This is a genomic window from Lactiplantibacillus sp. C232 (assembly GCF_023806725.1).
Lineage (GTDB): Bacteria > Bacillota > Bacilli > Lactobacillales > Lactobacillaceae > Lactiplantibacillus > Lactiplantibacillus plantarum.
Window position 1 is genome coordinate 1 of record NZ_JAMSKZ010000020.1, and the last position, 52,403, is coordinate 52,403.

Genomic DNA, 52,403 nt, shown 5'->3' on the forward strand with positions numbered 1-52,403 from the left:
ATGAAGGCTGGGCTTTTAGGCAACGATAATCGAAAGCACATCACAGGATTCCAGGACGAATTTGCCGTTGATAAACGAAATCCTAGAGTAGAAATAGATGAAATCACGGAGGACGAAGATGCCTAAACATACTAAGAAACGTTCGACAATTAAACGGAAGCACCGGCGCATGAAGCAACACGCTGAGGAGAATAAAAAGGATGTGGGTAAATGTCAAGAACCAAATTGATTCTGGATGCTTCCTGCGGTTCAAGAATGTTCTGGTTCGATAAGCATAATCCGAACGTAACATATATGGATAAGCGGAATGAAACGGTTACGGCTACTGATAACAATTCTAGCCATGATCGAGTAATTGAGATTAAACCGGATATTGTAGCCGATTTTCGTAACATGCCATTTGACGATAATTCATTTTACATGGTCGTTTTTGACCCGCCTCATTTACGGTATGCGGGTGAATCGAGTTGGTTGGCCAAGAAGTATGGAACACTGGACGAGACATGGCCTTTTGACCTACGGCAGGGATTTACCGAATGCATGCGAGTGCTGAAGCCGCATGGAACACTGGTTTTTAAGTGGAATGAAGAGCAAATTAAGCTGAGCGAGCTGCTAGATGCGATTGGTTACCAACCGCTGTTTGGCGATAAACGTGGCAAAACCCATTGGTTAGTATTCATGAAAGAGAGCGACATAGCATGATAATTGTCAAGGGACCAACTAACGAGGAACGTAAGCGGGCGTTCGAAGCGTTCGGGGAGGATTAAAAATGAGTACTAAAAATAAAATTGAACTTGGAATAATTATCTGTCTTTCGAGTGTGCTTGGTGTAACAACCCTAGTTGATATATTTATTGAGGGTGGAATAGTTGTAGGAACAACTTGTACGATCATTATTTCATTGCTTACTTTAGGCTGGGTGCTAATGAATTCGGAGGATTGAAAATGCAGTATGAACAAGTAGCAATTACAGAACCTAAAGTTTTAGAAAACATGTTGGGTATTCAGAATAATCATGACGGAACATATACGGTTACGGCAATCAAAAAGTTTACTAGAAAAAATGACCAAGTGGTAAGCATGTCGTTTACTAAAAAGGGATTAGCAGCACTAACCGGCTATTTGAGAATGTTAACGGATAATGGAGATGGCGACGATGATTAAGTTCAGAGCGTGGGACAAAATTCAGAATAAAATGCTATTACCTGACAATATCGAATTTATTAATGACCAAGCCTATTGGGCAGAAGCTAGCACTGATAGCAACGGTAGTTATTCTAACGATGGTAAAGCAGATGGAATTGGAGCACTGTTTGTGCTTGAAAAATTTACTGGCTTGAAAGATGCAAACTGTATTGATATTTATGAAGGCGATATTTTAGCCACATCATCTATGATGTACGGGGATAAAGTTACCGATTATTTAAAAGTAGAATGGCGAGAAGATTACGCTGGATTTTACTGTGGCGAAAAGCCTTTATATGCCTGTCTAAGCGAATGGGATAATGATATCAAGTTCGCACAAACATTTCCCGAAATAATTAGCAACGTGCACGAGAAACCAGAGCTACTGGAGGAATAACAATGAAAGCATATAAAGTTTCATATCACAATTATTGGGGCGACATGGGAAAAATTATTTTTGCCGACACGCCGGGCAAAGCCAAGTACCAAGCAATTGGTTCAGATGGGTTTGATGACGCCGAGTTCACGGACTTAGGTTGTGAGCGCGCCGAGTATGCGGACAATCACGAAAACGATTCACAGCTTGATTTTGATTTATTGATGATTGATAACGGCTGGATTTTTGGCCTAGAGGATTCACGGGAATTAGTTAATAAAGATAGCCGCAACATGGTGATTAAGTGCGGCGGCGTTGACAAGCTTTTAACGGCGTTTGAGGATAATGAAGTCAGTTACGATTATGAGAATGACATTTTTAAACCGGCGGAGGAAGACAAATGAAAGTATATCTCAAACAGCCGATTGAGGCTGAACAGTTTGATGGCAGTTCGGATCTATTCATGAAATATGACATGATAGATATTGGAACAATGTGTGAAGAAAGACACAGCCCAGAAATATATATGTCAGGAATCAATAAAAAAGTAAGTGTTGGTGATTGGATTATTACTGACAATTTTAACCATCATACTTTAATGACTGACAAAGAGTTCCAGCAACAGTATGCCGGATTACCTGTTATTCCTAAAAACGTTGCTGGATACATTGTAACCGGACACGGTCTTAATGACTTAATTTCTATTGGGGGCGAAATTTACAGAGCTATGATCCAAGCAGTTGTTTATGGATATCAGAAAGGTGATATTGGCGACTGGATTATTAATCATAGTGACATGTTTGCCCGTGCGTGGCTTGATGGTTACACGGTGAAGGCAGACAAATGAAACAAATATTTGAATTCCTTTGGAACTCTTCTCCGTTGCAATTGATAGGGTATTTGATAACGTCAGTTGGCGTATTGCTGTTTATTGAATCAGTAATTTGGTGGGTGAACAGGCATGACTGACATCGAATACGCCAAAGCAATCAGGGAGAAAGCCACGGTTGCCAACCTGGAAATGAATGCGGCACTGAAAACTGATCAACAGGCACAAAGCGGCCAGGACTTCATTGCTGACATTGCGGAGTTGAGCAATCGCGATAGTAAACAAAAAGCCGCCTACTAAGGCGACCAGTCACGGGACCACTCGAATGACCGTTGTAAGTATAACATAAAAAAGCGCTGCCATCGCTGACCGCGCTACAACTAATTCCGAATAAGTTAATTATAGCATACGAAAGCGGAGGGGCACATGATGGGTGAACAGCAAGTTATTTCAGATGAAATTTTTCCACCAATTGACCAGGAGAAAACAATTAAACAGGTGCGGCGGTTCCTGGATAAGAAGTTACCGCAAGCAGTTCGGGCGTCCGGCCATTCGGTCGCTGATCTAAAATCGCCTAGCATGGATGGCATGCCTAAGTCGGCCCCAGCTGGTAATTCGGCTGAGGATCGGATTACACGCCGCCTGTATGCAGAGCAGATTGTCCGACAGACTATTCAGGCAATGGCTCGGTGTGATCATGAGTGCCAGGAGATATTAGATCGGCTATATCTGCAAGGATACAGTGACACGATGTGCTACATGGATATTGGCTACAGCAAGACTCAGTATTTTGACCGCTGGAAGCCATTGGCAATGCTACAGTTTGCACAGAGCTACTATCTAGAAGACCTGAATATTTATCAAAACCGAACTCAAACCGGACTTTAACCGAACTTTTTCCGAACTCAAGCCGGACTTCATAGCAATAAATTGGTGGTAAATTAGTATTATCGATAATTGGTTAGGGCGACAAATAAACGTTTTTCTGATAGCTCTAATTGATTATTATTGTGGCCTTAGCTCAGTTGGTAGAGCGCCTGACTGTTAATCAGGTTGTCGCTGGTTCGAGTCCAGCAGGCTACGTCAATTTTAGGAAAGGAAGATGAAATAATGGACTTAAAGCATGTAACAACTAAGGAGCTTTCGAAGGAATTAGAATCTCGCTTAGGTATTCAGACCGTTAGCTTACAGTTAGAGGAGCAAGCAAAAATCACTGTTGGAGACCAGAAAGTCTTTAGCTTTGATGGTCCAGCAGTGATTATTGTCAATATGGATTAGTTTATGCGCATATACGGATAATGTTTGATGAAAGCGTGAAAGTATCGGCCTTTAGAACTGGCATTCATTAAGCCTTGATACTCGTCAGATGTGACACCGCTGTACAGATAGACTCCACCACTGTTAAATACAATTTCTAACTGTTGAGTGCTTGAGTTATACCCAACTTCTGATAGGTCTCTAGAAATAACAGGAATTAAATTCATAATATGACCTCCTTTCTATAAATTATAGTATAAGCATAACTGAATTAAGTGCCATTATTAAGCAGATTAAACGCCGGACCGTGCCCAAAGGGAGGAAGACGATTGATAGTTTAAGTCAGTAATGATGACGGGTTGCAATTGTTGTGTAGTTTTGAATCCTACCAAGCAAATAGCCAGCAGATATTAGAGTGAGAGTACTCTATCACTACTGGCATATTAGTTAAAGACAACAAAAAATGATGGACTTAGCTTTGATAGCAAGCCGAGTCCATCATTTTTAGAGATCACCGTCAAAGTTTCGTGTGAGAGCTTGATAGTTTTTGGGGGCGAAGATATTCTATGAAAGACTCCCCCACTTTAGTCACATTATATATGTATCTTGTCCCACCTAAGACACCGAGAGTTGTTTTTCGTATTAGTCCGTGGAGAATTAACGGCTCAACTATTGTTTCAATCTCAAGACTTAAACTGGCAATTTTTATATTATTTTTAATCCAATTAGATTGTAAATCTAGCCATTTTTGACTATTTTGATCATCATTATTTACGCTATCATTAAATTGACTTACGGTTCTTGTACCAAAAGTGGTGTAAACTTTGTTCAAAAATTGTAAAGAGTATGCTGGAACACTCTGAATTAATAGTAAGTATAGATCCTGCAAGTCTAAACTTAAATTTTTGGAATTTAATAAGTCGGATTTGATTAATTTTTTTAAATAATCTTTTTTCTCATCAGAAATCTCACTATCATAGGCTATACAAGTATAGTAGAGAGCTTTTCCTAAAGTGTCTTTTTGATAGCCCTGTAAGGATTGCACTTGTGTATCAAGATCATCTATTTCGAATATGCATTTTTCCAGTATATTTACGACAGACTGGCTGAATTCTCTTTGCGCTAGATCATCTGCTAAATTTTTAGAAACACCTATGATTGCTGAGATTATTGGTATGGGTGCTTTTTCACCAAGATTTAATATTATAGATTGAGCGGCTGTTTGACCAACAGGTTTAATGCTAGATTTGATGTCACTTATCAATTCTTTTTCTTCCTGCATATTATTTGTCATTTCAATAACGTCCTCCTAAATAAATATATACTTTTACAAAAATATTTTAGTATATCAAGTTTTAAATAGCAATTTTGAAATAAGTTTAATATTTAAACTGAAAGTATGGTGAGGTGTCATAGCGATAATGGTTCACAGCAAATACGGGTACGAGCCGCCTGAATGGGTGCAGGCTGATGCCCGGCTAGATAAGTGGTACAAGGATAAGAAGCGTCGTGCTAAACAGCATGGCGCTTTTAGTTTGGAAAAATCAGTAAATAAAAAGCCGTTCAAAAGAACGGTTAAACAAGCACATATCTCTTCACCCGCACTGTTCGATTGTACTCAAGATTGAAATACATGAATTAATGATACTGAATATAATATTTAAATCCTTCATACTAACCACCCCTTTCAAGGCAAGAACAGTCGTTGAAATCCATAGAATGAACAGAACGGTATGCCTTGGGTGAAGAGATATATGTTTGTTTATCATAAATTATAGAGTGACGAAAGTGTAAAAGCAATAGAAATTTAATCATGTATAGTGGTTTCTAGTAATAAAATCAGGAGGTGTGGTGGTATGTAATGAAACGAAAGTTAACGCCCAAACAGCAGAGGTTTGCCGACGAGTACATCGAGTCCGGAAAAAAGGAAGAATCTGCAATTAAAGCTGGATACAAAAGCCGGTCTGCACATTCTATAGCTACTGAAAACCTGCAAAAACCTGCAATTAAATCTTACATCGATGAGCGAATGGCCGAAATAGCTTCCAAACGCATTATGGACGCCACAGAAGCCGTTGAGTTGCTTACTAGTATCGCTAGAGGCGAAACCAAAGAAACGGTTTATATTGGCACTGCTGACGGTGTGTACGAGAAGCACAAAGAAGCTGATTTGAAAACACGGATAAGCGCTACTAAGGAAATACTGAAGCGTTATCCGGATAACAATAAGCTTGTTGAACAACAGATTCGCAAGCTTAAAGCTGACGCGGATATTGCAGAGTCTAAAGCTCGCATTATGAATGCCTCAACCGATAGTACTGAAGCAAAAGTTTCTGAATATCTGGATAAATTGGATGACGTCCTAGGTGGTGATAGCGATGGCAATTAGTGAGCTATATACGCCGAAACAAGTTCAAGTGCTGAAAACCTTGCGGCGGACGGACTGGCGACTACTGATAAACTATGGTGCTGTTCGGTCTGGTAAAACTGTCGTTGATAATGACGCCTTCTTGATGGAACTGCGGCGTGTTCGTCAGGTTGCTGACAAATTAGGGGTCAAGGAACCAATGTACATTTTAGCGGGGTATTCAAGCAAGTCGCTACAAAACAACGTATTACAGGAACTGACGAATAAATATGACATTAACTTTCAGTTCGACAAGCATAACTCTTTCACACTGTTTGGCGTGAAAATTGTGCAGACGTTTACCGGGTCTATTGCAGGGCTGGGTGCCATTCGTGGGATGACCTCGTTTGGGGCGTATATTAACGAAGCTAGCCTTGCTAATGAAGAGGTATTCAATGAAATCCTTAATCGGTGCTCAGCACAAGGTGCGCGAATTATTTGCGATACGAACCCAGACGTTCCGACTCACTACTTGAAAGCCAGCTATATTGATAACGATGATCCTAAAGCAGGAATCGTTAGTTTCCATTTTACAATCGATGATAATACCTTTTTGCCCCCACAATACGTTGAACATCAAAAAGCGGGTACGCCGTCCGGAGTGTTTTACGACCGTGCAATACTCGGTCTATGGGTATCTGGTGAAGGTATGGTGTATAAAGATTTTAATAAGGACGAAATGATTATTCCACGGGCTCAATTGCCAGCAGACTTAACTTACTATGCGGGAGTCGACTGGGGCTATGAACATAAAGGAACGATTGTTGTAATGGCTGATGATCGAGTTGGCAATACTTATTTGATTGAAGAACATACACGTCAGTTTGAAGAGATTGATTACTGGGTAGAGATTGCAAAAGATATTCAGCATCGCTATGGCCGAAATGTTAAGTTTTGGGCTGATAGCGCGAGACCCGAACACGTTGCACGCTTCCAACGTGAAGGGCTCAAGGCGTTCAATGCTAAAAAATCGGTTTTATCAGGAATCGAGTCGGTGGCTAAGTGCATGAAGCAAGGCCACTTTTTTGTTATCAAAGAAGCGATTGATGCCTTCTTAGATGAAATCTATCAGTATGTCTGGGATGAGGCTACGGGCTTACCCGTCAAGCTTAACGATGACGTAATGGACGCGTTACGGTATGCCGTCTATAACACACACGAACGGCTCAAGGCACGGACAATTAAGAAGCCAAAGGGATTAAGAGGATAGGAGGTGAGCGGATGCAGTATGATTTGAACAAGAAGCGCGGGTCCAACGTTGCGATTGACCGTGAATTGGCTGGCAATATTGAAAACCCTAGCTTTGATGTAATTAACTATGCTATCAATCAACAACAGCAACGTATTGACCGTTATAACATGTTGGAACACTACTATGAGGGTAATCAGCACATCTTAAGCCGAAATCTTGAGATGGCGGCTAAGTTGGATCGTGCAGATGAAAAGGTAATGACGAACCACGCCAAATACATTACTGACATGATTACCGGCTTTACAACTGGTAATCCGGTATCCATTTCACCGGCGAACGGTAAGGATATTAAAGCCATTACGGATGCTCAGGACCAAATGGATATTGATTCGCATAATACGGAGATGGAGAAAGATTTAAGCGTGTTTGGGTGTGCCTATGAGCTGCTATACATCAAAAAGGTGTCAGACGCAACTACCGAGTTGGCAATTGAAAAAATTGATCCGCGCGGCTGTGTGCTGGTAACGGATGACACGTTAGATAAAAATCCGCTGTTTGGTATTTACTACGTGGAAAAGAAGGACCTGCTTGGTAATGCTAAGGGTTATTTGATTACTGTCTATACGGCCCACTGGATTATTCAGTATCGAACCAAGACAGGACGAGTGCTATCAGATGCTAATTTGGCAAGCAAACCTAAGGCCATTCAACATTATTTTAATGGTGTCCCACTTATTGAGTATCGTAATAACGAAGAGCGTCAAGGTGATTTTGAGCAAACGATTAGCCTAATCAACGCCTATAACGAATTACAGTCAGACCGTATCACCGATAAAAAGAACTTCGTGGATGCCTTGCTGGTAGTCTATGGCTTTACCCTAGATGAGGGCGAGGACGGTGAAGGAGCTAACTTGAAGGACGGTATTCTAGAAGCGCCTGGTAAAGGCGACCAGGGTGCTAGCGTTGAATGGTTGACCAAGAGCTTTGACGAATCACAGCTACAAGTACTTGTTAAGTCGATTAAGGATGACATTCATCAAACGTCTTACGTCCCTAACATGAATGACGAAAACTTTGCAGGGACGATTAGCGGTGAAGCTATGAAATACAAGCTGTTCGGTTTACTCCAATTGTTAGCGACTAAGCAGCGATACTTAACATGTGGAATTCGTCAGCGTCTACAACTGATGCAGAACATTTTAGCGTTTAAAGGCCAGTCAGTAGATGCCTCCGGAGCGACAATTAATATTGTTCCTGATATTCCAGTCAACATGGCGGATGTCATTAGCAATATCAAGAATGCTGAAGGTGTCATTCCGCAATTGGTATCACTCGGGTGGTTGCCTGGGACCAATGACCCGCAAGAGTTGATTAAGATGCTGGATCAGGAAAAGGAAAAAGCACTCAAGCTACAGCAGAAAGCTATGGGCGGCGAGCCCGCCACAGATAACGAGGAGGTAACTGCGGATGATTCTGGCAACGTTTCATTTAAACAAAAAGCAGGTAGTGAGTTATCAGATAACGGGCCACGCGAATAGTGCTATTAAGGGCCATGACCTAGTTTGTGCTGCTGTTTCGGTGCTTGGTCAAGCCATCACTAATGAGCTATCTAACGCCACTATTAAAGAAAATGGTGGCTTGTTTATTGGATTGATTGAGCCCAGTGCTGATAACAAAGTTCTGTGTGAGACCTTATTACACGGACTACAAGATATTTCAGCACAATATCCTCAGAATTTGCAAGTGGTGGTGAAGGGCAATTAACTCAGAATTGAATAAAATCATTAAAACGATTGGTGTATTTGTGATCGTGATAATTAAAATGCTTGGATTAGTTTCGCTTGGATGGAAGCCAATTACAGGCATTTTAATTTTGCTGTATTTGATTTTATAAGCTCGGAGGTGTAGGAGTGGCGGATGACAAACGCAAGTTAAGTTACTGGCAACTGCGAGCCGTTCAGAGCGAACAGAAATCACATGATGCTGCAACCAAACAAGCGACTATCATTGCGAGGGCGTACATGCGTGCTCAGAACTATTTGACTGGTGAGGTATCACAGATATATAAAAGATATTTTACAGATGGTAAAACGACGGGGTCCGAGGCGCAGCAAATTCTTAACACGAAAGTCAGTCCGACTGAACTAGTAACGTTGCGGGCTCTGGCTGATAATATCAATGATAAAGAGTCGAAGAAGCAGGTTACCAACTATCTATCACGGATGGCAGCTAAGGGCCGTATTACCAGATTGGAAGAGCTCAAGGCTAAGAGCTACATTGCGGTGAAACAAGCGGCATCTGTTGAGATTGAGAAGTCCACGGACCTTTATACCAAGGTAATTCAAGAAGCACTTGATCAGGCAACTAACGAGAGTATTATAGGTGGCTTTGATAAAGACGTCATTCTTCCGGGCGTGAGCGCTGATAGTCAGCCTAAAATGCACACTAGAACTATCTTTGACCCTAAAACGGGTAAAGAGATGGTAACAGTTAAAGTGAACCCAGACGAACCAATAACACGGTTTAAAGAGTTGTCAGGGAAGTACGTTAAGGCTACATTAGATGCGCCGTTTAAAGGCAAGAACTACTCTAAACGGATTTGGCATAACACGGACCAACTAGCCGACCGACTCAGTGAACTATTCACGGCTCAGCAGATGAGTGGTATGCGTGAGCGTGACATGGTACAAGCTTTAGCTAAGGAGTTTGGAGCTAGCAGCTACAATACACGACGATTGATTAGAACAGAAGCCAACTACTTTCATAATCAAACGAAGCTCAATGAATGGAAAAGACGTGGTGTTAAAACGTACCAACTGGTTGCTGTGCTAGATATGCGAACGTCAAAGATTTGTCGAAATATTGATGGGCGAATATTTAATGTGAATGAAGCAGAAGTAAACGTAAATTTTCCACCGTTGCATCCGTTTTGCCGAACTGTTGCGATCATCTATTTGTCAGATAGCAAGTACATGCTACCACGGACGGCAAATGATCCAATTACTGGCGAAAAACTTAAGTTGAAGCCTGATGCTACTTATCAAGATTGGCGCCAGGCAGTAATCTTAAAGCATGGTCCGCAGGCTTTCGATAGTTTAGATAATCGGGTTGGCAATCGTCGGTATGATACTACCCAGTATGATGAATACAAACGGATTTTAGGTGGAGATAACGTACCCGAAACATTCGAAGATTTTCAAACGATGAAGTATAATGACAGTGATAGTTATCAGAACCTGTTGAAAGTAGCGCGCGAGGTTCGGCGCGAACAATTTGCGTTGAACAATGTACACAATTTTGGTGAAGTGCACGGTGTTCCGTATCAACAGGAAGCCAACTCAGTTTTTGACCGTTATGTCGATGGACAACTAGTTACACGAAGATATTATGGTAAGACAGGAAAGGCCCGGCTGGACATTGATTTTACCGACCATGGTAATGCTAAAATGCACACGATTGTGCCACACGCGCATCCCTGGTTACGCGTTACAAAGAAAAATGGCAAGATTGTTCCCCGGCGTGAAGAACCTGGGCGGAAATTAACGATTGCAGAAAGGATTGTGAATAAAGATGGTGGTAAGACGAGTAAAAGCTGATTCGGATCACTTAGAGTCTTTGGAGCAACTTCGATTTGCGTTAGATGTTCGTATGGAGGTTCAAATCAAAATCAATGATGTTGAGTGGTACATTGGCTTTGACAGTGAGGGCAAACGTATCATTTCTAAAGATAATGGTGATTTTGATTATCACTTCAAAGATACTGACGACGTTGATGAGATTCTTGATTATGTAATTGATGGCAAGAAAATCCGTGACCAATGGCAAGATATCGTTATTGTTGCAATGTAGGGCGTTCAATCATTTTGATTGGGCGTTTTTTAGTACGACGAGGAGAACACGATGAGTAAAGATAATTCGGATTTAATGCGTTACACCGAGATGGCAATGAAGGGCTTGACGTTTGATGATGACACGAAGCAAGGCTTTAAGCTCATGACGGATGCATTTCTAACATGTTATGAAGAAGCACTTAATAAAGGATATGATCAAGTAACAGCAATACAAACCGCCACGATGATCCTTTCGACAATGTTCCATCAGGATTAGCATGGATGACCTGAGCACGTCTCTAAACTACTCAAACTAAATAGCATGCGTGGGTCTGATAATGACGCCACGGTCAATTTAGCACAATGTGTGGGGCTCTTAGAGTAATGCACGGGGTGCTTTTTTTGTGGCCTGAGTTATCGGAAATGCGTGGGCGTGGAGGAATTTAATTATGAAAAAGCTACTCAAACTAAAGATGAATTTACAGATGTTTGCTGACGGTGATAATGGAACTGGCGGGGATGAAGGTGGCAATCAGACGGCTGATAGCACGCCTAACACAACCGACGCCAATCAAAATAGCAACAATGACGACTCTGACCAAGACAATCAGGCAGATACGCCGTTTAAATCGTTTGCTAGTGAAAAGGACTGGCAATCAAGTGTTGATAAGCTGATTGCTTCGGCAATTAAAACACATGATGAAAAACAGGCTAGTGAAGCCCAGCAGCAAAAAGATTACGACAAGATGACTGACTTGGAAAAGGCTAACTATGATAAAGACCAATTAACCAAGCAACTTGCTGAATCACAGCGCCATGGAACTATTGTTGAAAATAAAGCTAAAGTTACGGCCCGACTGGGTGCAGACGATTTGCCGACAGCGCTGATTGCGGCTTTTGGTGATGATGTTTTAGCAGATGATAAAGGCGTGGAGGCGGCTTACACTGCAATCAGTAAGTCATTTACAGAGAGCTTACAGCAAGCAATCGATAAGCGAATCGCAAGCAGTGGGACCACATTGCCGGGTGCTGATACATCCGCAAATAAATCTGAAGGTGCAACAGCAGCTGAAAAATTAAATAACTCGCAAAAGCCAGCAAAGTCCAGTTTATGGGCGACAAAATAGGGAGGTACTAGATTATGGCCTATGTATTTGATAAAGGAACAGTAGAACAAAAGAATTTCATGGCATCTGAAAAGTTCGTATCATTCTCACGGCAGGTTGATGACACCAGTTACGCGGTGAAGACGGATGCTTTTGGACATAAAGTTATTCCAGCCGGCACGATTTATCCAACTAATGACGCTAAGGCGGAAGGAGTCACGATTAATGAAGTGGACGTTACACATGGTCCTCAAATGGTTGGCGTGATTGTTGAAGGCTATTTATTTGGCCAACGCTTACCAGTGGCGCCAACAGCTGAGGCTATCACGGCATTAAAGAAGATTACTTTCACTGATACGGACGCCGCCGTATCACAAGCCTAATTAAAGGAGGAGAAAACAAATGGCTCAAATTTCAGATTTATTCACGCAACATGATTTAATCGATTTTTCATTGAATCGGCAGTATCCAGCGATGCAAGGTGATGAACTATTCCCAGCAATCAAAGTCAACTCACTAACTGTTGATATCTTGAAACGTCAAAATCGAATTCCAGTGATTGCATCCTATGCGGCTTTTGATAGTGAAGCCGAAATTGGCAGTCGGTCTGCCTCGGGCGCTGCCATCGAACTGGCTTTGATTAAGCGCAAGATGCAGATTAAAGAAAAAGATTTGTATGCGATGCTCAATCCGCGGACGCCTGCAGAAGCTAGCTACTTGCAACAACACGTTTATAACGACTTTGATGTGCTCAATCAAGGCGTTTTAGCACGAATTGAAAAGACCGCTATGGACGTTTTAGCAACAGGTAAGACTATTTTGCCAGATGAAAGTGGTAAACTTGCTGTCCAACTTGATTATCAAGTTCCGACTGAACATCAGGAAGCTTTGACTGGAGCTGCTACATGGGATAACGGCGACGCGGATATCCTTGGTGATATTACGCGCTGGTGCGATAAGATGGATATTACACCAACCCGGGCGCTAACTAGTCGGAAGATTTATCGATTGATTACGACTAATACCAAAGTTCTACAAGCCGTGTATGGTAACTCTACTCGGGCACTTGGACAAGCCGACTTTGACACCTTCATGCAGGCACAAGGTTTACCGATTTTTCGGACTTATGATCAAAAATATACCCAAGTCGGAAAAGATGGCAAGATTACCAAGAGTCGTTACTTCCCAGAAAATCGACTTGTCTTAATGAACGATGACCCGATTGGTAATAAAGTGTTTGGACCAACTCCAGAAGAGTTAGCACAATTCAGTGGCCCAGCGCAAATTAACGCTGTGGGTAATGTTTACGATATGATTTATACCGAAACTAATGATCCAATTGGGACTTGGGAAAAAGCCTCAGCAGTTGCGCTTCCAGCGTTTGCCGCGGCGGATGAGGTATTTCAAGCTCAGGTTTTAGCCTAGAGGTGATTGATAATGAAGGTTCGCGTTAAAGATTACCCAATTCGGTATAAAGATACTCGGTATAAAAAAGGTGATGAGCTCAGCATTACGCAAGACGCGTTCAATGATGAGCTTTTTGTTTGTCTTGATAAGCAGAAGGACGAGAAAACTGCCGATAATGCTCAGTTAGAAACAGACGACGAAGAATAGAGGATGATCGTATGGCTAAACCAAGCCCACCAGATAAGGCGGGACAATTGACAAGACTATATACGCGATTAGGTGTTAAGAAAGACACGCCGGATGCTGCGGTGGTTGATGACATCTTTGATGATGCTGTTCAAACGTGCTTGGATTATACCCGGTCTTCACTCTCGACACCGATTCTAATTCAGGCAAAACGGCTTGCCATTATCATGTACAACGAGCAAGGAACAGAAGGCGAAGCATCGCGGTCAGAAGGCGGCGTTTCTCAATCGTTTGAACTGGGACTACCTAACATAATTAAAACCGCGCTAGCACCTTACCGAGTCGCGAAAACGAGGCGATTCTAATGCGCCTTAGACCAACAGACCTGACAACTGTTTATTTACGACAACAACAATCAGGCCACGATGATGAAGGTAATGTCATTACGGCGGGATGGAGCAATCCAATTGCAGTGAGGATGAACATTCAAGCTGCTGGCGGTTCAGTGAATGCGCAAATCTGGGGCAAAGACCTTAAGTACATTAAATCTGGTAAGTATCAAGGTAATCAGATCAATGAAGGTCAACAAGAAAATTGGGGTGTTTGTGTCAATGTTACTAAAGATAGCGAGCCAGATTACGTTATCAATTCGATACAAACATTCAGCACCCATAAAAATATCACTTTAGAGCAACGTAAACGAGGCGAATAGGATGGCTGAAGTTGAATGGCGTGGCAGTGATAAGCTGAAAGCTCAGCTCAAAAAAATGCCCAGTGTGGTTCACGATGCCATCTGGGATGCTACTTTTGATGTTGTTGAGAAAGCAGAGGGCTATGCAGTCAAAGAACTTCAATCCAGCGTTAAGTATGGAAATGGTGAGTTGGCTCGAAGTATTAAATATGAGGTTGTCGATAGTGATGGCAAGATTGTCGGTCGTGTCTGGTCCGATGACCCAGTAGCGCTATTTCGTGAGCTCGGTACTGGACGAGTAGGTGAGGAGTCGCAAAAAGATTTACCCGGTGGATTTACACCAGTGTACAGGCAAACGCCTTGGTTCATTCCTGCTGATGACGTTGATACTGACCTGAGTGAACTGTATGGTATGCCTAAAATCGAAATCGACGGACACACATTCTATCGGACAAGCGGTCAACCCGCCCGCCAGTTTTTAACCCCCGCCGTCAAACAAGCCAGTCGTGAGGCACCAGAGATGATTAAGCAGAGTGTGGAGGCCGCACTCCATAACAAATTAGGGGGTAGTTGATGGTAATTATTAATGTGAAGTCAGTAGTGTATCAAGCACTAACGGCTATACCGGAAATTAAACAGGTCTCAACCACGTACCCAGATAATTTAACGGTGTTCCCAATCGCTGTATACAACACGGCACATAAAGCCTATTTTCGTGATGCTAATCAGCAAGAGTTGCAAACGGAATGGACGATCACAATTGACCTCTTCTTAAAAGAAGGTAGCACAACGGCAATCACGAATAAGCTCATGTCATCATTTGGTGATATGGGCTTTTCAAGCGATATTGGTGATAGCAATTTAGCGGGTGTGAATCGCACTGTATTACGATTTACTGGTGTTGTTGATAACACTAGTCACCGCGTATTTGAAAGTTGAAAGGATGATTGAAATTGAAAAAGAATTTAACAGTATTTGATTTACAACGATTTGCTGCAGACGCTAGTGCCGGGCTTGCCGGAACAGGGACCAAGCTTGAAATGTCAGTGGATGGCACTAAGTTTGATGAAATTGGCGGTATTAAGACCGTTCCTGACATGGGTTCAGACCCAGAAAATATTGATGTGACTGATTTATCAGATACGAAAAAGAAGTCAGTTCCTGGGATTGAAAATACATCAACGTTAGCTTTTACCTTTGTGTACAAGGGCAGCAACTTTGCAACGGCTTTAACGCACAATGGTGACAATAAGCAATATAAATGGAAGGTCACTTATCCTGATGGGATGACAGCTTCTTTCACTGGCTCATATACCGTCAAAATGGGTAACGTTGCTGTCAACGGAGCACTTGAATACACGATTTCGATTATCGTATCGGACGGACCGGACTTTGCAACGGCCAGTAGTAGCGCCGGAGCTTAGAACCGTCACATTTTATCCAGATAATAATTAACTTGAGTAAGAGACGAGTAGGCCAGCAGGCTGATATGAGACGAATAATAAAAATGGAGGAACTACGTTATGACAGTAAAGAAAGCAACTAAGAAGTTTGAAATGGGTGGATTACAACTTGAATTAAAGTTAACAGGCCGTGATATTTTGAATATTGAAAAACGCTTGGGTAAATCTATGATGTCGCTCTTTATGAGTGCGGATGGCGGAATGAAATTGCCACCATTGAATGAAATGCTTATCGTATTGCAAGGTTCGAACCAAACTCACGGCGTTACTGATAACGACATTTTTGCTGCCTTTGAAAAATATTTTGATGAAGGTCATGCCCCAATGGATTTATTTACAGTGCTAACAGACTTATTCCAGGAATCTGGTTTTTTCGGCAAGACAGCTTCGGCTTCGAAGACGAATACGGAATCGGAAGTCACTCTGGACAACGAACCAACGACCGAGACGACACTTTAAGCAATAATTACCAGACTGTTTCTGAGTTGCTAAGTGCTATTTACCCATTGGCCGTGCAATCTGGGATTGATTCTGACCACTTTTGGGAACTTGATTTTGGTGAACTCATGGTTCAAGTAATCGCAAATAATCGTAACCGTATAGATGATATGCGAATGAGAGCGGTAATGGATCACAAGCAAGCTGAGATGATGGCATTTGCTTTGAACGACCCTAGCAAAATGCCATCGGTTGAAGAGGCTTATCCATTTATCAAAACAGCGACTAGTACATCGTCGGATTCTGTTCCTGAATGGAAACGGGACCAGTTGCTTCTAATGCAGCAATCGCAAAAGATTAAGACAGCCCGAAAATTCAAAAAAACTACATAGGAAGGGGGAAACAACGTGGAACTTGAAGAAATTGAACTGCTATTCAAAGTGAACACTGAACAAATGGAACAACAATTTGCCAAGGTTCAACCGATGATTGATAAATTGATGGGGAAGACCGCTGATAGTGCGAAGTCCGGTATGGACAAGACCGAGCAGTCGATGGATGTTTCTAAAGGTGTTCAAAAGTTGCAAGACCAGTTGTCCGGTTTGAACGAGACTATCAAAACTGCATTCGAACGAATGAGTAGCTCGACATCTACCGGGGCTAGCAAGGTCAACCAGAATGCTGGCAAGATGTTTACCGGTAGCCGGGTTAAGGTAAAACAGGACTTACAGGCCATGCTGAGTGATATCAATGCAAAGATGGATCAGGCCCGAGCTGCTCAAGCCAAGATGCGTGACTTAATGAATCAAAAAACGTCCTTGAATACCGCTCAACAGAATGGGACGCAAGGAATTAAAATTGATAATCAGGTTGCGTCCGCTCAAGCTCAGATGACGCGTTATCAAAACCAAGCTAAAGCTCTAGCCCAATCAATGCGACAAGAATTTAAAGCGGTGCCGGACTCACTGCGGCAGATTTCTAAAGCTATGGATCAAAACGAAGTTAAAATTGAAACCTATCGGCGTCAGTTGAAGGCGTTGCAGGGCTCCTATCGTGATGTTCAGGATTCTATGAAGACGATGGGTGCCAGCGACCGGCTGACCAAGCAAAGCACGGCACTTGAAAAGAGCATCATGAGCACACGCGATAAGATGAACAAGCTCATTAATTCCAATGATAGTCTGAACAAGAGCTATGCTTATGTTTCTGATCGTGGTGACGAACTTAAATCTGTAATTGGTAAGCTCAATACTGAGATGGGTGAATCCGGGACGGCTGCTACACGAGCGGCAGGTTCGTATAATCGTTTCGGCAGTGCGGCAAGTAGCGCAATGAATAAAGGATCAGGTTCCGGTAAGGGGCCTTCTAATTGGTTCAGTCGCATTAGCAACGGTATTCAAAGTGCAACAAGTCGGATACGCAATTTTGGAAATAGTAGTAGTTCTTCAATGAACAAAGCCTCTTCTAGTGCTAGACGGACCAGTGGGGCCCTGGGCGGCATTGCCCAGCAGTTGAAGTACCTCCCATCACAATTAATCGTATTTGGGTTGCTGTACCAAGGCTTGACGCAACTTGCTACTGGGATGATGACAGCATTTAAGACGAACGCGCAGTTTGCAAGTAGTCTGAATCAAATCAAGGTCAATTTACTGACAGCATTCTATCCGATTTATAACTTTGTTCTTCCGGCCGTGAATGCGTTAATGTCATCATTATCTAAAGCCACATCATGGTTGGCACAGTTCACGTCAGCACTAACGGGTATGAGTTACTCCAAAGCTCGACAAGGTGCGCAGGGCCTTTATGAGCAGTCTAAGGCACTGAATGACACGGCCTCAGCTTCTAGTAAAGCTTCTGCTTCTGTTAAGAAGGCTAACGAAGAGATTCGAAAACAAAACGCTGCCCAGGCAAAGTCGGTTCGTGAGGCTAATGCACAAATACGCGCTCAAAATCAAGCTCAAGCAGCCTCAGTTCGTGAAGCAAATCGACAAATTGCGGAGTCTAATAAGCAAGGTGCAGCCAAAGTTCGTGCTGCTAATGCAGCAATTGAGGCTGCAAATAAACGGTCCCAGGCCTCAATGGAAGCAACCAAGAAAAAGAATAAAGAGCTCATGCAATCTTTGATGGGCTTTGATGAACTGAATGTTCTTGATAAGAGCAATGATGATGAAGACTACTCTTATGATAAAAAGCCAAAGGAGACTTTTACTCCGCAGGAAACACAAACGGCACCAGATTCAACGCCAACACAAAACGCACCGGAAAGTACGCCACTGCAATCGACGGATGGTACTGATGCTGGAGCTGGTGATGATGGTGTCAATTTCGGCGTACCATTAGGTCAGCCATTCAACAGCGCAACTGATGCAGCTAAAAAACTGCAAAAAATTTTAGGTGAGCTGTTCGACCCAATGAAGGCAGCTTGGGACGCCAAGGGTAACTCAGTAGTGGATGCTGCTAAGTATGCTTGGAAAGAGGTTGAACGAGCGCTCAGCGATGTTGGACGATCGTTTATGCATGTATGGGACAACGGTACTGGTCAGAAGACAGTAGAAGCTATCTTACAGCTGTTAGCAGACATGCTTAACATTATTGGTGATATTGCCAAAGCGTTCTCACAAGCATGGGAAGGTGGCGGCGGTCGTGGTACTAAGCTAGTCCAAACTATTTTCAATTCGCTGAATAATGTATTGAAACTGATCCACGATATTGCCACTTCATTCCGTAGTGCATGGAATGGCGGCAATCTGGGCGAACGGATTTTTGCCAATCTCATTACGTTGGTGACAAATTTAGTCGGGCTGATTGGTGATATCGCTAAGGCGTTTGATAATGCATGGAATCATGGCAACACTGGTACCAAGCTTATTCAATCAATTTTAAATGCATTGAACGCTGTAGTAAAAGTGCTTAATAATATTGCAGTAGCATTTCGTAATGCTTGGAATAGTGGTGCGGGTGAGAAAATTGCATCAAATCTCTACAAGATATTCACAAACATCTTTAATACTGTTAGTGCACTTGGCGGCCAATTTGACAAGGCTTGGCAACATGGCGGCGTTGGTACATCTATTTTTAAAACGCTGCTCGGTATGGTTAATGACATTTTGGGTGCGTTAAACGACATGACAGGAGCAACCGTTAAGTGGGCTTCTAAGCTTAATTTCACACCCTTACTACAATCGATTGATGGATTGCTAAAAGCGATTAGACCAGTAGTCAAAGATGTATGGGACGGCCTGGATTGGGGATATCAAAATATCCTGTTACCATTGGCCAAATACACGATTACTAATTTAATCCCAACTTTCTTCGATGCATTAGCTGCGGCGCTTAAGTTGCTTCACCGCATTATTCAAGCTTCACAGCCAGCCTTTAAATGGATATGGGATTCGTTCCTTGAGCCATTAGCAAAGTGGACTGGTGGAGTTATCGTTGGCATGCTTAAGAAGTTAGCAGATGCATTAGGTGGGATTTCCAGTTGGGTAGATAAACACCATACGGCCGTTGAAGCAATGGCGAAAGTCTTAGTAACTATGTTTGCATTTAAAGTAACAATGACGGGGCTAAGTAATGGAATAGGACTACTTGGAAAATTAGCTGACAAAGCGGCTACTATTGGTGGTAAAGGGCATGTTCTCAGAGACTTTTTTAAAGGGATTACTGGAATTGATAAGCTAGAAGAAGCTGTTGGCAACGTGAAGACATTATGGTCGCTTGCAAAAATGAAGTGGTCAGATTATGCTACTGCATTAGCAGATGGTTGGAAGGCGCTCAAGAGTTGGTCTGTGTGGTCTAAACTGGCTGCTGTTGGTCAAGCTGCATTGAATGTAGTTATGGACGCGAATCCAGTAGCATTAGTGGTATTGGCTATCGCTGCATTAGTTGCTGGATTCGTCGCGCTATACAAACATAATAAGAAATTTAGAGATTTTTGTAATTCTGTTTGGAAGAATATAACCAAATGGTTTGGTGATTCAATCGATTGGATTTCTAAAAATTGGACTAAAATAATTGGTTTTATTATTAATCCGGTTGGCACGATTGCTTCCTGGTTCCTTAAAGATACAAAAACAGGTAAGAATATTCTTAAATGGGCATCGAAATTACCGGGTAAAGCCTCCGATTGGGCTAAGAGTGTTGGTAAAAAAGTTGGAACTCATATAACAAATGCCAAGAAGGATTTTCAACAAGCAGGAAAGAACATTGGTAATTGGACTACTGGCTTTGTTGGCGGCGCTAAAAGAACCGTTAATACTTGGGCGTCGAATATTGGCAGCGGTGTTCATAAGAAAGTTTCTGATGGTAAAAAGGCCGCTCAAGAAGCGGGTAAAAAGATTGGTAACTGGACGTCTGAGTTTACGAGCAAATCTAAAGGTGCAATCGTCGGTATTCGAAAATGGGCATCAAATATCGGTAGTAATGTTAATACTAAAGTCGAAGATGGCAAACGATTAGCCAAGAATGCGGGTAGTAAGTTAGGTTCATGGGTTAATAACTTTAGAACTGGCGCAAGTAAGACTGTCTCTAGTTGGGCTGGAAGTTTAGGCTCGAAGACTAGTTCTGGAATGGGGAGTTCTAGGACGGCTGCGTTAAGAGCCGGTACTCAGTTAGGTAATTGGGTTGCCTCGTTTAGAACTGGCACGGGTAAAACAATTGCAAAATGGGCCGGTGGTTTAGGCGGTAAAATTGGTGGCGGTCTTTCATCTGGTTGGAAGTCTGTAAAAAAGGGTTCTGCGGATGTTGCTAATGCAATTATTGGTACGATTGGAAAAGCCGTTAATGGCGTTATCGATGGCATTAAATGGATTCTCAATCACGTAGGTGCCTCCAGCAAAGCAAAGTCATTGAGCCACTGGAGTGTTCCTTCATTTGCAACTGGTGGTCGCCATAAAGGTGGTCCAGCAATCGTTAATGATCAGGTTGGTGATAAGTATCGTGAAGCATACAAGTTACCAAATGGACGAACAGGTCTTTTCCCAGCCGTTCGCAATATGATGGTCAATCTTCCGAGAGGTACTCAAATTCTCAATGCGGCACAAACGGCTCGTAAAGTAACAGCAATGGTGCCACACTATGCCGGTGGTATTGGAGACTTTGATTTTGACTTTTCAAGTATTGGTAACTTCAATTTGCCAAGTTTCAACTTTAGCATGCCGAATTTTGGTGATTTGTTCAGTGGTATAGGGGACAGTGTAGGCAGTTTTGCCGATGGTGTGAAAGATACGGCAAGTGATATCTGGGACGATGTCACGCACCCTGAAAAAGTATTGAAAGCTGCTATGAACAAGTTTGTTAAATTTACCGGCTTAGGTGGCTATCCGCTAGATGTTGCTAAAAGTATGGTGGATTTTAGTGTTGATAGTGCTAAAAGTTGGGTCGGTAAGATTCTCAAAGAATACGGCGAGAGCGAAGGACCAAATGGTGGTGCAATCACTCATTCAATGATTAGTCGCGCACTCGAGATGACTAAAGTTCCTAAATCGCGGTGGTCAAAGATGCAACACGATATCATTGAAGTGGCTAAGTCAGAGACCGGGAATCGAAATATTATGCAGACAATTACTGATGTGAACTCGCTAGCTGGTAATCCTGCAGGTGGACCACTACAGTATGTCAAGTCAACCTTTGATGCATTTGCTTTTCCTGGACATCATAATTTCAGATCATCATTTGACCAAGTATTGGCTTATCTGAATAACTCAGACTATTACAATGCTGCCGGTCATACAGTCATTTGGGGCACGCCTAAATTTGATTGGTTGCACAGTGGACCGATTGGGCACCGCCGTTTTGCTAACGGTGGTCTTGTTGATACTCATCAAATGATCGAAGTGGCTGAACAGAATAAGCCGGAAATGGTTTTACCTTTAACTAACATTCCACGGTCAATGCAATTGATTAAGCAGGCACTAAGCTTCATGGGACAAACGTTCAGTGATGGATTACAAATGCCCGCAGCTTTAACTCAGTCGATGGATATGAGCAGTCTGGCTAGTCAGCCAAGTAATACAAGTACACAGAGTATGAATAGTGGTGGCATTAACGAGCTTGGAACAAGCATCGTTAACGCGATTGTACAGGGCTTACAAATGACAAACGTTGGCGGCAGCATGAACAATCAACCGATCAATGTGAACTTGACGTTGCAAGTTGGTGATGAGAAGTTCGGTAATGCTGCTATTAAAGGCATTAACGCGGTAAATCAGAAGAATGGTAAAAACATGTTGAGACTATAGGAGATGATTACGATTGACATATTCACTGAAGATTGGTGGGACAGTGGTTAAAGCACCACAGTCCCTAGAAGTTGCAATTCAAGATATCGATGCCAAAGCATCGCGTGACGCGAATGGACTTTTGCATCGAGACCGTGTCGCAATCAAACGCAAGTTAACAGTAAAATGGGGGCCGCTAACACTGGCCGAGAATAGCACAATACTAAAAGCTGTCTCTGGACAGTTTTTTTCTTGCAGTTATTTAGACCCACAAGAAGGTGCAGTAGTGATCAAGACATTTTATGTTGGTGATCGGACTGCACCGATTTATACACTTAATCCAGTGACATCAGATTATATTTGGCAGAATGTTTCAATGGATTTCATTGAACAGTAGGCGGGTGAAAATTAATGATTAAGCAATCTGATTTAGCCCTCGCTGCATGGAAGGCAACTGAACGGACGTTGGATGCAGTTGTCACAATTAACAAGATTGACTATAAAACGACAGATATTGCATCCATTTCATATGACGCAGGTGGCTATACTGGAGATACGTTTGGTATTGGCTCGAATTATGAAAACAGCGTGACAATTAAGTTTTCGCACTTAATTGAAGGACTTAAACCCGGCATGACGGTATGGCCTAAGATTGGTATAAAAACATCTAATGGCTATGAGTATAGCTCGCTTGGTCTTTTTATCGTATCAGATGACATTCAAATGGACCGAAACAACGATGAGACAACAATTAAGGCATATGACCAGATGTGTCTACTGGAGGGTACCTACACTTCTAAGTTAACTTACCCTGCTAAAATGACCAGTGTGATTGCAGAAATTGCAAATTTGGCTGGCGTGTTACTCAATACAACTGACATTAGTCGTTTGCCTGTACAAGTTAACTTACCGAGTGCTATTACCGGTCAAACGTATCGAAATGCAATTGGCATGATTGCTCAATTTTATGCTGGATTTGCAACGTTTGATAGGGACGGCAAATTAACAATTCGCACGATTACAGAGCCAGATTATACATTAGATCCGAGCCAATATGAACAAGGTGGCTTAACAAAAAATGAAGCACCATACAAAATTGGCGGTATTCAGTGTGAGGTCACAACGACTACTACGGATTCAACAGGTCAGAGTACCGAAACTACAAACACGCTTCAAGTAGGGGCAACGTCAGGATCACAGATTAAACTCACCAACAATTTGATGACAATGGATCGTTTAGCATCAATATGGCAACAGTTACAAAGCTTGACCTTCTACCCTTTCAGTTTGAATTGGTTTGGCAATCCTGCAATAGAAGCTGGCGATTGGCTAACACTACAGGATACTAAAGGAAACAAGTTCAACGTGCCTAATAATGGTTATACTATGACGTTTGATGGCAGTTTGTCTGCTGTTTCTAAAGCAGATCAGACCTCAACCTCTAGTAGTAGCTATGCTTGGCGAGGCGAGCTATCACAATATGTTGCTGACTTAGGTGGACGGCAAGGTGCTTCGGGTAACTATATCTATGGTACAGATACAACTGAACCGCCATACGGAGCTAAATTTAACGATATCTGGTACAAGCAGAACGGTAATAAAGTTGAATTGTGGACTTACGAGCGTCAGGCAGATGGAACTGGTAAATGGGTACTTACTGTGTCGGACGCTACTGGGGAAGAAGTGAAAGCAAAAGTTGACCAAGTGGAACTGGAAGCTAAGGCTAGTACAGATGCAGCTAAAGCGGCCAGTGATAAAGCTGACCAGCTTGCGGCCAAGTACGATGATACAAATGCATTAGCTAATCAAGCACTAGACAAAGCTGTAAGTGCTCAAAGTGACGCTAGTGCTGCAGTTGCCACAGCAAACTCTACAGCCTCGGAATTCGGAAAAGTTGACCAAAAGGCAGATAGTGCCTTAGCTAGTGCACTTGGTGCCCAAAGTGACGCTAGTGCTGCAGTTAAACAGGCTTCTTCTGCTGCCGCTGACTCTAAAGATGCTAAGCAAATTGCTGGAGCAGTTAGTCAGAGTTATAAAACTTTAACTGATGGTTCAACTATGACCATTGCTGAGTTACAGAATGGCCTAGCTGCCAAACTGACTAAGACTGATCTCAACGGATATGCCACCCAGACCTGGACTCAAAATCAGATTAAAATGACTGCTGATGGAATTAACGGAACCATGTCCAGTATCAAGAGTACTGTCGATGCTCAGACAACCAGTATCAATGACCTCAAGGCTGACTCAAGTTCTTTTAAGAGTCAGTTTACAACAGTTAACAATACTCTCGGTAAGCAGACTACTGACATTGGTACCTTGCAAGCCACGTCAAAAGAACTGACTACCGGATTCAATACGTTAACAACGGATAATACAACTAATAAGAACAACATTAGTCAACTTCAGCAGACTGCCACAGAACTGAATAGCACGATGACGACGGTTCAAACACAGGTTCAAAACAGTGCTGTGGGGACAAACTTGTATACCGATACCAAGAATTTTGACAACCCAGCATCATGGTACGCAGCCAGTTTGTGGACAAAAATCACGGATACCTATAATGGACTAGCTGTAATGCAGACAACAGAAGATTGGAATGGGGTAAGCCAATATATCCAAGTTAAAAAAGGTGATGTTTTAACTTATAGTGTATATGCAAAATATATAAGTGGTACTGGAACAAGCAGCATCTACTGGCCACTCAACAATCCAACTGAAGGTAGTTATAGCTCTGCTGCAACAGATATAGGCCATAACACAGTAACTATAACAGATTCATGGCAGAGAGTTTCAGGAACAACAGTTGTCACTAGTGATGGTTATTTACGTCCTCGGATTGAACGAACTAATGGAAATACCAACACTCTGCAGATTGCCGGAATCAAGGTAGAAAAAGGCAGTCTATCTACTGATTGGTGCCCTAATCCAGCTGATAATGCTACAGTTACTGCTTTATCCAAGCTTTCTCAAACTGTTGACGGTATGAAAGCTGATATTTCCAAGAAGATTGAGAAGAAAGACCTTAACGGTTACGCTACTGAAACTTGGGCGCAAAATCAGATTAATATTAGTGCTAATGGGATTAATGGCACGATATCCAGTGTCAAGAGTACGGTTGATGGCCATACAACCAGTATCAATAACCTCCAAGCTGATTCAAATGGGTTTAAAGCTCAATTTACGACAGTCAATAACACTATCGGTAAGCACACTACCGATATTGGTACGCTCCAGGCATCCACTAAGTCTTTGTCTGCTAGCTTTGATTCTCTGAGCACCGACAATAACACTAATAAGCATGATATTAGTCAATTGCAAGCGAGTGCTACAGCATTTAATAGCACTTTGTTGACTGTTCAGCAACAGGTGATAGATAGTGCTGTGGGAACTAACCTGTTATTGAAAACCTATAACCCATTCATTATGACGGGTAATGGTGGGGTTAACCAGGCGACACTAATGTACGCACTAAGCAGAAGACTCGAAAAAGGAACGACAGTAACTCTAAGTTTTGATGCCATTTCTACGGCTTCTGCGAACTTTACAATCCAAAATAGTGCTAGCGGAGACGGTGGGACTTGGATGGGCTACCTTAATAATGCGGCCGTTGGTACCACAAAGAAGCATTATGTAGCAACAATCAAGTTAGATGGCTATTCACAGCAAGGTGCTTATCTCCGCTTAGATAATGTGCCTTCGACAGCTACTATTACATTCTCCAATATGAAATTAGAGCTAGGTTCAAATGCTACGGACTATTCCACCAATCCATTGGACAACGCAACAGTTGATGCAGTTTCAAGTATCTCTCAAACTATTAACAGCATCCAAACGACTGTTAGTGGAAAAGTTGATGGCAGTACCTATCAGTCCAAGGTAGATCAATTAAGTAACCAGATAACTTCTGTTGTAGGGCAGGTCAATACCTTTGGTTCAAGAAATATTGTGACTAACTCACAGTTCCAATACGACTATCTAAGCGGACCATCTTGGACTACAACTGGTGCGACTACTGATATGTGGTACAAATCAGATTTTGCTTGGTCATGGGTTAATGGGTATCAAGGTATTTGCTTCAATCAACCAACGACGACTGACAATAGTGTCTGGTATGCTTTGCACTCTAGAAGAATTGTTATTGGACAAGATATCTCGACTCCTTGGTCGGCTAGTGCTTATGTGAATATCGATACCGTTGGCCTCGCTGCGGTAATTACTATTGAATTTTACGACACTAAGGGTAATCGTATTGGGCTTAAGGAAACGTATAAAACCAGCCGTGGAATGGAACTAATTAAAGTTGAAAATGCTGTTCCTCCGGCTGGAACTGAAACAGTTTGCCTTGCATTCCAAGTTCATGGTGGTGGCCATGTTGCTATGATATGCCCAATGCTCAACCAAGGAACCACTGCTGCTACCTATGTTCCTGATGTTACAACTGGCGAAGACCTTCAGCATGCATATTCTGCTATCAATCAAACTAATGACCGGATCAATCTTCGTGTTGAAAAGGCCGGGGTTATTAACGCAATTAATATCTCGACTGAAGGAATCCAGATATACGGTAACAAGCTGCATATTACGGCTACTACCTATATTGATGATGCAGTAATTAAGAATTCCATGATTGAGAACCTAAGTGCCGATAAAATCACTGCAGGTACTATTAATGCTGCGCATATCAATGTAATCAATTTGAATGCGAACAACATAACAACCGGTACGATTAAAGGTAGTAACTTATCGATTAATCTGAACACGGGTAATGTTGAGTTCCAGGCAGGACGTATCCATTCATCTGATAATGCGATTGATATCAACATCAATAACAAGTATATCTCAGTCGCTGACAGGGATAATCGTGTGTTTATATCTGGTGGGGAAATCCAAATGATCCAGCCGACATTATTCTCAAGTCAATCTACGCCGTATGTTCGTATCAGTAATGCTCAGGCGGGAGCATCTTGGGGTGGTGCAACTTTCTGGGGACGTGACTATTTTGTGGTCACTAACGGAGCTAACGATGGAAATATCTTTACTTCGCCAATGGGAGAAGAAAAGTTCGCAGGTATTTCTGGAGGACACTCGACCTCAGGATGGCAAGTAACTAAGATTGGTGGCGCCGAACGGGGTGTGCTTATATCTGGTGGTCGCGTATTCACTGATGGCATAAGACTATCACCGTATATAAGAGTTGGTGATCCTGGTCACGCAGGCACCGGTTTGCATGGTTCTAACATTAGTATGCAGGCTAGTTATATTTATCTAAAGAGTACCCATACAACATCTCATGGTGCAAACGCATATCTGGCACCAGACGGTGCATTAGTTCCGTCAACCTCCGCCGCTAAATACAAAACAGACATCGTTCGATCGTTTGAAACTGAAATGGGGGACAAACTCCTAGAAGTTCCAGTTGCGCATTGGAAAGACAAAGAAGAAGTATTAGCCAAAACTCGTGATTCTAATGCTAAAGATCCAGAAACTTATTTCGGAATGATTGCTGATGATCTGGATGATGCTGGTCTGAATGAACTTGTTGAGTACGATGATAAAGGGGAGGTCAATGGTATTCAGTATGACCGGGTAGCATTGGCTCTTATTCCATTAATTCGTAACTATCGAGATCGCATAACTGTATTGGAAAACAAAATCAAACAAACGAAAGAGGTATAGTCAATTATGACAGCAAGAAAAGAAGTATTAACATTCAAAAATGGGCAACTAGTATCAATTGGAAACACTATGGCAGAGTTTAAGCTTAAAGGTCGAGCTTCTCTTGGGCGGACATGGTTAATTAATCGACTTGAGGACCTGAACAAGCAGTTTAATGCTGACCAATTAGCAACGCAAAAGAACTTTTTTAAAACCGATGAAGATGGGGAATTTGTCTATAAGGAAGACAAAAAGACGCTTATTCTTAAAGATGGATATACTATGGAAGAAGCTCAAAAAGAGTTTGACCAATTAGTAGAAGAACCAGTAAGTATTGAAATTAGCTCATATTCTGCACGAATGAAAGCTTTATTTAATGCACTTGAGGATTACCCGTATGAGCTGGAAGGGCAAACAGCTTTAGTATACGCATTAGTATTTGAACAGTTTGATAAAGCATATGGAAAAGGGGAATAAAAATGGAACTATTAAACACTAGCATCTCTTATAATATCGATGGAACTGGAAATACGAGTTCTGTAATTGCAGGTCTTCGTGGCGAAGTAGAAGGTCGAGTAACTATTACGGCAAATGTCACTATTTATCCGACAGACTTAGCTAAAGATGAAACTTTCGATGATCTAACAAAAAAAGAATTATCCAAACGTGCGATGAATAAGATTCCATCAATAATTGACTCTCTAATTGCAGTTAATGGTGGGTGGAGTTTTACTGCTGGCAGGATTTCATCTGTATCCACTCAATTTAATCAGTCTGAAACTGGCACATATGTGAATGCGAATGTTACTGCCACTGAATCAGATTTTTCAGATAAGAAGTTAGACGATGTTACAATGTCGGAGGCGCAGAGCGTGCTGCAATCCATTCTTAAGAATGAATTGCCAACATCATAAGTATTAAGTGAAAGATGAACTTTGAAGAGATGGTGAATTGAAAATTAATAAGTTAAAACGACTAGGCCAGTGTATTTTAGGACGCTTTTGACCGTTCAATCAGGAATGACAAATAGGAGGTAGACAATTGAATAAGCACAAGTTAAAGGCACTCATCTTAACGGTGGGCGCCATTTTTATGGCCTTTTTAATGGTCAATGTTACCAGTCAGGCTGCTCGCATGGACATGGTCGATGTGTCGAATAACAACGGCTACATGAGCACCGCTGAGTACACATCCATGCGTAACGAGTTCGGTGTTAAGGCCCTTACCGTAAAGATTAGTGAAGGCACAACCTTCAAAGATGGCTATGCTGCTAGCAATATCGCTAATGGTCAAGCAGCTGGCTTATACGTCAACGGCTATCACTTTGCCCATTATAAAACTAAGGCTCAAGCAATTGCCGAAGCTGACTTTGCTGGTCAGGCAGCCAAAGTGGCCAGACTACCAGTGGGCGCAGTATTGGCAACGGACGTAGAATCGGCTGAAGAACAAGGAATCTTATCCCAAGCGACCAATGACCGCAACAATGCCGCCTTCATGCGAGAGATTCAGAAGTTTGGTTATCGGGCCGACATTTATACGTCTGGATCATGGGCTAACAACAAGATGACCATCAAGGGCAAAACAGGTTGGGTTGCTGGTTACCCCTATGTCATGTCTGGTCAGAAATGGTATACGAATAATAATGCCTGGCAATGGTCCGGGTCAGCTCGTTTTCGGATTAGTTACGGTGGCTTTGACGTCAGTCAGCTTTATACTGATTACTACACAGCTGGTCAAAAATCAACGGTCAAACCGACCGATAAGGATGCGGTTAAGGCCAACAACCAGGAAGCCAACAAAAACACTTCTAAGCCGTCTACGTCAGCCAAGTGGGTCAAGGAGTCAAAAATCTACACGCTCAAGACTGCGGTTAAGCTACGCATTGGCGCCTCGACTTCATCAAGTGTTATCACTACCTTACCAGCAGGCACTACGGTAAGAACTGATCAAGCTATTATTCAAGGTGGTTATCGTTGGGCTCGTCAGCCACGATTTAATGGTTATGGTTATCTAGCAACAGGCCCAGCAAGCAATACGCTGGAATACGTAAATAGTGGTGCCACTCACATGTACTACACAGTCAAGTCCGGCGACAGCTGGTGGTCAATCGCTCAGCGAAACGGCCTAAGTATGACTACATTAGCTAGTCAGAACGGCAAGACGATTTACACCACTATCTATCCTGGCCAGCGATTGGTGGTGCGGTAATTGCATACACTATTAGGATTAGGTTGGGATGAATGGGGATCCATTGTTGCCATTGTCACTAGTGTTTGTGTGTTAGCTAACTGGATTTTAAATAAAACGGTCCGCATCCCACTTAACGATTTAGGAAAGCGGCTTAGCCGATTTACCAATGAAAGCTTAAAAGTACGACAGCAAAACGCTGACGCAATGAACGCGATTGAAAATCGGGTCATTAAGGTAGAAGGCCGGTTAGATGGTCATGACATTGAATTTAAACATCTATATGAAAAGGAAGCCAAAGGAAATGAAAAAAATTAGTTTTAAGAATGCCGACGGAAGTTTAAATGGTAAGTTGATTGCTGGGATTATTTCGTTACTGATCGTTTTGATTCAACAAATCTTTGCCATGTTTGGCATTAAGTTTACTGGTGACTGGTCAGCCATTGTCGCTGTTATCAACACTGTATTAACGATCCTTGGTATGCTGGGCGTTATTACTGACGTTCAAACAGTGACAGTACCAACAGTTAAAAGTGACGAGGAAAGCCAAGTTGAAGCGACGGCTAATAAAGTTGCTGACGAAGCGCAAACACCAACGTCCACAGTCGCTGCAGTGAATAGTTCTGCATCATCTAACACTGAAACGACGTCAGAATCCGCCTCACAATCAGGAGAAAAAGTAGTATAATAATCGTGAACTGTTCTAATCCCCCATGCTTCGGCGTGGGGGATTTTTTGTTAACAAAACATATAAAAAAGAGCCAGTCAAGACTGGCCCAATGTTTAAATAAATAAAATGGGTGTTCTGTTTCTCCTAAGATAATAAAGAACACAGTTATTATACATTAAACCTGATTAATATAACAAGGACTTATTAATATTTTTCTATAGATTACTTTCGGTATTGTGATATAAACCGACAAGTGTTATTATGTCCCTTGTCCTGTTATTAGTATCACAGCTTTCAAATCCCCCCAAGATTGTCGGTTAGTGGTGCCGGAAGTGATGAGGATAATCTTCTGCTTGATGGGTGGAAGATTTTTTTGTGTTGCTTGCCTGTATATTTTGTTAGTGAGAGTTTAGATTTAGCATTATTAGCTGTCAATATAGCTAATTAGATAACTACAAGACTTTACAGAATAGCAAGTAATAAGTATAATATTAATTGTCTCTAGTGTAGTTTCTAGATGATAGTTATAACTTGATTAATTCCCCTGCGTTTCGGCGTGGGGGATTTTTATGTATTACCCGCCTAGGACTGGCCAGTGGAATCAATGAATGATTAGCATATTGTACTCCATAAACGACGGAAACATAGTTAAAATTGATTTTTAACTACAAAAGTTGTAATTTTAGACAAAACAATAAAATTCCACACTAACCTTAATTGGCCGGTGTGGGATTTGTTTGTGTTTAAGATAATAAGTTGGTATATAATAGTGGAAAAAGCAAAACATCAAAAAATGACCAATATTAAATTAATTTGTGCTCTTCCACGATTTGTAAATAAAATATCTCTCTTTTTCAGAAACAGCTTATAAATGGCATTTATAGCGTGCTACCCTTGATGGTATAACTACCGTGCGGGTGATAAGTCGACGTCGGTAGATAAAAAGAGAAGCGTCATAATGCTGGTATATCAGCATTATGACGCTTCTCTTTTGCTAATTGGTATCAAATTAAAACCCCAATTTTGCGTTTTGGCTGTTGTGATCACAACAGCACTGTTAAGCGCTCATAAAAAAGGGTTTTGGGATCGTGTCACAAGTAAGGGTCCTATGAATTAATTATTACTCGTTAATAGTGTCTGAAAGGCCGTTAGCGACATTCCAGGTACGACCCGTTGTCGAGTGAGATTGTATGGGTTCTGTGTGCTGGTGGCGATGCCAGGTGCCGTTGATAGGGCATACTGATAGCCAGCCTGTTTATCGGCTTTAATGGTCTGCTGATTAGCACGGCCGGCTGGGTAACAAATAACTTGTGTGTTCTGTTGTAAATTATGATCGAGCCATTTTTTGGAACTTGATAATTCCGTAAGTTGAACCTGGTAAGTTAAATTATTTAAATCCAGATGGCGAACGGTGTGACTTTGAAAATCAATATTACCGGATGCTTGCATCCGCTTAGCATCAGCTAAAGTTAAGTGGTTTTTCTTATGGGTAAAGCCGGTAATAAAATTAATGGTGGCGTGTTGGTGCGTCTGTTTCAAAATTGGCCAAGCTGCTGTCATGTTATCTTTATAGCTATCGTCGAGTGTGATCCAGACAATCTTCTTTTGTGGAATTCGCCGATGTTTGAGCGCGTATACGGCTTCATTGGCAGTCAGCGTTCGGTAGCCGTGTGCCTTTAGATAAGTCATTTCAGTTTGAAATTCTTTGGCGGGGACACGTAACTGGTTCCCGCTAGAAATACTGTGATACATCAAAATAGGCAAGTGAACATCTTTGACGGTATGCCAATGTTGATAAGGCCGTGCTTGTGCTTGGTGTTTAGCCGAGCTGTGAACGCTTTTAGCGCTAGTCTTAGATGATTGACTGCTGGCTTGTTTAGTTGCCGGTGAAGCCGCCTGACAGCCTGCTAACAGGCCGAGCGCGACGCCGAGACCTAATACAAAGTTGATACCCCGCATGTGCATGATAAATCCCCCCATGATTTAAAAACTACTTCCTATTCTAATAGAATAGCATGCAAAGCGCGATAATTATTGAATTATTGTTAAAATAATTTCCTTAATGTTTAAGGAAAATCGAATTTGATTAGTAATCGTTTAAACTGATTAAGAAAGCCTAGTTAGGGTAGCCAGAGGAGCTTTACTCCGATACGATTAATAAAATAATTAATTCGGGGGATAGTATTTATGAATAAAAAAAGGGCTATTTGGTTGGCGGCGATTATTATGATGATTAGTGTAGGTACATTGTTAATTGTACCGACGATGACGAAGAATCAGGGGAGTGAGCTGGCAATGGCGGTGGATAACTTAAACCCATTTGTTAAGGTACAAACGGTCTATGGTCGGACTAATCAGGCAATCGGCCACTCGACTGGTCAGATGGGCGAAGATATCTATACCTATCGAATGCTGACCAGCGATGCGCAAGGTAAGCAACGCTGGTTGACATTTACCGCAGATCACCGGCTAAAGCAACGACACTATTTAAAGATTGAGACGAAGGGACAAAACGTGAATTCATGGGAGGCCGTTGCGACAAATCAGGTACCTCAAAATATACAAGAAGTATTGGCTTAAATTTAGGCATAGTGCCGTGTCAGCGATTAGTGACGCAGCACTTTTTTTGTGTTATTACGAAGGCGAGCTTAATAAATTCTTAAATCCTTTTGAGTGCTAAACTGCGATGAGTGCGTTACAATATTTTACGTGAGACTTGTAAAGATGGTTGACAAAAGGACCATTTTTAGTTAGATTAAGATACTGCATTATTATGTAATAATGAATGAAGGGGAGCGTGCAAATGCTTAAAATAGCAAAGGGTCGGATTTCGTATCCCGCGGTAATCGGTGCGGTCTTATTTATGATCGTGCAAGTGATTGCGACCTTAAATCTGCCTAGTTTGACATCTAATATTGTGAATAACGGGGTGGCTACTGGTGACATTAGTTATATCTGGAAAATCGGATTTGAAATGATTGGTTTTTCATTGTTATCAGTCGTCGCAGCGTTTGGCAACGTCTTTTTGGCGGCGCGGTCATCACAACAATTAGGGAAGAATTTACGGTCGGATATTTATAAGAAGGTCATCAACTTTTCAAATGATGAATTTGATAAAGTTGAGACGTCTTCACTAATCACTCGAACGACCAATGACGTCGTCCAGATTCAAAACGTGGCCATGATGGCGTTACGAATGATGATTATGGCGCCAATCATGCTGATTGGTGCAAGCTTTTTAGCGTATACCAAGAGTCATGAATTAACTTGGATCTTCGTGGTTTCTATTCCGGTACTATTGATTTTTATTGGTTTGATCATGGCGTTTGCAATACCGTTGTTTCGGGCGATGCAAACTAAGACTGACCGCATCAACCTTGTTTTTCGTGAAGGCTTAACGGGAGTACGTGTTATTCGAGCATTCCGTCAAGATAAATTTGAACAGGACCGTTTTGAAGACGCTAACCAAGATTACACGCACAATGCGATTAAGGTTAATACGATTGTGGCCTTGGCTTATCCGGTAATGACTTTGATTATGAGTGGGACTAATGTGGCAATTGTCTGGTTTGGTGGCCAATTGATTAGTAGTCAAACAATGCAAGTTGGGAACATGATTGCGTTTATGACTTATGCCATGCAAGTATTGATGAGTTTCATGATGCTTGCCATGGTATTTGCGTTCATCCCACGGGCGGCCGCTTCCGCTTCCCGGATTCAAGAAGTCTTGAGTATTGAACCTAAAATTACTGACCCTGACAAGGCAGCAACGTTACCAGCGACGACTGAACACAGCTTAGAATTTGATCATGTCAACTATCGGTATCAAAGTGCGGAGCAATTAGCGCTGGCAGATATTGACTTTAAAGCCCATTCTGGACAGACCGTTGCCATTATTGGTGGGACCGGTTCTGGGAAGACCACGCTCGTTAATTTAATCCCTCGATTCTATGATATTGAGAGTGGGGCGGTCAAATTAGATGGGAAAGATGTTCGGCAGTTGAAGTTAGCTGATTTACATCAAGCCGTTTCGTTTGTCCCGCAAACTGCTACTTTATTCACGGGGACGATTCGTGAAAATATGCAATTCGGTAACGAACACGCGACCGATGATGAAATCTGGCATGCGTTAGAAATTGCTCGTTCAACTGACTTCGTTAAAGAAGAAGGCGGCCTGGATGCACACGTTGAACAAGGTGGGGGTAACTTCTCTGGTGGTCAACGGCAACGATTAGCAATTGCTCGTGCACTTGTCAAACAGGCTTCCGCTTATGTATTTGATGATTCTTTCTCCGCATTGGACTTCAAGACTGATGCTCAATTACGGGCTGAATTACGCCAGGATAAACAGATTCAACAGAGTGTCGTAGTTATCGTGGCGCAACGAATTGCGACGGTGGCGGATGCTGATCTGATCTTGGTCCTAGATAACGGTAAGTTAGTCGGCAAGGGGACCCACACTGAATTGAAAGCTAATAATGAAGTTTATCAAGAAATTATGAAGTCACAATTACGAGAGGAGGATCAGCTGTAATGAGCGAAAAGAATACGAGTTCTACTAAGCCTGCACGTCCTGCTGGCGGTCATGGCCCCGGTGGTCATGCTGGACTAGTTGAAAAGCCTAAGAGTTTTTGGAAAACGGCGATTCGATTGATGCGCTACATGTCAGACCGGTGGGTCGGTTTGGCAGTGGTCATGATTTTTGCCATTGCTTCCGTGATTTTCCAGATTCGAACACCTAAGATTTTAGGTAAAGCAACGACCGAACTTTATAAGGGAATTATGAAGGGGGCCGCGCAACAGAAGGCTGGTATCAGTCAATCCGGTTACCCAATCAACTTTGAAAAAATCGGTCAGATTATTATGATCGTTTTGATCATGTACTTGGCCTCAGCACTGTTCAACTTTATTCAACAGTACATTATGACGCGGATTTCCCAACGGACCGTGTATAAGTTGCGGCGTTCATTTAAGGGTAAGATGCAAAAGGTGCCGATTTCATATTATGATACCCATTCGAATGGGGACATTATGAGTCGGGCCGTCAATGATATGGATAATATTGCCAACACGTTGCAGCAAAACCTAACCCAAGCGGTGACAAGTACCGTCACCTTTGTTGGAACCTTATGGATGATGCTGACGATTAGTTGGAAGCTGACCTTGATTGCACTCGTTACCATTCCACTGAGTGTCGTGGTGGTTGGTGTGATTGCGCCGAAATCACAGAAATTCTTCGGAACACAGCAAAAGAGCTTGGGGTTGTTGAATAACCAAGTTGAAGAAAACTATGCTGGACACGTGGTCATCAAGAGCTTTAACAAGGAACAAGATGCCATCGATGATTTTGAAATCCAAAACAATAATTATTATCAATCAGCCTGGAAAGCGCAATTTATTTCAGGTATTATCATGCCACTGATGATGTTCTTAAATAATATTGGCTACGTCTTTGTTGCCATCATTGGTGGGATTGATGTGGCTAACGGGAACGTTTCGTTAGGTAACATTCAAGCGTTCTTACAATACACGCAACAATTTTCACAACCGATTTCACAAATGGCGAACTTGTTGAACACGATTCAATCGACCGTGGCTTCCGCTGAACGGGTCTTTGAAGTGCTTGATGAAGAAGAAATGAAACAGACGAAATCCAACTTACCAGCCGAACCAGATAGTGATAACTTGATTAGTCTGCAACACGTTCAATTTGGTTATGCGGATAACGACCTGTTAATGAAGGATTATAATCTGGACGTTAAACGTGGGCAACAAGTGGCCATCGTTGGGCCAACTGGTGCTGGTAAGACGACCATCATTAATTTGTTGGAACGTTTTTATGACATCAAAGGTGGTTCTATTAAATTGAAAGGGACCGATACACGGGACCTGGATCGTGAAGACTTGCGGTCACACTTTGCGATGGTGCTTCAAGATACCTGGCTCTTTACTGGGACGATTTTTGACAACTTGAAGTACGGCCGTGAAGATGCGTCAGATGAAGAGATTTATGCTGCGGCTAAAGCGGCCCATGTTGATAGCTTTGTTCGCAAATTGCCAGATGGTTATCAGACGGTTCTGAACGAAGAAGCTTCAAATATTTCACAGGGACAACGCCAATTATTGACGATTGCCCGGGCGTTTGTGGCTAATCCAGAAATTCTGATTTTGGATGAAGCAACGAGTTCGGTTGATACGCGGACTGAAGTGCATATTCAGCATGCCATGGAACGACTCCTGAAGAACCGGACCAGTTTTGTGGTTGCGCACCGGTTATCAACGATTCAGGGTGCGGACAACATTATTGTGATGAACCATGGGTCAGTGGTTGAAACTGGGACGCATGAACAGTTGATGGCTCAAAATGGGTTCTATGCGGATCTATATAACAGTCAATTTACTGGCAATATTAGTCTCGACTAAAGGAGGGGTGTCAATTGTTCCGGAAAACAGCAATGGTTGCCGTTACTGCGGGTGCGCTAACGTTCTTATTAGCGGGCTGTGGTAAGACAACCTTATCAACGACTAAAACCACATACAAGCCGAACGGGTTAGTAGCGGCCGTCAAAGGAAAATCCAACGTTAAAAAGGTTCATTATCAGCTTGACGGTGGTCAGACGAAGACGGCGACGGTGCGTAATCATACGTTTGTTATTCAAGTTCCGACCAAGACGACCCGCCAAACGGTGAAGATTAAGGCCGGTTCGGATACCACGACGGTGCACGTAAAGGGCGCCAAGAAGCTAGTTGGCTATCAAAAGATGGCGACGACTTACAATCAGGCTTTGATTGCTTCTAAACTCAGCAAGTCTGATCAACAGGCGGCTAAGAAGTTGCAAACTGAGGGTGCAGCCCTTAAAAAGCAACAAGCAACGATCCAAGCCAAAGTCAAGCAAGCCCAGGCCCAAATCAAGGCTGGCGGTACGGCGGCTGCCACGGGTGCTAAGACACTCCAGGCCCAACAAACTGCTGCGGCGCAGCTCAAGACCAAAGCAGCTAGTTTGCAAACGACTCAGAAGCAGGTCGAAGCGGCAATGGCAACGGCGAAAAAGCAGGTCAAGTCGCAATTGTTACCGACGAAGATGCCAAGTGATGGCATTAAGAACGTGTTAACAACTAAGGATTATAAGATCCGGCTAAATGTTCAGAAGGGTGACGTATTAGGGGCAGCGATGATTGTTCCAACCAAGGCCTTTAAGAACAAGACCCGCCAGAAGAACTTTGGGACGGCGTTTGCTTTGATGACGACAACAACGGGCGCCAATGCCAAGAAGGTTATGAAACAGTTCCAGAAGGAAACCAAGGATAATAGTGGTAGTACGACGACAATCGATCCGATTACCTCTAAGGGCGTTCGCTTCACGATTGGTGTCTCCACGTCTGACTTGTATATCTTTATGACTAAGTAACGTTTTATGAGCGCGACTGGACTTTGATTAGTCAAGTAAAGCTCACTATTCGAGGTTATGACGGGACGAACCCGTAGTTCTAAGTCGGCTGCATTTTACGCTTGTAAAGTAATTAAAAAATCACCACCTGGATGAACATAATCCAGGTGGTGATTTTTTGATTGTTAAATTTGATTCCAAATAGATCGTAAAGGTTACGTGCGTTAAATTACTCAAATGATAACTCTAAGAAGTATAAGTGTTTGGCTGGTAAATGGGCCGAAGAAACCCATACTTCATGGTAGTTAGGGACCTTTTTCTCTGTGTAATCGAAGAAGAAGTCAAGTAAGTTGCCGTTTTTAGCGACAAAGTCATCCTGAAATCGGTTGACTAATAGCTTGTTGTCAGGAAAATAAATTTCGGGGTTAGCGACCTTAATATGATCGGGGACACCCATCCGAACGACATTCGTGTATTCCGGTTGGGTAAACTGAATTTCAGTCGGGTGATGGGTGATATAAAACATGACGTTATAAATTGAATCTGAATTACTAGCCACGACAAACCAGTCCTTTGCTAAATTTACACTCATTATACCAAAAAAATCTTAAAGCGTTGGAAATGTTTAACGGGCCCTTGACAAACTTCTAATTAACCATTAATCTTTTAATTAAATTCAAATTAATTAATTTGGAAAATTACATATAAAGGAAGTCGAAGCATATGGCAGACGTACAATTAGACTGGAACAACTTGGGGTTTGAATATCGGAATCTTCCGTACCGTTATCGTGCGTATTGGAAAGATGGTGCTTGGTACAAAAAAGAATTAACGGGAGATGCAACTTTACATATTAGTGAAGGCTCAACAGCATTACACTATGGTCAACAAGACTTTGAAGGCTTAAAAGCTTACCGCACTAAAGATGGTAGTGTTCAATTATTCCGGCCAGATCGTAATGCAGCCCGAATGCAGACCAGCTGTGAACGGTTATTAATGCCACAAGTGCCGACAGACATGTTTGTGGACGCTGTTAAACAGGTTGTTAAGGCTAATCAAGATTACGTGCCACCGTATGGAACTGGTGCGACTTTATACTTACGGCCATTGATGATCGGGGTTGGGGGTAACATTGGTGTTCATCCAGCTCAGGAATACATCTTCACGGTCTTTGCCATGCCAGTTGGTAGTTATTTCAAAGGCGGGATGACGCCAACCAACTTTACGACGTCCGAATATGATCGTGCGGCCCATAAAGGAACCGGGGCTTATAAAGTTGGTGGGAATTATGCGGCTAGCTTATTCCCAGGTCAAGAAGCTCATGCCAACGGTTTCTCCGACTGTGTTTATCTTGACCCGGTTGAACATCGTAAGATTGAAGAAGTAGGTTCAGCGAACTTCTTCGGGATTACTAAGGATGGCACTTTTGTGACACCCAAGTCACCATCAATTCTACCTTCCGTTACGAAATATTCATTACTCTACTTGGCAGAACATAAATTTGGGATGAAGACTGAACAAGGCGACGTCTACATTGATGATTTAGACCGGTTTGCTGAAGCTGGGGCTTGTGGGACAGCTGCGGTTATTTCACCAATCGGTGGCTTGGAACATCAAGGCAAGTTACACGTGTTCTACAGTGAAACGGAAGTTGGTCCGGTAACGAAAAAATTATATGATGAATTAACTGGAATTCAATTTGGCGATCGGGAAGCGCCTGAAGGTTGGGTCCAGAAAGTTGAATTAGACTAAGTACAGTGTTGTTTGTGTGAATAAAAAGACGGCTTTAGTAAGACCCGTGATACGGGTGGAACTAAAGTCGTTTTTATGTGCGTGCGCATGATGCACGTGGTATTGTGAATAGTAAGAAATGCTGTCTAATCAGTAGACGCATGATTGGAACGACAGTTATTCGGCTAAGGGGACGTTACGGTTAGGTTAAGATTGCTGATTGTGATGTAAAGTTGCTGAAGAAACGCTAAAATTAAAGGGAGTTGGGCAAGATGATAAAGTGGAGTAATCGACATTGGCAGACAGTTGAATGGGTCAGCACGGGAATTTTGGTGGGCTGTACGTTACTGTATAATCATCAGGTTGTCTCGAATCAATGGCTTCTCGTCATTGGCGGGGCCGCTTTAATCAGTTATTGGTTGGTCACATTACCGCGGTTATTCGGAAGTCAGCACTAGCTTCGGGAAGGTCGTTGATGCAATCAGGTCAGTTTGTATCCGTAGAAATTGTCAGGGTAAAACGTGGACAGTTTGCCAGGTTACTTGGTTGATACTGACCTTGAAGGCGGTTTAGCCACAGTCAATCCCGACTTGAATCATGATCCTAATAAGAGAGAATGAATAAATTAATGTTAACTTTTAGTAGAACCGCAGCACTAATTAACCAAATGGTCCAAGATCAAGTGATCCCAGGGGCGAGTTATGCCTTGATCGATGGGGCTGAGTGGCACACGAATCAAGTGGGCGTCGCTCAAATAAAACCAACGATCAAACCATTATGGCCGGATGCGATGTATGATTTGGCCTCGGTTACTAAGGTCGTGGGAACGACAACCGTGGCGATGCAGTTGATGCAAAATGGGCAACTTGAAATTGATCGCCCCGTGCATGACTACCTACCGACTTTACAGTCCACAACGATCACGGTTCGTAATTTAATGACCCATACAAGTGGGCTGAGTGGTTATATTCCAAATCGGAATGCGTTGTCAGCGGATGCGTTATTAGCCGCGATTCAACAGCTACCAATCAGTGAGCGTAACCGCAATCATCGGGTGGTTTATACGGATTTAGGCTTGATCATCATGGGGCAAGTCATTGAACGAATTCTTGGAGCGGCCATTCAGCCAATTATCACTGAGCGCGTCTTGCAGCCATTAGGGTTGGCACACACGAGTTTTCAACCTCAACTAGCGCAAACCGTTCCGACGACGTATTCCATGAAAACTGGGTTGTTACGGGGGATCGTTCATGATCCTAAGGCCAGAGTCTTAGGTGAACACTGTGGTTCCGCCGGTTTATTTGCCAGTGTGACAGACCTTGTTCGGTTTTCACAACTGATGCTCGGCCAAATCGACGTACCAGCTGTGCTATCACAGGCTACGATTGCAAGCTTGTATCAAGATTGGACGCCCAATCAACACTTACGCCGGAGCTTTGGTTGGAACCTCTGGCACCGTTCTGATGAGACACTGCCGGTGATTTTTCATACTGGTTATACTGGTACGCTCCTGATGCTTGACCGTCAACGGCAACGGGGCCTTGTTTTCTTATCCAACCGGGTGCATCCAGTTGCAAATAATTCGGTATTCCTTCCAGCACGTCGCCGGTTAATTGCGGCTTGGTTGGCGGATACGGTTACAAATTAGCTACTTCGGTTTCACAACCGCTTTCATTTATGCTAAAATTTAGATATTAAATTCAACAATGGAGTGAGTAGATCTTATGAGTGAGCCATACTTTTTAAAGCCGGTGTTCCATGAAAAAATTTGGGGCGGTACCAAATTACATGATGATTTTAATTATGATATTCCCAGTGATCATACTGGTGAATGTTGGGCTATTTCAGCTCATCCGCATGGTCCGGCGACCGTTGAAAATGGGCCGTACGCTGGCATGACACTGGATCGGGTATGGGCAGAACATCGTGATGTGTTCGGTGATGCTAAGGGAGATGTCTTCCCACTATTAACGAAAATCTTGGATGCTAGTGAAGATTTGTCGGTGCAAGTGCATCCTGATGATGCGTACGCGGCTGAACACGAGCACGAACTTGGCAAGACTGAATGCTGGTACGTGATTGCGGCTGAACCGGGTGCAACGATGATTTATGGTCATCATGCGAAGACCCGTGAACAGCTCGCTGAATGGATCAACAACGGTGAATGGAATAAGCTATTACGGCGAGTGCCCGTTAAGCCCGGCGATTTCCTTTATGTCCCATCTGGAACGATTCACGCGGTTGGTAAGGGAATTATGGTGTTAGAAACGCAGCAGAGTTCTGATACGACTTACCGGCTATATGATTGGGACCGGGTCGACAAGACCACTGGTCAGAAGCGCGAGCTGCATTTGCAACAATCCATTGATACAACTAACGTTCCGCATCATGACCCTGATCTTGACATCACGACTACCCAGGTTGGGGATGCAACGGTGACCAAATACGTCCAATCACCATTCTTTGGTGTTTGGCAATGGCGGCTAACAAATGGGCAAGCAACTTTTAACCGGGGAACAGCACCTTATACGTTAGTCTCTGTACTTGATGGTGAAGGTAGCATTGTCGTTGACGGTCAAGACTATCCATTGAGTAAGGGCGTCCACTTTATCTTGCCATTTGACGTAAAACAATGGACATTGAAAGGCGATTTACAAATTATTGCTTCAGAACCTGGGGCTAAGGCATAATTAGTTAACCCCTTGATGGGATAAAAAAGATTGATACTGGTTGGAAGCCAATATCAATCTTTTTTTGTGTATCTACTGATAGTATCAGTTTATTAATAATCACTATCTGAAAGTATATAAATATTTATTATAGCTTGAAGGGGTTTACTAATGAGAAGGCTTCCAAAAACTATTATCATTGTAACCAATTAATACGGATCAAACTAAAAAATCGTCACTGGCTGGTAACTAAGTCAGTGGCGATTTTGAGTGATACGTTTTAAGGTTTCACGATAACGTTTTTAGTGAGGTCTTCGTTGAGTTGATCCAGTGCATCGAAGTTGCCTTCAGGGTACTTACGTTGTAAGGCCAGTTTCAAGATTCGTTTAGCGAGGGCTTCATTGCGTGCAAGGATTGGACCATGGAAGTAAGACCCAAAGGTGTTCTTGTAGATAACGCCCTCAGATTGATCTTTGCCATTATTGCCGTTACCTTGGAGCACTTGACCAAGGGGCCGTTCACCTTCGCCCAGGAAGGTCATCCCGTTGTGGTTTTCAAAACCATAGTAGGTCTGGTGGGTTTCGGCGTTCTCAATGGTTATATTACCAATAAAGCGATTGTTATCCTGACTGAGCGTGTAATGATCTAAGGCACCGATACCCGCGATCTTTTCACCATGGGCCCCAATGTAGTAATGGCCCAGCATTTGAAAGCCACCACAGATTGCTAATAATGGGCCACCGGCTTCGATATATGCGGTCAAGGCGTCTTTTTTCGTTTGTAAATCCTTGGAAACAATCGTTTGCTCGTAATCCTGACCACCGCCGAAGAGGGCGAAGTCATATTTTTCTTCGTCAAACCGATCATCCAAGCTAACTAAGTCAACAGTGATGTCGGCATCCACTGCTTTAGCATAGTAGCGCATTGCTAAAATGTTACCGATATCACCATACGTGTTCATTAGATCGCCGTAGAGGTGTGCGGCGTGTAGTGTATAAGTCATGGTTAAGCCATCCCCCCATCGATAATGCCTTGGCTAGCAAGTTGTTTTCGTAATTGCAACATCGCGGTGTAAGTTGCGACGACGTAGACTTGCTTGGTCGGTAGTTTTTGAATTGCGGTCGTCATGTTGGTCAGGTCAGGAATAATGGTTAACTGATCTTCCGGTACGCCAGCAACTTTTAGCCGGAACGTGATATCACGATAACGTTCACCGCCACTAATATAGGCGGGAATATTCAATGCCGGTAATTTTTCAAAATTACCATCCCAGATCCAACTAGTATCAATACCATCTGCATAGTTTGCGTTGAGCAGAGCGGCAAATGAGAATGGCCGGTCATCGGTGCTGATTGTTTGCAAGACTTGGTTAAGGCCCACTGGATTCTTGACGAGAATCAGCGTGACGTCCTTTTCGCCAACGTGAAAGGTCTCTTGACGACCAAAGACTTGTTCATCGTTGTCGCTAAGGGCGTGCGCGATTTTGGCCGGCGTGACGTCCATGAAGCGCCCAACCGCGTAGGCAGCTAGCGCATTATAAATATTGTATTGACCACCGATATTAAGATGCATGGCCTGACCGTTGATTTCAAAGTCTGAGCTAGTCGGTGTCATAGCGGTTAGGGCGTTTAATTTGTATGTCAACTGTGGACGCTCAAAACCGCAGTGGGGACAATAATACTTGCCCATATTGCTATAAGTTCGACTATGGTAACGCAAAATATGCTGACAACGCGGACAAAGCAGGCCATCCGTATTTGCTGGCGCTTGTTGGTCATGGTCGGGCTGGTAGTCAAATCCGTAATACAGTATCGGATTAGGCAATTGTTTGGCATTGAAGAGTGGCAAATCACCGTTGGCAATAATTGTCGCTTCAGGTGCTAAAGCAACCCCGTCTAAGATTTTTTGATATGTCGTGTAGATTTCACCATATCGATCCATCTGGTCACGGAAAATGTTCGTGAAGACAAAGGCTTTTGGTGTGATGTACTTGGTGACCATGATTACGTTAGCTTCGTCGACTTCTAGAACTGCGAGTGGCTTTTGGTGCGCTTTAGGTGCCCGTAAAAAGGTCGTGACGATACCTTGCTTCATGTTGGATCCGCTTGGATTGGTTAAAATGTCAGGGTACTGTTCACGTAAAACCTTGACCGTCAAGGCGGTCGTTAACGTTTTACCGTTGGTCCCAGTGATGACGATGACGTCGTAGTTTTTAGCGAGATGCTTTAAAATCGTTGGATCGAGCTTCAGCGCTAACTTGCCGGGGAGTGAGCTCCCACCGCCACGGAAGGTGTGTAAAAACCAATATGCGGATTTACCCGTCCAGGTGGCTAATGTACTATTAATTGACATAAGTTATCGGTACCCCTAATTCTTGATTTACCTGGGAAATGATCAGTGTGACCAACTACCGGGTATTAAAATCATAATTACCGGACAAAATGTCCTACTCTCAAGTATTTTATACTGAACGTCCCTAAAAGAAAAGTGATACTCCCGCCATTTAACCGCATATTATCAATTCGTTAATTAGTTTTAATGACAGAATGCTGAAATTCACGGCCAAATCCGCTATAATTGACTAGAAATGTGTAAAAAAGGGGAATGAGTCGCTTGGCACAGTTATTTTTTCGATATGGCGCGATGAACAGTGGTAAAACCATTGAAATTTTGAAAGTTGCCCATAACTATGAGGAACAAGATAAGTCGGTCATTATCTTAACGAGTGGCTTAGATAATCGTGATGGTGTGGGCTATGTTGCGAGTCGCATTGGCCTTAAACGTGAAGCAACGCCAGTATTTGATGATACCAATATTTTTGAGATCGTTAAACAAACGAATCCGGATGCTGCGTGCGTTTTAATCGACGAAGCCCAATTTTTGAAAAAGCATCACGTCCTAGAATTGGCTGACATTGTTGATGAGCTAAAGATTCCAGTAATGACGTTTGGTTTAAAGAATGATTTTCGTAACGAATTGTTTGAAGGTAGCAAGTACCTACTGCTATATGCGGACAAGATCGAAGAAATGAAGACAATCTGCTGGTTCTGTCGTAAAAAAGCAATTATGAATTTACGGTTCCACGATGGTCAGCCCGTTTATGAAGGCGAACAAGTTCAAATCGGGGGTAATGAGGCGTACTACCCAGTTTGTCGTCATCATTATTTTTACCCGCCGAAATTAACAAAGTGAGGATTAACTGAGAATGGATAAGTTTTTTGATAAGTTACAAGCCGTTGCCGATCGGTATGAGGAACTCGGTGAACTATTAAGTGATCCGGAAGTTATTTCGGATTCTCAACGTTTCATGAAGTTATCTAAGGAAATGGGTAATATTCGTGAAACGGTTGAAAAATATAATCACTACAAGGAAGTCACGAGTCAGATCGAAGAAAATGACGAATTGCTTCATGAAAAGCTCGACGATGAGATGAACGCGATGGTCAAAGATGATTTAAAGAACCTTAACGCGGAAAAGGATCAATTGGAACATGAAATCACGTTATTGATGTTGCCTAAAGACCCTAACGATGACAAGAACATCATCATGGAAATTCACGGTGCTGCTGGTGGTGACGAAGCTAGTTTGTTTGCTGCGGACCTGTTCAACATGTACTCGAAGTACGCAGAACGTCAAGGCTGGCAAGTAGAAGTGGCTGATCGTAATGAAACTGAAGTTGGTGGCTTTAAAGAAATCGTTCTGATCATTTCTGGTGACAAGGTCTACTCTAAGCTGAAGTATGAGAGTGGCGCGCACCGGGTACAGCGGGTGCCAGTGACTGAATCAGCTGGGCGGGTTCATACCTCAACTGCAACAGTCGGCGTTATGCCGGAAGCGCAGGATGTTGACATTGATATTGATCAAAAAGATATTCGGACCGATGTCTTTCGTTCATCTGGTGCTGGTGGTCAGCATATCAACAAGACGTCTTCAGCGGTGCGGATGACCCACTTACCAACCGGTATCGTGGTCTCGATGCAAGACCAACGTTCGCAACAGCAAAACCGGGCCAAAGCGATGGAAATCTTGCGGGCACGGGTCTACGACTACTATCAGTCACGGGAACAAAACGAATATGATGCTGAACGTAAATCAGCCGTTGGGACGGGTGACCGTTCTGAACGTATTCGGACTTACAATTTTCCACAAAATCGGGTGACGGATCATCGAATTGGGTTAACGCTCAACAAACTTGACCGGGTGATGAACGGCGAGTTAGACGAAGTTATTGATGCCCTCGTTTTAGCTGATCAAGCTGAAAAAATGGAGCGCTTAACTAATGAATAAGCCCACTCAACCCACTTATTTTGAAGCCCAGCAGTGGGCTTCTTTTTGTCTAAAAACGGCCCAGTTGCCGACTGATAGTGCTCGCTTCCTGTTATTGGGCTTGAGTCGGCTAGACCAGACACAATTACTCATTCGTTACCGCGAGCCGCTACCCAGTGCTGTTTGGCATGCTTATCAGCAGGGGATTGACCGGGTTGTTGCTGGTGAGCCAGTGCAGTACGTACTCGGAGACGCACCGTTTTATGGACTCACGTTACAAGTTGATCCAGCAGTGCTTATTCCTAGAGTCGAAACAGAAGAATTGGTAGACTGGATTTTGACGGATGTCCCAGCGACAGCGCCAGTTCGACTCTTAGACGTTGGTACCGGCTCGGGCGCCATTGCATTGGCAATCAAACACGAACGGCCGGCATGGGAGATTACGGCCAGCGACATTTCAACCGCTGCGCTGCAAGTTGCCAAAGCCAATGCGGACCGCCTACATTTAGATGTTAAGCTGGTTCACAGTGATCTATTGACCAGCGTATCTGCGCAGCCGTTTGATATTATTGTCAGTAATCCGCCATACATCGCTGCGAGCGAAAAAGACGTCATGGACGCCAGCGTCCTCGCCCACGAGCCACAAACGGCCTTATTTGCTGACCACGATGGGTTGGCACTTTACGAGCAGTTAGCGACGACGGTTGCCGATCATCTGACTTCGACCGGTCGCTTATACTTGGAATTCGGCTACCATCAGGGACCGGCCTTGCAGACGCTTTTCGCGCAGTCGATGCCCGACGCGACCGTGACGCTGCGACAAGACATGGCGGGTCACAATCGGATGCTGCGAGTTGCAATGACTCTGACTCGGCAATAGTTGCGCGTTATCCTGGAGAATGCTGATAAAAGCGGGCCGATTAGGTAGATTGCTGTTTGTAATCCGCGTCCCATTCCGGCCTTCGGGGGTGGGTGAACGCAGTCGTCGATTTGAGCTCGCGCATAACCCGCGTTATCTCAAATGTGAGTCTTATCCTAAGCGGGCTGTTTTTAACCTGGGAGGTACGGCGTAAATTTATGAGCAATTGATTAAGTCCGTGATGTAAATAATAAAGAATATTATATGAAAGTAACGATGAATTAATAATAAAGTAGAGGTTTGAATATATTATGGAAACGAAAGTATATACGCCGGCGGAGATTCCGGCTGCTGCGGCGTTGTTAACTGCGGGGCAGTTAGTGGCATTCCCAACGGAGACGGTCTATGGGCTAGGTGCCGATGCGACAAATGTGGATGCTGTTAAGCAAGTGTACTTAGCTAAAGGCCGCCCGAGTGATAATCCTTTGATCGTGCATGTTGCTGATGTGGAAACGGTTGAGCGGTTTGCTCAACCGTTATCGGAAGCAGCCAAGAAGCTGATTAAGGCGTTTTGGCCAGGACCCCTGACGATGATTTTTAAATTGAAACCAGATGCGTTGGCACCGGAAGTTACTGGCGGGCTGCAGACGGCGGCTTTCCGTAATCCTGATAATGAGGCAACCCTGGCTTTGATTCGTGCGGCCGGAACGCCTATCGTGGGACCATCCGCTAATACATCTGGTAAGCCGAGTCCGACGACGGCGCAACACGTATTGCATGATCTACGTGGTAAAATTGCTGGTATTCTGGATGATGGTCCGACGAAGGTTGGCGTTGAATCTACAGTTTTGGATCTTTCAACCGACAAACCAGCAATTCTACGGCCCGGTGCCGTAACGCCTGAAGCAATCGAACGGGTCATTGGCATGCCAGTTCAAACCGAATTGCACCATGTCGGAGCTAAAGAAGTTCCTAAGGCGCCAGGGATGAAATATAAGCACTATGCGCCAAACGCACAAGTTTATATCGTTGATCGTTCGGAAGATTGGCCAGAAGCGCTGGCGTGGGCAGCCCAGCAAGATGTGCCAATGGGCGTTATGGCAACAGATGATATTTTAACTAACAATCAAATTCCGGCTAATTGCGAACAATTTTCGCTTGGAGAAGATATTCAATCGGCAAGCCGGGAGCTGTTCGCGGGCTTGCGGCACTTTGATACTGAGACGGAAATTAAAGATATTCTGTGCCAAGCCTTTGAAAATAAAGGACTTGGGCTTGCCTACATGAACCGATTAAATAAATCTGCCGGTCAGACTCATTTTAGTGTATAATGATTGCAAGTCGGGAAAACCCGAAAGTTGTCACTTGCGAAATGGAGGAGATTTATTCATGAATTACCAGGAACAAGATCCAGAAGTATGGGCTGCGATTAGTAAGGAACAGGCACGGCAACAACATAATATTGAGTTGATTGCTTCTGAGAACATCGTTTCAAAGGGCGTCCGGGCAGCGCAGGGGAGTGTGCTGACCAATAAATACTCTGAAGGCTATCCGGGTCACCGCTTTTACGGTGGTAACGAATACATTGACCAAGTGGAAACCTTAGCAATTGAACGGGCTAAGAAATTATTTGGTGCGGAATATGCTAATGTGCAACCACACTCTGGTTCCCAAGCCAATGCGGCTGCATATATGGCACTGATTCAACCTGGTGACCGGGTGATGGGGATGTCACTAGATGCTGGGGGACACTTAACACATGGATCTAGTGTGAACTTCTCTGGTAAACTTTACGATTTTCAAGGTTATGGGCTCGATCCTGAAACCGAAGAATTAAACTATGATGCAATTCTTGCACAAGCACAAGATTTTCAACCAAAGTTAATCGTTGCGGGGGCTTCTGCTTATAGTCGATTGATTGATTTCAAGAAGTTTCGCGAGATTGCAGATCAAGTTGGGGCCTTATTGATGGTTGATATGGCTCATATTGCCGGCTTAGTTGCGGCCGGGCTACATCCTAATCCAGTGCCATATGCTGATGTGGTTACGACAACGACGCACAAAACGTTACGGGGGCCCCGTGGCGGTATGATTTTAGCGAAAGAAAAGTATGGCAAGAAGATCAACTCAGCCGTTTTCCCTGGCAATCAGGGTGGGCCGTTGGATCACGTAATTGCGGGTAAAGCGATTGCTTTGGGCGAAGACTTACAGCCTGAGTTTAAGGTTTATGCCCAACATATCATTGATAATGCCAAGGCAATGGCGAAGGTCTTCAATGACTCTGACTTGGTTCGGGTTATTTCTGGTGGCACGGACAATCATTTAATGACGATTGATGTCACTAAGTCTGGTTTGAACGGTCGCCAAGTACAAGATCTGTTAGATACGGTTTATATTACGGTCAACAAAGAAGCGATTCCGAATGAGACGTTAGGGGCTTTCAAGACCTCTGGTATTCGGTTGGGAACACCTGCGATTACGACCCGTGGTTTTGACGAAGCTGATGCAACTAAGGTCGCTGAATTGATTTTGCAAGCGTTACAAGCACCGACAGATCAAGCAAATCTAGATGACGTTAAACAGCAAGCAATGGCTTTAACAGCGAAGCACCCGATCGATGTTGATTAAGTAATTTATATCAGGTCTGGTTTTTTCTCTCTAAATTAGCTACAATAGAAAGAAATCACTAAGGAGTGTGCGTAGCAACATGGGTAAGTTTGAGGTTTTGGATCATCCGCTCATTCAACATAAATTGACGATCATTCGGGAAAAGAACTGTGGTACTAAGGTCTTCCGGGAAATGGTTAACGAAATTTCAACGTTGATGGCGTACGAAGTATCACGCGATATGCCGTTGAAGGACATTGAGATTGAAACACCGATTGCCAAGTCAACGCAAAAAACGTTGGCAGGTAAGAAAGTCGCCATTGTACCAATCTTACGGGCTGGCTTAGGGATGGTTGACGGTTTCTTAAACATGATTCCGGCAGCTAAAGTTGGGCACGTTGGGATGTATCGGGATGAAAAGACCTTGAAGCCGGTCGAATATTTCGTTAAATTACCAAGTGATATTTCACAACGGCAATTATTTGTCGTTGATCCAATGTTAGCCACTGGTGGTTCAGCCATCATGGCGATGGATATGTTGAAAAAGCGCGGCGCAAGTAATATTAAGTTTATGTGTTTAGTTGCGGCGCCTGAGGGTGTTAAGGCACTTCGGGACGCACATCCAGACATCGACGTTTACACGGCAGCACTTGATGACCATTTAAATGAAGATGGCTACATCGTTCCTGGTTTGGGCGATGCGGGCGACCGGTTATTTGGTACGAAGTAAGTTGCATTGACAAAAGGTAGCACCGCCAGGCAATGTCTGGGGGGCTACCTTTTTGTTTTCCAAAATTATTAACAACTTTAGCTATAATCATCCGCATTCTGTGAGTTCATTAGTCATGAATCGTGACTAAAACGTGCTAATTTCTAAGATTAAAAGCAGCCAGCTATGGACCACTGGAAACGGGTGTAAGTGGGCGTAAACATGCTTTGCTGGTTCGTCCTAAGCCGACTTCCAGTCGTGACAGTGTTCGAATGGCTGACGAAGATGTACCTAACTTTTGATGAATTTGTCGTTGCTTTTTACAACCAGTAATTTTGTCAATCAACCGGCAGACTGAAAATGATATTGAGATAGCTCACTAATCCTGAATTGGTGTAGTAAAATTTAATCTCTTGACAAAGTGCTAATGCACCTAACGCTTTGTTTAAAGTTCCAGTGTCAAAATAGTCAGCGACAAATTGTACCAAGTTAAGTGGCCGTTCATCAGCCATTTGAGCGGCTTACCGACCGGAGGGGCTGGGTGACAATGCTCAGTAGCCAAATTATTCTTAGCTGGAAGTGGTCTGCTTCCGGCTTAGAATAAGACTCGTATTTGAGATGACGCGGGTTATGCGTTAGCTCAAATCGATGTCGGCTGCGTTCCAGCAATTGTCACCCAGCCCTGGAGGTCGGAATAGGACCCACACCGGCTGACGCACAACAATCTAATTAGCACGTTTTAATCACCGTTAATGCCAAATAATAATTTGTACAATGCGTATATTATAGGTAGTTATTGACATTAACTGTTGGGGGACACTGGATAATTAGGGTGTTTTAGATGGCGATTACGCTGTATTGGTCGAATATTCGGTAACGTTGGGTGAGAAAGTCACATTATTTCAGGAATGTTGTCACAAATATTATGATGTTTTGAACTAATATCGTTTTTAGGTAGCGTCAAGAATCTTGTGTAAATGAAATGCCTTCGTACATATAATATGTATCTAACTTAAATAAATGATGCTTCCAAGGTGTCCTGGAGTCCTTTGAACCCTCGGTGGATCCGC

Annotated in this window: 57 protein-coding genes and 1 tRNA gene; 51 read left to right on the top strand and 7 right to left on the bottom strand. The window is 43.1% G+C overall.

What is annotated here, in order from left to right; translation table 11 throughout:
• The first annotated feature begins 210 nt into the window (after positions 1–210).
• The 10 genes from MZO41_RS14660 to MZO41_RS14705 all read left to right on the top strand — a co-directional run bounded on the left by MZO41_RS14660 (position 211) and on the right by MZO41_RS14705 (position 3,668).
• Positions 211–702: a class I SAM-dependent methyltransferase gene (locus tag MZO41_RS14660; protein ID WP_058906845.1), complete on the top strand. Its 492-nt coding sequence runs from the start codon at positions 211–213 to the stop codon at positions 700–702.
• A gap of 67 nt (positions 703–769) precedes the next feature.
• Positions 770–943, top strand: a complete 174-nt coding sequence (locus MZO41_RS14665) for a hypothetical protein (protein ID WP_154698893.1) — start codon at positions 770–772, stop codon at positions 941–943.
• Positions 944–945: 2 nt separating this feature from the next.
• Entirely contained in the window at positions 946–1,164 is a 219-nt protein-coding gene (locus MZO41_RS14670; RefSeq protein WP_058906846.1) for a hypothetical protein, read from the top strand.
• Positions 1,157–1,582, top strand: coding sequence for a YopX family protein (locus MZO41_RS14675; protein ID WP_058906847.1), 426 nt, complete (start codon positions 1,157–1,159; stop codon positions 1,580–1,582). The genes MZO41_RS14670 and MZO41_RS14675 overlap by 8 nt, the downstream gene beginning before the upstream one ends.
• A gap of 2 nt (positions 1,583–1,584) precedes the next feature.
• A complete protein-coding gene (locus MZO41_RS14680) occupies positions 1,585–1,965 on the top strand; it encodes a hypothetical protein (protein WP_058906848.1) in 381 nt (126 codons plus the stop codon).
• Positions 1,962–2,408, top strand: a complete 447-nt coding sequence (locus MZO41_RS14685) for a DUF1642 domain-containing protein (protein ID WP_058906849.1) — start codon at positions 1,962–1,964, stop codon at positions 2,406–2,408. Before MZO41_RS14680 ends, MZO41_RS14685 begins: the two co-directional genes overlap by 4 nt.
• 114 nt (positions 2,409–2,522) lie before the next feature.
• Entirely contained in the window at positions 2,523–2,690 is a 168-nt protein-coding gene (locus tag MZO41_RS14690) for a hypothetical protein (protein ID WP_080396932.1), read from the top strand.
• Positions 2,691–2,816: 126 nt separating this feature from the next.
• Positions 2,817–3,278 (top strand): ArpU family phage packaging/lysis transcriptional regulator, encoded by a 462-nt coding sequence (locus MZO41_RS14695; protein WP_003642805.1) that lies wholly within the window; start codon positions 2,817–2,819, stop codon positions 3,276–3,278.
• Positions 3,279–3,400: 122 nt separating this feature from the next.
• Positions 3,401–3,473: transfer RNA gene (locus MZO41_RS14700), tRNA-Asn, on the top strand.
• A 27-nt stretch (positions 3,474–3,500) separates the two neighbouring features.
• Complete coding sequence (locus MZO41_RS14705; RefSeq protein ID WP_119724041.1) at positions 3,501–3,668, top strand: BC1881 family protein; 168 nt, start codon at positions 3,501–3,503, stop codon at positions 3,666–3,668.
• On the opposite strand, the gene MZO41_RS14710 is transcribed toward MZO41_RS14705, so the two are convergent.
• Together MZO41_RS14710 and MZO41_RS14715 are read right to left on the bottom strand one after the other, a co-directional pair.
• Positions 3,665–3,874 carry a KTSC domain-containing protein gene (locus MZO41_RS14710; protein WP_058906851.1) on the bottom strand — a complete coding sequence of 70 codons (210 nt, stop codon included), beginning with the start codon at positions 3,872–3,874 and terminating at the stop codon, positions 3,665–3,667. The genes MZO41_RS14705 and MZO41_RS14710 overlap by 4 nt on opposite strands.
• Before the next feature lie 290 nt (positions 3,875–4,164).
• The gene (locus MZO41_RS14715) at positions 4,165–4,941 is read right to left on the bottom strand and encodes a hypothetical protein (protein WP_013355741.1); all 777 of its coding nucleotides are present in this window, start codon (positions 4,939–4,941) and stop codon (positions 4,165–4,167) included.
• A 118-nt stretch (positions 4,942–5,059) separates the two neighbouring features.
• On the opposite strand from MZO41_RS14715, the gene MZO41_RS14720 reads away from it, so the two are divergent.
• The 27 genes from MZO41_RS14720 (at position 5,060) to MZO41_RS14850 (ending at position 31,121) form a co-directional block, all read left to right on the top strand.
• Positions 5,060–5,275 carry a hypothetical protein gene (locus MZO41_RS14720; protein WP_033098954.1) on the top strand — a complete coding sequence of 72 codons (216 nt, stop codon included), beginning with the start codon at positions 5,060–5,062 and terminating at the stop codon, positions 5,273–5,275.
• A 233-nt stretch (positions 5,276–5,508) separates the two neighbouring features.
• Entirely contained in the window at positions 5,509–6,036 is a 528-nt protein-coding gene (locus MZO41_RS14725; protein WP_013355739.1) for a terminase small subunit, read from the top strand.
• Positions 6,026–7,264 (top strand): PBSX family phage terminase large subunit, encoded by a 1,239-nt coding sequence (locus MZO41_RS14730; protein ID WP_033098955.1) that lies wholly within the window; start codon positions 6,026–6,028, stop codon positions 7,262–7,264. Before MZO41_RS14725 ends, MZO41_RS14730 begins: the two co-directional genes overlap by 11 nt.
• Before the next feature lie 11 nt (positions 7,265–7,275).
• The gene (locus tag MZO41_RS14735; RefSeq protein WP_013355738.1) at positions 7,276–8,784 is read left to right on the top strand and encodes a phage portal protein; all 1,509 of its coding nucleotides are present in this window, start codon (positions 7,276–7,278) and stop codon (positions 8,782–8,784) included.
• Entirely contained in the window at positions 8,714–9,010 is a 297-nt protein-coding gene (locus tag MZO41_RS14740) for a ribosomal-processing cysteine protease Prp (RefSeq protein WP_024971552.1), read from the top strand. Before MZO41_RS14735 ends, MZO41_RS14740 begins: the two co-directional genes overlap by 71 nt.
• 146 nt (positions 9,011–9,156) lie before the next feature.
• Complete coding sequence (locus MZO41_RS14745) at positions 9,157–10,842, top strand: minor capsid protein (protein WP_013355736.1); 1,686 nt, start codon at positions 9,157–9,159, stop codon at positions 10,840–10,842.
• Positions 10,817–11,095, top strand: a complete 279-nt coding sequence (locus MZO41_RS14750) for a hypothetical protein (protein WP_003642815.1) — start codon at positions 10,817–10,819, stop codon at positions 11,093–11,095. The genes MZO41_RS14745 and MZO41_RS14750 overlap by 26 nt, the downstream gene beginning before the upstream one ends.
• 51 nt (positions 11,096–11,146) lie before the next feature.
• Positions 11,147–11,353 carry a hypothetical protein gene (locus tag MZO41_RS14755; protein ID WP_013355734.1) on the top strand — a complete coding sequence of 69 codons (207 nt, stop codon included), beginning with the start codon at positions 11,147–11,149 and terminating at the stop codon, positions 11,351–11,353.
• A gap of 172 nt (positions 11,354–11,525) precedes the next feature.
• Positions 11,526–12,203 (top strand): capsid assembly scaffolding protein Gp46 family protein, encoded by a 678-nt coding sequence (locus tag MZO41_RS14760; protein ID WP_013355733.1) that lies wholly within the window; start codon positions 11,526–11,528, stop codon positions 12,201–12,203.
• A gap of 14 nt (positions 12,204–12,217) precedes the next feature.
• Positions 12,218–12,565 (top strand): hypothetical protein, encoded by a 348-nt coding sequence (locus MZO41_RS14765; RefSeq protein ID WP_013355732.1) that lies wholly within the window; start codon positions 12,218–12,220, stop codon positions 12,563–12,565.
• A 19-nt stretch (positions 12,566–12,584) separates the two neighbouring features.
• On the top strand, positions 12,585–13,607 hold the full coding sequence (locus MZO41_RS14770) for a major capsid protein (protein ID WP_003642819.1): 1,023 nt from the start codon (positions 12,585–12,587) through the stop codon (positions 13,605–13,607).
• Positions 13,608–13,619: 12 nt separating this feature from the next.
• Entirely contained in the window at positions 13,620–13,796 is a 177-nt protein-coding gene (locus tag MZO41_RS14775) for a hypothetical protein (protein WP_003642820.1), read from the top strand.
• An 11-nt stretch (positions 13,797–13,807) separates the two neighbouring features.
• Complete coding sequence (locus MZO41_RS14780; RefSeq protein WP_013355731.1) at positions 13,808–14,140, top strand: phage head-tail connector protein; 333 nt, start codon at positions 13,808–13,810, stop codon at positions 14,138–14,140.
• Entirely contained in the window at positions 14,140–14,487 is a 348-nt protein-coding gene (locus MZO41_RS14785) for a hypothetical protein (protein WP_003642822.1), read from the top strand. Before MZO41_RS14780 ends, MZO41_RS14785 begins: the two co-directional genes overlap by 1 nt.
• Position 14,488: 1 nt before the next feature.
• Entirely contained in the window at positions 14,489–15,040 is a 552-nt protein-coding gene (locus MZO41_RS14790) for an HK97 gp10 family phage protein (protein ID WP_013355730.1), read from the top strand.
• Complete coding sequence (locus MZO41_RS14795; RefSeq protein ID WP_013355729.1) at positions 15,040–15,405, top strand: hypothetical protein; 366 nt, start codon at positions 15,040–15,042, stop codon at positions 15,403–15,405. Before MZO41_RS14790 ends, MZO41_RS14795 begins: the two co-directional genes overlap by 1 nt.
• An 8-nt stretch (positions 15,406–15,413) precedes the next feature.
• Positions 15,414–15,890 carry a phage tail tube protein gene (locus MZO41_RS14800; RefSeq protein ID WP_003642825.1) on the top strand — a complete coding sequence of 159 codons (477 nt, stop codon included), beginning with the start codon at positions 15,414–15,416 and terminating at the stop codon, positions 15,888–15,890.
• A gap of 99 nt (positions 15,891–15,989) precedes the next feature.
• The gene (locus MZO41_RS14805) at positions 15,990–16,388 is read left to right on the top strand and encodes a DUF6096 family protein (protein WP_003642826.1); all 399 of its coding nucleotides are present in this window, start codon (positions 15,990–15,992) and stop codon (positions 16,386–16,388) included.
• 53 nt (positions 16,389–16,441) lie between these two features.
• Positions 16,442–16,759: a hypothetical protein gene (locus tag MZO41_RS14810; protein WP_003642827.1), complete on the top strand. Its 318-nt coding sequence runs from the start codon at positions 16,442–16,444 to the stop codon at positions 16,757–16,759.
• Positions 16,760–16,774: 15 nt separating this feature from the next.
• A complete protein-coding gene (locus MZO41_RS14815; protein WP_057138638.1) occupies positions 16,775–22,606 on the top strand; it encodes a hypothetical protein in 5,832 nt (1,943 codons plus the stop codon).
• Positions 22,607–22,619: 13 nt separating this feature from the next.
• Positions 22,620–22,982, top strand: coding sequence for a DUF6711 family protein (locus tag MZO41_RS14820; RefSeq protein WP_058906852.1), 363 nt, complete (start codon positions 22,620–22,622; stop codon positions 22,980–22,982).
• Positions 22,983–22,996: 14 nt separating this feature from the next.
• Positions 22,997–28,267, top strand: coding sequence for a gp58-like family protein (locus MZO41_RS14825; RefSeq protein WP_058906853.1), 5,271 nt, complete (start codon positions 22,997–22,999; stop codon positions 28,265–28,267).
• Between the two features lie 6 nt (positions 28,268–28,273).
• Positions 28,274–28,723: a DUF1617 family protein gene (locus MZO41_RS14830; RefSeq protein WP_003642831.1), complete on the top strand. Its 450-nt coding sequence runs from the start codon at positions 28,274–28,276 to the stop codon at positions 28,721–28,723.
• Positions 28,724–28,725: 2 nt separating this feature from the next.
• On the top strand, positions 28,726–29,160 hold the full coding sequence (locus MZO41_RS14835; protein WP_003642832.1) for a hypothetical protein: 435 nt from the start codon (positions 28,726–28,728) through the stop codon (positions 29,158–29,160).
• A 127-nt stretch (positions 29,161–29,287) separates the two neighbouring features.
• Entirely contained in the window at positions 29,288–30,454 is a 1,167-nt protein-coding gene (locus MZO41_RS14840; protein ID WP_033098956.1) for a GH25 family lysozyme, read from the top strand.
• Positions 30,455–30,751, top strand: coding sequence for a hypothetical protein (locus MZO41_RS14845; protein ID WP_016511341.1), 297 nt, complete (start codon positions 30,455–30,457; stop codon positions 30,749–30,751).
• A complete protein-coding gene (locus MZO41_RS14850; protein WP_058906854.1) occupies positions 30,738–31,121 on the top strand; it encodes a phage holin in 384 nt (127 codons plus the stop codon). Before MZO41_RS14845 ends, MZO41_RS14850 begins: the two co-directional genes overlap by 14 nt.
• A gap of 1,095 nt (positions 31,122–32,216) precedes the next feature.
• Here MZO41_RS14850 and MZO41_RS14855 read toward each other — a convergent pair.
• Positions 32,217–33,068: a polysaccharide deacetylase family protein gene (locus tag MZO41_RS14855; protein WP_003644667.1), complete on the bottom strand. Its 852-nt coding sequence runs from the start codon at positions 33,066–33,068 to the stop codon at positions 32,217–32,219.
• Positions 33,069–33,290: 222 nt separating this feature from the next.
• Here MZO41_RS14855 and MZO41_RS14860 point away from each other — a divergent pair, with 222 nt between their 5' ends.
• From MZO41_RS14860 to MZO41_RS14875, 4 genes are all read left to right on the top strand, one after another.
• Positions 33,291–33,683 carry a YxeA family protein gene (locus tag MZO41_RS14860; RefSeq protein WP_003641420.1) on the top strand — a complete coding sequence of 131 codons (393 nt, stop codon included), beginning with the start codon at positions 33,291–33,293 and terminating at the stop codon, positions 33,681–33,683.
• 223 nt (positions 33,684–33,906) lie between these two features.
• Positions 33,907–35,637: an ABC transporter ATP-binding protein gene (locus MZO41_RS14865; protein WP_252129702.1), complete on the top strand. Its 1,731-nt coding sequence runs from the start codon at positions 33,907–33,909 to the stop codon at positions 35,635–35,637.
• Positions 35,637–37,526, top strand: a complete 1,890-nt coding sequence (locus tag MZO41_RS14870; RefSeq protein ID WP_003641422.1) for an ABC transporter ATP-binding protein — start codon at positions 35,637–35,639, stop codon at positions 37,524–37,526. Before MZO41_RS14865 ends, MZO41_RS14870 begins: the two co-directional genes overlap by 1 nt.
• Before the next feature lie 14 nt (positions 37,527–37,540).
• Positions 37,541–38,512, top strand: coding sequence for a hypothetical protein (locus tag MZO41_RS14875; RefSeq protein ID WP_003641423.1), 972 nt, complete (start codon positions 37,541–37,543; stop codon positions 38,510–38,512).
• Positions 38,513–38,720: 208 nt separating this feature from the next.
• On the opposite strand, the gene MZO41_RS14880 is transcribed toward MZO41_RS14875, so the two are convergent.
• Entirely contained in the window at positions 38,721–39,083 is a 363-nt protein-coding gene (locus MZO41_RS14880; RefSeq protein ID WP_003641424.1) for a hypothetical protein, read from the bottom strand.
• Between the two features lie 131 nt (positions 39,084–39,214).
• On the opposite strand from MZO41_RS14880, the gene MZO41_RS14885 reads away from it, so the two are divergent.
• The 4 genes from MZO41_RS14885 to manA all read left to right on the top strand — a co-directional run bounded on the left by MZO41_RS14885 (position 39,215) and on the right by manA (position 42,912).
• On the top strand, positions 39,215–40,243 hold the full coding sequence (locus tag MZO41_RS14885) for a branched-chain amino acid aminotransferase (protein WP_003641425.1): 1,029 nt from the start codon (positions 39,215–39,217) through the stop codon (positions 40,241–40,243).
• 251 nt (positions 40,244–40,494) lie between these two features.
• Positions 40,495–40,680, top strand: a complete 186-nt coding sequence (locus MZO41_RS14890) for a hypothetical protein (protein ID WP_003641426.1) — start codon at positions 40,495–40,497, stop codon at positions 40,678–40,680.
• Positions 40,681–40,850: 170 nt separating this feature from the next.
• On the top strand, positions 40,851–41,870 hold the full coding sequence (locus tag MZO41_RS14895; protein ID WP_003644662.1) for a serine hydrolase domain-containing protein: 1,020 nt from the start codon (positions 40,851–40,853) through the stop codon (positions 41,868–41,870).
• 76 nt (positions 41,871–41,946) lie between these two features.
• Positions 41,947–42,912 carry a mannose-6-phosphate isomerase, class I gene (manA, locus tag MZO41_RS14900; RefSeq protein ID WP_003641428.1) on the top strand — a complete coding sequence of 322 codons (966 nt, stop codon included), beginning with the start codon at positions 41,947–41,949 and terminating at the stop codon, positions 42,910–42,912.
• Positions 42,913–43,171: 259 nt separating this feature from the next.
• On the opposite strand, the gene MZO41_RS14905 is transcribed toward manA, so the two are convergent.
• Both MZO41_RS14905 and MZO41_RS14910 read right to left on the bottom strand, forming a co-directional pair.
• Complete coding sequence (locus MZO41_RS14905) at positions 43,172–43,894, bottom strand: type 1 glutamine amidotransferase (RefSeq protein ID WP_003641430.1); 723 nt, start codon at positions 43,892–43,894, stop codon at positions 43,172–43,174.
• Positions 43,895–43,896: 2 nt separating this feature from the next.
• The gene (locus MZO41_RS14910; RefSeq protein ID WP_003641431.1) at positions 43,897–45,243 is read right to left on the bottom strand and encodes a Mur ligase family protein; all 1,347 of its coding nucleotides are present in this window, start codon (positions 45,241–45,243) and stop codon (positions 43,897–43,899) included.
• Between the two features lie 261 nt (positions 45,244–45,504).
• Between MZO41_RS14910 and MZO41_RS14915 the strand changes: the two genes are divergently transcribed.
• The 6 genes from MZO41_RS14915 (at position 45,505) to upp (ending at position 51,354) form a co-directional block, all read left to right on the top strand.
• Entirely contained in the window at positions 45,505–46,083 is a 579-nt protein-coding gene (locus tag MZO41_RS14915) for a thymidine kinase (protein WP_003644660.1), read from the top strand.
• A gap of 13 nt (positions 46,084–46,096) precedes the next feature.
• Positions 46,097–47,179 (top strand): peptide chain release factor 1, encoded by a 1,083-nt coding sequence (gene prfA, locus MZO41_RS14920; RefSeq protein WP_003641433.1) that lies wholly within the window; start codon positions 46,097–46,099, stop codon positions 47,177–47,179.
• Positions 47,172–48,038, top strand: coding sequence for a peptide chain release factor N(5)-glutamine methyltransferase (gene prmC / locus MZO41_RS14925; RefSeq protein ID WP_003641434.1), 867 nt, complete (start codon positions 47,172–47,174; stop codon positions 48,036–48,038). The genes prfA and prmC overlap by 8 nt, the downstream gene beginning before the upstream one ends.
• A 290-nt stretch (positions 48,039–48,328) precedes the next feature.
• Positions 48,329–49,348, top strand: coding sequence for an L-threonylcarbamoyladenylate synthase (locus MZO41_RS14930; RefSeq protein WP_003641435.1), 1,020 nt, complete (start codon positions 48,329–48,331; stop codon positions 49,346–49,348).
• 58 nt (positions 49,349–49,406) lie between these two features.
• On the top strand, positions 49,407–50,645 hold the full coding sequence (gene glyA / locus MZO41_RS14935; RefSeq protein ID WP_003641436.1) for a serine hydroxymethyltransferase: 1,239 nt from the start codon (positions 49,407–49,409) through the stop codon (positions 50,643–50,645).
• A 79-nt stretch (positions 50,646–50,724) separates the two neighbouring features.
• On the top strand, positions 50,725–51,354 hold the full coding sequence (gene upp / locus MZO41_RS14940; protein WP_003639227.1) for a uracil phosphoribosyltransferase: 630 nt from the start codon (positions 50,725–50,727) through the stop codon (positions 51,352–51,354).
• A 317-nt stretch (positions 51,355–51,671) separates the two neighbouring features.
• On the opposite strand, the gene MZO41_RS14945 is transcribed toward upp, so the two are convergent.
• Entirely contained in the window at positions 51,672–51,845 is a 174-nt protein-coding gene (locus tag MZO41_RS14945) for a hypothetical protein (RefSeq protein ID WP_003645418.1), read from the bottom strand.
• Positions 51,846–52,403: the final 558 nt, after the last annotated feature.

Coding starts and splice junctions, on each gene's coding strand:
- MZO41_RS14910 (WP_003641431.1), bottom strand. CDS start 45,243: ATGTCAATTAATAGTACATTAGCCACCTGGACGGGTAAATCCGCATAT.
- MZO41_RS14905 (WP_003641430.1), bottom strand. CDS start 43,894: ATGACTTATACACTACACGCCGCACACCTCTACGGCGATCTAATGAAC.
- MZO41_RS14850 (WP_058906854.1), top strand. CDS start 30,738: ATGAAAAAAATTAGTTTTAAGAATGCCGACGGAAGTTTAAATGGTAAG.
- MZO41_RS14795 (WP_013355729.1), top strand. CDS start 15,040: ATGGTAATTATTAATGTGAAGTCAGTAGTGTATCAAGCACTAACGGCT.
- MZO41_RS14770 (WP_003642819.1), top strand. CDS start 12,585: ATGGCTCAAATTTCAGATTTATTCACGCAACATGATTTAATCGATTTT.
- MZO41_RS14895 (WP_003644662.1), top strand. CDS start 40,851: ATGTTAACTTTTAGTAGAACCGCAGCACTAATTAACCAAATGGTCCAA.
- MZO41_RS14890 (WP_003641426.1), top strand. CDS start 40,495: ATGATAAAGTGGAGTAATCGACATTGGCAGACAGTTGAATGGGTCAGC.
- MZO41_RS14725 (WP_013355739.1), top strand. CDS start 5,509: ATGAAACGAAAGTTAACGCCCAAACAGCAGAGGTTTGCCGACGAGTAC.
- MZO41_RS14775 (WP_003642820.1), top strand. CDS start 13,620: ATGAAGGTTCGCGTTAAAGATTACCCAATTCGGTATAAAGATACTCGG.
- MZO41_RS14750 (WP_003642815.1), top strand. CDS start 10,817: ATGGTGGTAAGACGAGTAAAAGCTGATTCGGATCACTTAGAGTCTTTG.
- MZO41_RS14880 (WP_003641424.1), bottom strand. CDS start 39,083: ATGAGTGTAAATTTAGCAAAGGACTGGTTTGTCGTGGCTAGTAATTCA.
- MZO41_RS14675 (WP_058906847.1), top strand. CDS start 1,157: ATGATTAAGTTCAGAGCGTGGGACAAAATTCAGAATAAAATGCTATTA.
- MZO41_RS14930 (WP_003641435.1), top strand. CDS start 48,329: ATGGAAACGAAAGTATATACGCCGGCGGAGATTCCGGCTGCTGCGGCG.
- MZO41_RS14740 (WP_024971552.1), top strand. CDS start 8,714: ATGATTCTGGCAACGTTTCATTTAAACAAAAAGCAGGTAGTGAGTTAT.
- glyA (WP_003641436.1), top strand. CDS start 49,407: ATGAATTACCAGGAACAAGATCCAGAAGTATGGGCTGCGATTAGTAAG.
- manA (WP_003641428.1), top strand. CDS start 41,947: ATGAGTGAGCCATACTTTTTAAAGCCGGTGTTCCATGAAAAAATTTGG.
- MZO41_RS14780 (WP_013355731.1), top strand. CDS start 13,808: ATGGCTAAACCAAGCCCACCAGATAAGGCGGGACAATTGACAAGACTA.
- upp (WP_003639227.1), top strand. CDS start 50,725: ATGGGTAAGTTTGAGGTTTTGGATCATCCGCTCATTCAACATAAATTG.
- MZO41_RS14660 (WP_058906845.1), top strand. CDS start 211: ATGTCAAGAACCAAATTGATTCTGGATGCTTCCTGCGGTTCAAGAATG.
- MZO41_RS14860 (WP_003641420.1), top strand. CDS start 33,291: ATGAATAAAAAAAGGGCTATTTGGTTGGCGGCGATTATTATGATGATT.
- MZO41_RS14870 (WP_003641422.1), top strand. CDS start 35,637: ATGAGCGAAAAGAATACGAGTTCTACTAAGCCTGCACGTCCTGCTGGC.
- MZO41_RS14945 (WP_003645418.1), bottom strand. CDS start 51,845: ATGGCTGATGAACGGCCACTTAACTTGGTACAATTTGTCGCTGACTAT.
- MZO41_RS14715 (WP_013355741.1), bottom strand. CDS start 4,941: ATGACAAATAATATGCAGGAAGAAAAAGAATTGATAAGTGACATCAAA.
- MZO41_RS14730 (WP_033098955.1), top strand. CDS start 6,026: ATGGCAATTAGTGAGCTATATACGCCGAAACAAGTTCAAGTGCTGAAA.
- MZO41_RS14735 (WP_013355738.1), top strand. CDS start 7,276: ATGCAGTATGATTTGAACAAGAAGCGCGGGTCCAACGTTGCGATTGAC.
- MZO41_RS14705 (WP_119724041.1), top strand. CDS start 3,501: ATGGACTTAAAGCATGTAACAACTAAGGAGCTTTCGAAGGAATTAGAA.
- MZO41_RS14710 (WP_058906851.1), bottom strand. CDS start 3,874: ATGAATTTAATTCCTGTTATTTCTAGAGACCTATCAGAAGTTGGGTAT.
- prmC (WP_003641434.1), top strand. CDS start 47,172: ATGAATAAGCCCACTCAACCCACTTATTTTGAAGCCCAGCAGTGGGCT.
- MZO41_RS14805 (WP_003642826.1), top strand. CDS start 15,990: ATGACAGTAAAGAAAGCAACTAAGAAGTTTGAAATGGGTGGATTACAA.
- MZO41_RS14830 (WP_003642831.1), top strand. CDS start 28,274: ATGACAGCAAGAAAAGAAGTATTAACATTCAAAAATGGGCAACTAGTA.
- MZO41_RS14855 (WP_003644667.1), bottom strand. CDS start 33,068: ATGCACATGCGGGGTATCAACTTTGTATTAGGTCTCGGCGTCGCGCTC.
- MZO41_RS14685 (WP_058906849.1), top strand. CDS start 1,962: ATGAAAGTATATCTCAAACAGCCGATTGAGGCTGAACAGTTTGATGGC.
- prfA (WP_003641433.1), top strand. CDS start 46,097: ATGGATAAGTTTTTTGATAAGTTACAAGCCGTTGCCGATCGGTATGAG.
- MZO41_RS14760 (WP_013355733.1), top strand. CDS start 11,526: ATGAAAAAGCTACTCAAACTAAAGATGAATTTACAGATGTTTGCTGAC.
- MZO41_RS14865 (WP_252129702.1), top strand. CDS start 33,907: ATGCTTAAAATAGCAAAGGGTCGGATTTCGTATCCCGCGGTAATCGGT.
- MZO41_RS14755 (WP_013355734.1), top strand. CDS start 11,147: ATGAGTAAAGATAATTCGGATTTAATGCGTTACACCGAGATGGCAATG.
- MZO41_RS14695 (WP_003642805.1), top strand. CDS start 2,817: ATGATGGGTGAACAGCAAGTTATTTCAGATGAAATTTTTCCACCAATT.
- MZO41_RS14690 (WP_080396932.1), top strand. CDS start 2,523: ATGACTGACATCGAATACGCCAAAGCAATCAGGGAGAAAGCCACGGTT.
- MZO41_RS14680 (WP_058906848.1), top strand. CDS start 1,585: ATGAAAGCATATAAAGTTTCATATCACAATTATTGGGGCGACATGGGA.
- MZO41_RS14835 (WP_003642832.1), top strand. CDS start 28,726: ATGGAACTATTAAACACTAGCATCTCTTATAATATCGATGGAACTGGA.
- MZO41_RS14665 (WP_154698893.1), top strand. CDS start 770: ATGAGTACTAAAAATAAAATTGAACTTGGAATAATTATCTGTCTTTCG.
- MZO41_RS14765 (WP_013355732.1), top strand. CDS start 12,218: ATGGCCTATGTATTTGATAAAGGAACAGTAGAACAAAAGAATTTCATG.
- MZO41_RS14785 (WP_003642822.1), top strand. CDS start 14,140: ATGCGCCTTAGACCAACAGACCTGACAACTGTTTATTTACGACAACAA.
- MZO41_RS14825 (WP_058906853.1), top strand. CDS start 22,997: ATGATTAAGCAATCTGATTTAGCCCTCGCTGCATGGAAGGCAACTGAA.
- MZO41_RS14670 (WP_058906846.1), top strand. CDS start 946: ATGCAGTATGAACAAGTAGCAATTACAGAACCTAAAGTTTTAGAAAAC.
- MZO41_RS14790 (WP_013355730.1), top strand. CDS start 14,489: ATGGCTGAAGTTGAATGGCGTGGCAGTGATAAGCTGAAAGCTCAGCTC.
- MZO41_RS14885 (WP_003641425.1), top strand. CDS start 39,215: ATGGCAGACGTACAATTAGACTGGAACAACTTGGGGTTTGAATATCGG.